We start from the raw sequence: 57,671 nt of genomic DNA on the forward strand, positions 1-57,671 counted from the left end.
GGCCAATAGCAGGCTATCCATTTTGTCTGTGAGTTGCATGATATTTCCTTTCAAAGTGTGTGGCTGGTACGGTCACTGTAGCAGCAACTGAGTGGCATGAAAGGCTGGTGCGACTAACTGCCGTTTGTGCGGAACAGATGGCAAAATCCTGTGATAAGCAGGCAGATAAGACGAGGTGTGGAGTACGGTCAGATGGCGTCACCAGCCGTGCGCAGGCTGGTGAGCGGACAGGTCTTACTTGAGCTTCAGCAGCAGGGCATCGATGATGGCTGCGGTTTCTGCATCCGGATAGCCATCGAATTTATTAGGGCGGTATTTGGACTGAAAGGCGATCAGCACATTTTTAGTGGCTTCGTCCAGATTGCCATGCTGAGGGATGGCATAGCCGATTTTGGCGAGTTTTTGCTGAAACCATTTAATCTCAGGCATTTGCGCCTGATACTGCTCACTCAAACGTGTCACTTCGTTGGCGTCAGGCCAGGGAATCAGACCTGCAGCGGCAAACTGCTTCCATGGAAACAGCGGGCCCGGATCAGACTTGCGTTGTGGTGCGATATCTGAATGGCCGAGCACATATTCTGGCCGGATCTGATAACGCTGCACGATGTCTTTGGACAGTGCGATCACGCGGTCTATCTGCTCCTGCGGGAAAGGGTAATAGACCCGTCCTTCGGGCGTATCTTTATAGCCGAAGTTGACGATCTCTATGCCGACAGAGCTGGGATTGAGTTTGCTATTGCCCTTCCATTCACTCAGGCCTGCGTGATAGGCCATGCGGCTTTCATCCACTAATTGCCAGACTTTGACCGGGCTGCGATCGCCAACCAGATAGTGGGCGCTGACACCTTGCTGACTCAGTACGCGCAGTGAGGCCGGCTCATCAATTGCGGTGTAATGCAGGATCAGGAATTGCACCCGTGGCTCCTGGCTCACGGCAGAGATGCTGCGCTCTATATCCTGTCTGGGCATGGGAGTGGTACAGGCGCTTAAGACTGCAAGAGCGAGTGTGGCAAGTGAGATTCTTTTCATCATAAAGTATGTAAATGTTTAGCCGCCAGCCGCGCCGCTGAAAAATGGGCCTGGCAAGTGCTTTGGCGCAGACTGACTTCTGACGGTAAATGTTTGCGCAGTGATTCGACGATCATGGGGTGCAATTCCTGCACGCGTCCACTGAGCACGACAGGCTTATTGCCATATCTGGCACACATGGACATACCCAGTCTGGCCAGCTCCTGACCGGCGCGCCACAATATATCTGCTGCGACCTGATCCTGCTGAGCAGCCGCCGCAACCGCTAAGGCCAGCTTGCCGATGTCACCGCGACTGCGATGATAGACGAATTCCTTGGAACTGTTCCAGTCATGCGCTCCGATCATATGAAACAGATTACGTGCCAGCGGCGACTGTTTCCAGTACCCGGGTTGTTCGTCTTCGATGCGCCAGACATGGCGCAATGCTTCACGTGCGATCCAGAAACCGCTGCCACCATCATCGAGCAGATAACCACGGCCACCGGCACGATGTAACTGGCCCTCCGGGTCGATGTAGGCCGCAATCGAACCGGTTCCTGCATAAATCAGGTAACCACTGCCAGGAGAAAAAATATCGAGGTAGGCGATTTCTATATCATTACCGACAGAAATGTGCTGTTCTGGCAGATCGAAAATTTTTGCCAGCATCAGCAGCAGCACATTGGCGTCACCGCCAAAGCCAGTGATACCCGCTTTCACGGTTCTCAATTCACCATGGATGCGTGCAGTAGCGGACAGACCACCAAAAATTTGTTGAAACGCGGCTTTGCCATCCCGTGAATTCATTTGCAGCGCACTGAGCCCTTCGGCGGTACCGCTGGCGATAATTTCCTGTCTTGCCGTTGCGAGTGCCCAGCGCGTTTGCGTTCCACCCGTATCGATACCCAAGCCCAGTTGCACAGGTACATAGCTTTTCTGGCTGCAGGCTTCGGTGATGTCAGGTGGGACGTGTTCTGATTTCATGGATGAGTTAATTGCACTGGCTGATGATAGCTGATTCAGGTAATTTGAACTGATGTTAAGTAGCTGATCGTTTATCATAGGCGGTTAAACGCAGGGCAGGTAAGTGAAATCTGAGCATGCTTCGGCTCACAGGATTTCTGCAGCTCTGCTGGACTTGTACCGTTATTATTGCATTTTAATTAGCATGTGATGCGCAAATAGCGGCTCAGTTTATACGTAAATCAAATAATGGAGATATCACACTGCATGCCTCAGGATAATCAGCTTACCGCCGGCCAGGCCGCGGAGACTACTGCCAGCACTGCTACAGTGCGTCCCGACATATCCGTCTGGCGCTGGATTCCTTCATTGTACTTCAGTCAGGGCATACCTTATGTCATCGTCATGACGCTGTCAGTGATTATGTATAAAAATATGGGCGTGTCCAATAGCGATATTGCCTTGTACACCAGCTGGCTGTACTTGCCGTTTGTGATCAAGCCCTTGTGGTCGCCATTTGTCGACATGTTCAAAACCAAGCGCTACTGGATAATCACACTGGAGCTGGTGCTGGGCGTATTGTTCGGGCTGGTGGCACTGACTCTCCCTCTCGATGGTTTTTTTCAGGCCAGCTTGCTGGCGCTTTGGCTGGTCGCATTTTCATCGGCGACGCACGATATTGGTACCGATGGTTTTTATATGCTGGCGCTGGAACAGCATCAGCAAGCCGCGTTTGTCGGTGTACGAAGTATGTTTTACCGTTTGTCCATGCTGACCGGACAGGGCGCATTGGTCTATCTGGCTGGCTGCGTCAAGGATTTCAGCGGCAGTACGCAACTGGCCTGGATGGTGGTATTCGGGGTGTTGGCGGCGATGTTTATCGCGCTTTCGTTTTATCACCGCTTCGCTTTACCCACACCGGCTAGTGACAAGGCGCAAGGCGATACGACTCAGGTCATCAGCAGTTTTTTTCAAGTGTTTGCGGCTTTCCTGAAAAAGAAGCGTGTGCTGGTGACCATCGCTTTCCTGTTGCTGTATCGCTTTGGCGAAGCCCAGCTGGTGAAGATCGCCCCCTTGTTTTTGCTCGATGCGCTGGAAAAAGGCGGTCTGGGTTTAAGTAATCAGGAAGTCGGCATTGTCTACGGCACCATAGGTATGGCCAGCCTGACGCTGGGCGGTTTGCTGGGTGGCGCCGCGATTGCACGTTTTGGTTTGAAAAACTGCCTGTGGCCGATGGCGCTGGCAATTAATGTGCCCCATCTGGTGTACGTGTATCTGGCATTTGTGCAGCCGTCTTCTATTTGGCTGATCGGTACAGCGGTGGCGGCGGAGCAATTCGGTTATGGTTTTGGTTTCAGTGCCTATGTGCTGTACATGATTATGGTTGCCGATGGCGAGCACAAGACTACACATTATGCGATCTGCACAGGCTTCATGGCCTTGTCGATGATGTTGCCGGGGATGTTCAGCGGCAGCCTGCAAGCGATGCTGGGCTATGCGCACTTCTTTGTGTGGATTTGCATTGCGGCCTTACCGACCTTTCTGGTTGCGGCACTGATACGGGTGGAACCGGATTTTGGCCGCAAGAAAAAACTTCCTGCCTGATGCAGATGGGATAGCTATGCAACTGCAAGACTTACAATTTGTCAGCCACACTTTTCGCTCCCCGTTGCCGGGTCCTAAACTGATCATTACCGGCGCGGTGCATGGCAATGAAATTTGCGGCACACTGGCAATTCGTCGCTTACTAGAGCAATTGCAAAGCGGCGCATTACGACTGATCAGTGGTCAGCTCACGCTGGTGCCGGTCTGTAACCCACTGGCCTATGCCAAGGGCGAACGTCAAGGAGAACGCAATCTGAACCGGTGCCTGATCCCGACCGCGCATGTACAGGAATTTGAAGACCATGTTGCGAACTGGTTGTGTCCTTTACTGGCAGCACATGAGGTGCTGCTGGATTTGCATTCCTTTCGTGGTGCGGGCGAGCCCTTTGTGCTGGTGGGGCCAGAAAACAATCAGGCTGAAATCGAACCATTTAGTCATGCCGAAGCCGAGCTGGCCATGGCGGCACGGCTGGGTGTGCAGCGCATGGTAGATGGCTGGTTGAGCACCTATGCGCACGGCGTGGCGAGACGTCAGCAGGCACTGGCGCCGGATGCCGATGCGAAAACACGTGCGAATGCAGATACCCGTTTTGGCGTAGGCACTACCGAATATATGCGTTCAGTCGGCGGCTATGCTGTCACGCTGGAATGTGGTCAGCATGAAGACCCCCAGGCTGCCGATGTGGCCTGGCGTGCGATCGACAACACGCTGCGCCATCTGGGACTGATAGCAGGTAACCCGCCTGCGCCTCAGGCGCAAATCGAAACCCTGAGAATTTATGACGTGATCGATAAACAGCATCAGGACGATGTTTTTTGTCGTGACTGGTACAGCTTCGATACGGTCTGCGCCGGTGATCTGATTGGTACGCGCGCCGATGGCACAGCAGTCCGCGCCAGTATGGATGGACGGATTATTTTTCCGGATGCGGAAGCCGGAGCCGGTGAAGAATGGTTTTATATCACGCGTTACAGCAATCGTCTGGCAGGAGTTGTCTGATGCGACACCGTTTATTCTCTGTGCTGAGCTTGATCGCGATACTGGGTATCGGCCTGCACAGCGCCAGCACGAACGCGAATACCGGGAATGCAGCCTATCCTGCCAAAGTGGTTAAAACACTCAACGTGCTGGTGACCACACCGGAAAGTAGTTTTGATCCGGCACTCGCTTCGGATATCACGACTTTGTCAGTCAATGAAAATTTGTTTGAACCCATGCTGCGCTACGATTATCTGGCGCGGCCGCTCAAACTCAAGCCGAATACCTTGCGCGCCATGCCCGAAATCAGCGCGGATGGTAAAACCTATACCCTGCGTTTGCAATCCGGGATTTTTTTCAGCGAGGATATCGCCTTCGGCGGCAAGCGGCGCGAGCTGCAGGCGGCCGACTATGCGTACGCGATACAGCGTATGTATGATCCTGTGCTGAAATCGCCGTGGTTATTCATGTTCGAAGGTAAATTGCAGGGTGATGAGGCATTGCGTGGCGAGGCTTACGCCAAGGCGGTAAGCAGCGGAAAAACGCCCGTGATCGCCGGTATACATGTGCTTGACCGCTACACCTTACGTTTGCGTTTGCAGGCGCCGGACCCTAATTTTCTGTTCATATTAGCGACGCCGGCCACGGGTGCCGTCGCACGTGAAGTGATAGAGTTTTACGGTAATCAGGCGGGCAATCATCCGGTTGGTACCGGCCCATTCCGGCTGGATGAGTGGAAACGCAGTTTTCATATTAATCTGATCGCCAACCCTGATTATCGTCGCCCCTTGTTTGATGGCGAAGCGACTCAGGACGCGTATTCCAGGCGCATTGCAGAAAACCTGAACGGTAAAAGCTTGCCGCTGGTGCAGCGCATCCGTATCTCTGTGGTGGAGGAACAGCAGGCCAGGGTGCTGGGCTTTTTGAATCGTGAGTTTGATAGTCTGGAACAGGTGCCAGCACCGCTGTCTGAAATGGTACTGCGTGATGGACAGCTCAAACCTGAACTGAGTAGGCAGGGCATACAGCTGCGTTTGTTTTCTCCGCTACAGACGTATTACGTCTGGATGAATATGGAAGACCCGGTGCTGGGTGGTTATACGCCGGACAAGATCGCGCTGCGGCGCGCGATTGCGCTCAGTTACAACCATCAGCAGGATATCGCGATGATGGAGAAAGGTCTGGCGCAGGCGGCGCAGTCGCCGCTGGCACCGAATGTGATCGGCTATGATCCAGATTTTCGCAGTCCGGTCCAGTTTAATCCTGTACTCGCCAATGCACTGCTGGATAAATTTGGCTATCAGCGCGGGCCCGACCAATACCGGCGTCTGCCCAATGGACAGCCATTGGAGCTGACCATGCATACCCAGGCCAGCACTACCGGTCGTCTGCGCGATGAAGTCTGGCGTAAAAATATGGAGATGCTGGGCATACGTATCAGCTTTAAATCGGATAAGTATTCGGAGATATTGCGTGCTGCCCGGCTGGGTAAAGTGCAGATGACGGAAGCAAACTGGGTCGCTGATTTCCCGGATGGAGAAAATTTTTTCCAGCTACTGTATGGCCCCAATACCGGACGTGCGAATTACGCGCGTTTCAACCTGCCAGAATATAACCGCTTGTTTGAGCAAAGCCGTCGCATGGCCGATGGTCCTGAAAGACGTGCCCTGTACCGGCAAATGTCTTTGTACATTCATGCCTACAATCCCTGGATCTTACGTACTCATCCTTTGTCGGCCGATGTACAGCAGCCATGGTTATTGAATTTTCAACGTCATCCGGTGGATTTTACGAACTGGCGCTACCTCGATATCGCACCGGATGCGAAGCAGAATATGAAGTAAAAGCAGGTGCAGACTGCACTGCAGTGATGCGGCGTCTTTTTTGACTATTTCAGGAGAATTCAACGATGCGTTGTGAACTGCTGGCTGGCCATCCTGATTTCCGGCGGCTCGATACCATAGACGCAATACGGTTAGACCTGCGCTATGCGGGATCAGATAACTTTGTTGGCCACGATCTGTATGGCGAACTGGATTGTGCCTGGCTGCACCGCGAGGCGGCCGATGCGCTGGAGCGTGCAGCAGTTTTTTTGGATCAGCACCATGCCGGTTATCAGTTGCTGGTGCTGGACGCCCTAAGGCCACACCGGGTGCAGGAAATGTTGTGGCAATATCTGGCTGGCTCACCTTTGCAAATGTATGTGGCGGATCCGGCACGTGGCTCTGTCCATTCTTTCGGTATGGCGGTGGATGTGACGGTATGTGATCCGCAAGGCCGAGAGCTGGACATGGGCAGCGGCTTCGATGAGTTTGCAGAACGATCCCATCCGGTTTTGGAAGCTCAGCTACGTGCGCGTGGCGAGCTGAGTCAGGTTCACATCTGCAACCGTGACATCCTGCGTGCCGCTATGTCCCATGCGGGTTTCCATGGCATACACAGCGAATGGTGGCATTTCAATCTGGGTTCGGTTGTTGACGTACGACAGCATTATCTGCGTATAGACTGAGGGAATAGCGATACCTGGTCGCCAGTCATTTTTTAGATTGAATTCTTATTGCTGATATGCTTTGATGGAATAGGTGGCAGTCAGCGACCAACTCCTATCCCAGCGCCATCATTGAGGTCGCAGCAATGCCGGAAAGTGTAAGATCAGTATGCAAGTAAATCAGGAATTACATGCGGTATTACCTGAACTCGCTCACCAGAGTGAGCTGCTGATTGCTATGTTCGATCAACATGACATACTGCACTATGCCAATCCTGCTTTTCAGGCTGTGTTTGCTGTGCGTCTGGATGGCAGCATGAGCTGGTCAACGATGGTATTTGAAAACTATGCCATGCGACGTGGTGTGGCGATCAACACCGACGATATTGAACAATGGATTGCTTCCGCCTACTCGCGCCGCGGCAAGTTGCCTTTCCGGGCTTTTGAGTCAGATTTGACCGACGGGCGCTGGATATGGATGACAGAAACCGTGCAGGAGAATGGCTGGATGATGTGTATCGCCAGCGATATTACCCACTTGCGTCAGGATGGGCGCGAATTGCGGCAGGCCAGGGATCAGGCCTTACGTGCAGCCCAGACCGATATGCTGACCAGCATTAGCAACCGGCGTCATATTTCGCAGATCATACAGCAGGCGATTCAGGATAGGCATCAGAAGTCGATGTCTTTACATGTGGCCTTGTTCGATCTGGATTTTTTTAAAAATGTGAATGATAGTTTTGGTCATGCTGCAGGCGACCTGGTGCTGATCAGTTTTGCCAGACGCCTGCAGGCCTGCACCCGGCGTAACGATGCCTGTGGCAGGCTGGGCGGGGAGGAGTTCATCCTCTGTTTGCCACAACTGACGACTGCGCAGGCAGTGCAGGTGGTGGAACGTTTGCTGGAAGATGTCAGACACGATATGGCACTGCCTGATATGCCGGATTTCCGCTATACCTGCTCAGCCGGACTGGTACAGCTCAGAGCCGGGGAAACACTGGAGCAGGTGATAGACAGGGCGGATCAGGCTTTGTATCAGGCCAAAGAAAATGGCCGCAACCGTCTGGTCTGGCTGGATTGAGCATGCATGCGTTATGCTGGCCGATAGCAAAAGAGCCGCTTAAGTGAGCGGCTCTTTGCTGATTGGTTCAGGTGTGGCTGCATTTACCTGAACGTATAAGTTGCCATCACCGTGACTGAACGGCCACGCGGATCGGCTACCCTTGGCTCCCACGAACTGCCAGCACCAGAATTACTGTCGTAATTGATCGCAAACGGCGGATCAGTATTGAACAGATTTTTAAGGCCTGCACTCAGGCTCAGATGTTTAAATCCGTTATACGTCACGTTCAGATTGAAAATGGAATAGCTTTTTACATCCGGGTTGTAATTCGCCGGTGCGATGAGACCATTGGCGACGCCGGGTAATACCTGATCCTGATAGCCGGAACGGAAGATTTGGGTCAGGGTGCTACTCCAGTTCCCTTCGCTGTAGCTAAAGTATGCGCTGTGCTTCCAGCGCAAACCCAGATCGCCGGTATAGGTATAGCGCCCGACCTCGCTGCTGCCATACGGTGCATTGTCATTCGGGCGGGATTTTTTCTCCAGCAGATAAGAGCCGTCGATTCCGGCGCTCCATTTACCATTCCATAGTTTGCCGTTTGCGCTGGCACCGACCTCGATCCCTCGGGTCAGGCTGGCACCGGCATTCACCCAGCGCTGGTCGATCTGTACGATATTACCGCTCGCATCGCGGATAAACTGCGCTTTGAACAGGCCGTAGTTTTGCAGCAGTGTGTTCAGATCGACTGCCACAATGCTGTTTTCTTTACGGATTTCCCATAAATCCAGATTCATGCTGAATTGCGATGCCGGTGCCCAGATCAGGCCCAGGCTGGCCTGTTTAGCGGTTTCCGGTCCCAGGCTGGTTTTGCCGCCGCTCAGGATATTCGGTGTGATCACCGCGCAGCCGGGTTTATTGCTGTCTGCCTTCAGTCCAGCGCAGGTAGCGGGATCGACCAGATCTTTGCCGGAGTAAGGCGACTCGGTCACGCCATTAAATAACTGGTTAAACGAGGGGGCACGGAAGCCGCTGTTATACGAAGCGCGTAACAAAACCTGCTCGACCGGCGTATAGCGTAAGGCCAGCTTGGGATTAAAGGTATTGCCAAAGCCGCTGTAGTGATCCTGTCGTCCGGCGACGGTCAGTTCCAGGGATTTGAATACAGGAATCAGAAATTCTGCATACAACGCGCGGATATCGCGGCTGACAGTGGGCAGGGCATTGGTGTCATCGAAAGGGGCATTCAGGATAGCCGGGCGCGCGTTAGCAACACGTGCATCGCCATTGAAGGAATACTGTTCACGCCGCAGATCGGTGCCAAATGCCGCCATCAAAGGGCCCGCGGGCAGTGTCCACAGCACGCCGGACAACGCTGCGTCGGCTTGTGTCAGTGTCGTTTTACCACCATACAGCACCACGCCCCTGGCGGACGTGCTGTTGATCAGATCCAGTGCAGCCTGGCTTTGTTTTTGTCCAGGCAGCAGGAAGGGGTTGATGAGGCCGCTGCCAAGTGCGCTGGCCAGCGCATTCGTGTAGTGATAGCCATTACCCAGTGTGGATTGTGACTCGCTATAGGCGCGTGACAGGCCGGCCCGGTAATCCCAATGGCCAATCTGACCATCGGCGCCCAGTTGCAGACGTGCTGCATCCGTGCTGGTGTTGATTTCCCGGTTGCCGCATTCCATACAGCGCCAGCGATACGCGATAGGCAGTCCATAATTACTGCGGATAGATGGAATCTGCGCCGCGATGGCATTGAATACCATATCGTAAGCGGCACCGGTTTTCGGATAAAACGAACTGACCGGAAAACTGCTGCCGGGTGAAACCTGATTCGGTGAAAAACTCTTGGCAACCTCGACACGCGAACCCAGCAGTTCGGCAAACACCTGATGTCCGCCGCCGATATTGAGCGTCGCGCGCGACACAAAGTTATTGTTTTTGACTGATTGCTGCAAGACCGCGGCCCGTCCGGTATCCCAGGCGCAGGCGTAGCGCGAAGCAGCCTGATCCCATAAGCGGTAGTCATAGGCAGACATGCCATCAACGCTATTGCACCCGGCCGCACCCGGCAGATTCAGGATATTGATGGCATTCGCACTCTGATTGCTACCTGGCCACAGCGGACCGGTATTACTCTTATTGCTCAGTATGGTATTACCCAGCGAAGTCGCGAACACGGTTGCAAATGGGGTGCCGCGTGTATCCACCGATAAGCCGCGCCCCGGCTGGAAGGTGTTGACAAAGTCGCGCTGATCGCCGCGCAGCGCCTGATTTTCGCTGTGGCTGGCGGTCAGCAACACATTGTAATTGTCGCTGTCCAGATCACCGAAGCCCGCGAGTAAGGAGACCCGGTTAATATCGCCGCCCGGGCTTTGTGTCAGGTCAGCGAAAGTCTGTGCCTGTATACCTTGAAAATTTTTGCGCAGAATGAAGTTAATCACACCACCTATCGCATCTGTGCCATACATCGCCGATGCACCATCCTTGAGGATTTCCACGCGCTCGACCGCTGCCATCGGTATGGAATTCAGATCGACTGCCGCGCCCTTCATGCCATGGGTGGCAATGCGGCGACCATTCAATAATACCAGCGTGCTGTCAGCACCCTGACCGCGCAGATTCGCAGAGCTGGCACCGTTATTGCCGCGTTGCGCACCGGTCGTCACATCGGCATTGCTGGCCAGATTATCGGAACCATTGCCATTCACATTCAGGGTGGCGATCAATTGTTCGGCAGTCACGATGCCGGCTGCTTCTAACTGTTTGCGGGTGATGATTTCCAGTGGCAAAGCACCTTCTGCTGAGGTGCGTTTGATGCTGCTGCCGGTCACCTCAACTTTTTGCATCACTTCTTTTGTTTGCTGCTGCGCCTGGGCGGGCAGCACAAAGCCCGTGATCGAGCCAGTGATCATGCCAGCTGTGGCGAGGCAGTGTGCCAGTCTTGTTAACTTCACGAATTTCTCCTTACTCTGTTTCTATCCTGGTCGGTGCGCAAAGCTTAGCAATGGCCAGCGCAGATATCACGCGCAGTCGCTGAAGAGGCAGCGGATAGCTGCTGACAAATGAAAATGATGCTGAAACAGGCAGCGCTCAATCGTGAGCGGCTGAGCGGGTATGCAGGGTATTTTTCAGATGTGCTGCTAAGCGTGTGGGCAAATTGCTGTAGCAAACTACAGGCAATCAGCGCAGGCTTGTTGCTGTCAGGCGTTTGCTGTTCTTGCTCAATTTACCAGCTTAACTATTTTTACACAGTTAGTGTTGGTCGTGACAAAAAAACAGAGCTGCCGATCTGCATCAGCGGCTCTGGACCTTGTGATTGTTGTTTATATTGCCTGTGCTGTCTGCAATGTCCGTGCAGGTTAAGGCGTGGTGACACTGAATTTTGCGGGCAAACTTTCTTGTCCTGAGCGGCTGACTGCCATCACCACCACTTGTTTCAATGGCGCTGGCTGCCCGTCTTTACGCACGTCTATCGTGAGCTTGCTGGCGGGCTGTACGCTGAATTGCCACTGCTGTTCAGTTTGTTTCCAGATCGCCAGCCAGCGTGTGTTTTCCGGATCGGCCAGTTGTACCCGTAACAGTTTTTGCTCTTCATTCCATTGCAGCTGCGGCGGCGCGATATTGGTGTTTTCCAGCCAGGGCGTAGCCGGTACTAAAGCGGCCGAAGTGTATTTTTCCTGCGCCAGGCGTTTGCGTATGTCTTTACGATTCTGACTCAGGCTGACCATGCTGAAATGGATATGCCCAGTGCCCGCTTTTTCACGCAGCGCATCGACCTGATTCAGGATTTCATCGGCTTGCCAGGATTTTTCTGTGTGATCGATTTTACTGGTGAACAGGCCTGGCCAGATATGACGTTGTTGCAGATTCTGGGTACTCCAATAGTCATACAAGACTTTGAAGGCTTGCGGTGTCTGTTGTATCGGCCAGTACAACTGTGGTGCCAGATAATCGAGCCAGCCACGCGCCAGCCAAAGCTCTACATCGGCATATAGCTTGTCATACTGGCTGAAACCGGTAATGCCAGGCGGCAGCCGGTCCGGGCGACCTATCCCAAACGGGCTGATGCCAAACTTGACCCAGGATTTTTCCTGATGCACTTGTTGATAAATGGCGGCCACCAGGCGGTTCACATTATCGCGCCGCCAGTCTGCGCGATTCAGGTTACCCCCCGATTGCAAATAGCGATTCCAGGCGGGTTCATCCGGAAAATCCATTTCGATCCCAGCACTGTTTTTAACCGGATAGGGATAAAAATAATCATCGATATGGACACCGTCGACATCGTAACGCCGCACCACATCACTAATCACGTTCAGGGTGTGCTGCATCGCCTGTGGCTCACCCGGGTCCATCCAGCTCATATCACCATATTGTCTGACGATGGCAGGCATGGTTTTACTGACATGGCTGCGTGCCTGCCCGGCCTTTGCCTGCGTGGTTCGTGCGCGGTAGGGATTGAACCAGGCGTGCAATTCCAGACCACGTTCATGTGCCTGCTCTATCCAAAATTGCAGAGGATCGTAATACGGTTGCGGAGGGCGGCCTTGCTCGCCGGTAAGAAATTCGGACCACGGTTCCAGCGCAGACGGATAAATCGCATCTGCCGATGGACGCACTTGCAGCACGATCGCATTGAGCCGCATTTGCACCGCCTGATCCAGGATAGCGATGGCTTCTGCTTTTTGTTTATCGCTGCTGAGTTCGCGCTTGCTCGGCCAGTCGATATTGGCGACGGTCGAGACCCAGACCGCACGGAATTCGCGTGGAGTGGCCGGAGCGTCCTTGCTGAGTGGCAGTTGCGCCGGTGGCGCATTCACGATCACGGGCGACTTGGCCGCGCCGGATTGTGGCGCGATGCTGCCGGGTTGAGGTCCCGCACAGGCGGCCAGTAAGGTAACGAGTAAGGTCGCCAATGAGGCAGCGAGCCGCAGTCCATGCAGCTGCCCTCTGGGCTTGGCAGGGTGATGGTTGACAGATAAATCAGAGGAGCCGTTAAACAAAAACATGGATACAGACAGAGATGCAAAAAGAGCACAGATGCTACTGTATTCAGCAGGATGGAACCAGTGTTTTTCTGAATTTAAGCTGTTGTCGGCATCCTGAGCAGGAAGTTCATACTAAACATTGCAATTTGGAAAAATTTGTCGGGGTTTAGCATGCTGCCCGGGCAGGGGATGTTGTAATCGGTGTCAATCAAGTCAATGACAAAATTCGCGCGAAAAAATGAAGATCAGCGTCAGCGAGATCAGTGCGACGCAACTGGTGCTGATGAAACTGGTGTAATTCGTGGGTACGCCGCGTTTGCGTCCCTCAGCAAAGATAATCAATTCACCTGCCAGCAGGATGCAGCTGACACCCGTGACGAAGGCCGTCAGCAACATGGCCAGCGCTTCTTTATCGTTCAGGCTGCGGCAGTTTTGGGTGTACAGATGGGCTAATTTGAAGCTATGGTCATAGCCCATCAGATCAAACAAGACGACGACAATCAGTGCAGAAATGCTCAGCATGGGAATGAACCAGGTCAGGAAATATTTATCCCTGATCGCGTCATAGAGGGTATGCATCCACTCCAGCATCGCATTCTGTATTAGTTTCATCCCCTACCCCCCAATTCTGGTTACACGTGGACTTGCTCTCTCTCCGGCGGGTCAGATCACATTTTCCGACCCAGGATCAATGATCCTGAATGATCCTGAATGAGCCTGAATGACCGACAACGGGTCGGGCTCGATTGTCATCTTTCTTTGTGGAAATAGAAAGTGAAAACAGCATGGTGTTTTCACTTTAGTTCTTGCTATTGTAAATTAGCAACACGTTAACACGCTGGATGGACCGCACTTTGCTCACTGCGATGACAGGCCAGCTTCGCGTAAAGCTTTATCCCATGCGGGTTCAGGCTGATATTGGGCTAGCAGGTAGTCGATCAGTGCGCGTACTTTGGGCGATACGTAGCGGGTAGCCGGATACAGCGCGGTGAAGTAATTGAGCGGCAACTGCCAGTCCGCCAGTACCGGCAGCAGCCTGCCTTCACACAGATCGCGCCAGGCCAGAAAGCTGGTGTTATAGGCGATGCCCACCCCGAGCAGCGCGGCCTGATGCAGTACCTTGCCATTGTTGGCGCTGAAAGCGGGTTGAATTTCTACGCTGAGTCTTTCTTCTCCGCGTTGAAATTCCCACTGCACACCCTGGGTCAGATGCTGAAAATGCAGGCAGCGGTGTGCGCTCAGCTCAGCCGGATGTTGTGGCATGCCATGTTGTTCCAGATAAGCCGGGCTGGCGCATAACACCCCGCGACAGGGCGCAATTGTACGCATATGCAAGCCATGGCTGTCCGGGATACCGCCGACCCGTATGCTCAGATCAAAACCATAACGCACCGGGTCGAGTAACTGATCATCCAGATGCAGACTGGGTTGTAATTGTGGATGCTGCAAGGCAAAGCGTGCCAGCGCATCCGCCAGCCATTCTGTCCCAAAACTGCTAGGCGCTTGTAGGCGCAGACTGCCTTGCAGGATGTTACTGTCGTAGCCGATGGCTGCACGTGCCTGACGTGCATGCTCAACGCTGGCGCTGCAGGGTTGAAGAAATGCCTGGCCGCTATCGGTCAGGCTGACTTCACGTGTAGAGCGGTGCAATAGCCTTGCCCCCAGATTTTGTTCCAGTTGCTGGATATGCTTGCTGACCAGCGCACGGCTTAAGCCTAGCTGACGTCCGGCCGCGCTGAAGCTGCGCAGACGGGCCACTTCGACAAAAATTTCCATTGCTTTTAACTGATCCATGCATGCTCCTTAGCGAAAGGCGGCTCCCTGTACAAGTATTGTCAATAATTTAGCGACAATATGTCAATGATTGTCTGTATTGTGACAAGTGCCTGGGTTTGATTACACTTGCGCTACATCAATACCTTGCGCCAGACGTGGTTGCCGCGCTATCAAACTTAATTTTTCAGGAGTGACTATGTTGAATGCAGAGCAGATCGCCCAATTCCATCAGGATGGTTATGTGGTCGTCCCCGATTTTAAAAGTGCAGCAGAAATCGCTGCCTTGCGCGAGCGCGCCGGCGCGATCGTCGATGCGTTTGATCCGTCGGAATCAGTCTCGATTTTTACTACCAAGGAGCAGGAAAGGAAAATCGATCATTATTTTCTGAATTCCGCGAATAACATCAGCTGCTTTTTTGAAGAAGAAGCGTTTGACAGCGATGGCCAGTTACGCCAGGCCAAAGCGCTGTCTATCAATAAAATAGGCCATGCGATGCATGATCTGGACCCGGTATTCAGTGCATTCTCACGCGGTCAGGCGCTGGCGACGGTGGCGCAACAACTGGGTTTGCAACAGCCGCAAATCTGGCAATCCATGTATATTTTCAAGCAGCCTGGCATAGGCGGTGAAGTGCGCTGGCATCAGGATGCGACTTACTTCGACACTGATCCGGTCAGCGTCACCACCTTCTGGTTTGCATTAGAAGACGCAACGCTGGAGAATGGCTGCCTGTGGGCTGAGCCGGGTGGTCATCGCAGCCCTATGCGCGAACGCTTTGTGCGGGAAGGGGATCAGGTCAGGGTAGAAAAATTATCCGATCTGCCGTGGCCGGACGACAGCACTGCGGTACCGCTGGAAGTGAAGGCCGGTAGCCTGGTGTGCTTCCACGGCTTGCTGCCGCATTACAGCGCACCTAACCGTTCGCCGGTATCGCGTCATGCCTATACCCTGCATGTGACTGATGGGAAGACGCAGTATTCTGCGGGTAACTGGATACAGCGCGGTCCTGATTTTCCGGTACGCGGATTTGTGTAAATCCACCTCAGACGCGTAACCTGACAACCGAAAGTAAGCATGAAATTACAGATTTTCGCCCCGCACTGGGGCAATGCGCATATCGCGCGCGACAGCTGGATCGCCAGCGTGAAGGCAGCCGGTTTTGATGGCATAGAAATGTCGTTGCCGCTGGAGCAGAAAGAACGTGAAGCCTGGACCAGGGCCATAGAGGATGCAGGCTTACTACTGATCGCCCAGCAGTGGGAGACCGTGTTTCACAGCGACTTCAAAGCGCATAAACAGGCCTTGCGCGAATTGTTGCAGAGCGCATGCACGGCGAATCCTGTGTTGGTCAACACCCACACTGGCAAGGATTTTTACAGCTTTGCGCAAAACAGTGAATTGCTGGATCTGGCCGACAGTATCAGTCAGGAAACCGGCGTGCCCATCGTGCATGAAATTCATCGCAGCCGCTTCAGTGCTCATCCCATGTTACTCATGCCGTATTTGCAGCAGCGTCCTCAATTGCAACTCAATGCAGACTTATCGCATTGGTGTGTCGCCTGCGAATCGCTGCTGGAAGATCAGGCGGAGATGCTGGCGCAGATTTTTCCTCAGGTACGCCATATCCATGCGCGGGTAGGGCATCAGCAGGGACCGCAAGTGAATGACTTCCGTGCGCCGGAACATGCCACCGTGCTGGAACAGCATTTAGGCTGGTGGGATCAGATCCTGCTGCAGCGTCAGGAACGTGGCGAGCCTTATCTGACGATCACGCCTGAGTTTGGGCCAACCCCCTACACACAAACCCTGCCTTACACCAATCAGGTGGTCAGCGATGCCTGGGAGTTGAATGTGGCGATGATGCAGTTATTGCGTGCGCGTTATCAGAACTAAAATCCGGTAGTAGCGGGCACACAGGCAAGCGCACTGAGGCTGGATGCAGATGACATACCTGATGTCTGCGTTTCAGCCTAGCTCGCTTTTTTAGGTCTTATAATGGGCTCACTTCATCCACGCTGAGCGCAACCTGATGCAAATCCGAATCGCCGTCACTGCAGATCTCACAGCCATCCAAACGCTGTTCAGTCAGGCCATGCACGATGCAGACTGGTTACCCAGCGCTGCAAAGCAAGCAGATGATTTTGCTGCTGCCTCCGTCGGTGAAACGATACTGATCGCAGAGCTGGAACCCGGTGTCCCGGCTGGTTTTCTTTCGTATCAGCCTGAGCATGCTTTTATCCATCATCTGTATGTCGCCCAGCATGCGCAGGGACGGGGTGTCGGCCGCAGCCTGCTGCATGCCTTGCATGCGCACTTAGCCTGTCCCTGGCATTTGAAATGCGTCGTCAATAATCACGCCGCGCATGCCTTTTATCTACGCATGGGTTGGACCGTGGTGCAGCGTGCGACATCTGAGCATGGCGATTACTATTTACTCAGGCTGGCGGCGCCTGATATACCTGAGCTGCCGGATTGCGCAACTCAGCAAGATTCATCAAACCCGGCATGAGCACCAGGTTTAAGCTGCAGTCTGTCAGGAGGAAACAGGAATGCAGATGAATACAGAGAGCGGCCCGTACACAGAGCAAAGCAGGCGTGCGCATTATTGGCAGCGTTTTGAACAAGTCGCGGCCTATATTGATGCTTGTCCGGATGGAGATTTATCGCTGGAAAACCTCAGTGCACTGGCTGCGATGTCGCGCTTTCATTTTCACCGGCAGTTCGCCAGCGCATTCGGACTCAGTTTGCATCAATACGTATTGCAGTCGCGTTTGCGCCGGGCCGGCTCCCAGCTCGCATTCCGCACTTCCTTGTCAGTCACCCGCATCGCGCTCGATCATGGCTTTGAGTCGCTCGCTGCTTTTTCCCGGGCCTTCAGAAAAATGAGCGGGCAATCGCCCAGTACGTTTCGCGCTGCGCCCGACTGGCCAAGCTGGCATCAGGCTTGTTCTTTGATTCCCGCTCACCGGAGTATTGCTATGACTTTCAATCATCAAGACGTAGGTATTATCGACTTCCCAGCAACTGCACTGGCCTGTATGGAACACCGTGGTGATCCTGCGCTGATCGGTGACAGTCTGCAGAAATTTATCGCGTGGCGTAAGCAAGAAAAATTGCCACCTGGTCGCTACCGCACCTTCAATATTTTGTACGGACATCCGGATCATGTGCCAGCAGCCGAGTTCCGGCTGGATGTCGGCGTCGCAGTCGATCAGCCTGCATCCTATGCGGCGGCCGGTATCATTGCGAAAACCATTCCAGCCGGGCGCTGCGCCGTGCTGCGTCACATCGGGCTGGATAGTCAGCTGGAACACAGCATAGGCTATCTGTTTGATACCTGGTTACCCGCCAGCGGTGAGGAATTACGCGACTTCCCGGTCTTTTTGCAAAGACTGCGTTTTTACCCCGATGTCCCTGAGCAGCAGGCAGAAGTGGATATTTTTCTGCCGCTACGTTGAAGGCGGTATTTTTAGTGCAGGCTGCTCAGAAATTCCTGCAATCTGGCTGCCAGCACTTCCGGCTGATCCTGCATCACAAAGTGACGCGAGTCGGGAATGGAAACCAGTTTCAGGGTTTTCAGCCCCGGCATCAACGAGCGTACATAGTCGGTCTTGGCTGCTTCTGTTATGTTCAGTGCTGCAAAATCCGGCGCATAGTAGGGCGAGATAATGGTCACCGGCACGCTGATTTTTGGCAATTCAGGGCGCATATCGATTGCAAACAGTTCACTCATGTAGGCGGCGCTTGCGGCCACATCACTGCGTGCGCTGCGTTGTGCAAAATCGGCGGTGTACTGATTGCCGGTCATGGCGATATTGCGCATGTATTGCAGTTGTCCTGCCGCATACTGTTCCGGCGTTTGCCGGGCATAGCGTTGTTGCATACTGGAGGCGAATTCCTGCCTTTGCGTCGCGGTGAAGTTTTCCGAGCGAGGCATGACGGGGAGGCCATCAATCCCAAAGACGCCACGGATTTTGTCTGAATGTGATTCCGCAAACCAGATGGCCAGCGCCGACCCCAGGCTGTGCCCGATCAGCACCGGGCGATCAATTTTTTTCTCATTAATCAGTTGTAGCAAAGAGTCTCGTGCGCGTGACAGTTTAGGGCCCTCCATGGCGGGTTTTCCATCAAATCCGGCCAGCGTCAGCACATACAGGACATGGTCTTTTTGCAGACGCTGCACCAGATCGTCCCAGACATAAGCACCGCTGGATAAGCCTGGAATCAGGATGATGGGGACACCTTGCGTGCCAATTTGATCCACATACAGGCTGCCAGTCTGATAGCTGCTGACAACCGTTTTGCTGACGGCAGCGACAGCAGTTTTTTCAGTGTTGTTGTCTGCGGCCAGGGCATTGCTGAAGTGACTGAGCATCAGCGTACAACTCAAAGCTGCGATACCTGTGAGGTGCCTGATGTGGGTGAGTAGAGTGAATGCAGATGACATGGAAATCTCCTTCGTGAGCGCTACGGTTTCTGTATGTGTCAGACGCTGTAATGCAGACTTAGTCCATAAAAAAAATCTGTTCTATCGGTTTGCCGAATAGCTGAGCGATGCTGAACGCCAGCGGCAAGCTGGGGTCATAACGCCCGGTTTCTATCGCATTGATGGTTTGCCGCGATACTTCGAGCTGATCGGCCAGTGTGGCCTGGCTCCACTCACGTGCGCTGCGCAGCTCCTTAACGATATTGCGCATCTTATTTCTCCATCCATTTGCGGACACAAGTCACTACACCAGTGCCACCCATGAAGATGCTCCAGACGACCCACATGCTGATGCGCGGATAACCGACACCTTCCAGAAAGCCATAGGTCACGCTGAACATGGCGGTGATGCCACCCGCGACGGCGATGTTTTCCATCAGCCAGCCACGCAGATACGCATCCATTCTTGCCACATGACGCACGATGGCCCAGAACATCAGCGCGACCGGCAACGCCGGGCTCAGCGCCAGTGCCGTTTTGGTGGCACTGTCCGGCATGTCTTTGATCCAGGCTGTGACGCTGAACAGGACCAGCAGATACACGCCGATGGCGGCAAACAGTTCACGGAAATACAGGGACTTCATTTCTTTTTCACGCATGGCATTCTCCTTGTTGCTGGTTTTTGTCAAGTTTCATTGACATCGCAATGTTTAAAAAAAGCATGTGCCACGTAAGCGCATGCTGGAAGATAGTAAAGCGTACTTGACACTGCTGGCGAAAAAAGAAGCAGCTGAAAACGCTGCTGATCCTTGAAACACCTAGCCTGTACTACAACGGCGATGTAAAGCATGTTTGACATTGTAGGCGCAAATTAAGCGATGTCAAGCACGCTTTACAAAAAAAATCATCGGTGTGGTTTTTCCTCTATTGCGGTCGCCCGGCAGCGACCCAGTCTATCAGCGCATCCAGCGCGGGTTTGGCTCTGGAGGCCGCATCGTGATTGACGATGGCAACCACGATCCAGGTCTGGTCTAGTGTGTCGCGTACATAACCTGCGATGGCCACGCTGTCTTTCAGGGAGCCGGTTTTGATGCGGGCGCGTGAATCAGCAGCGCTACCCTTCAGACGGCGGCGCATGGTGCCGTCCAGCGCCACGATAGGCAGGCTGCTCAGGTATTCGGCATTCCAGCTACTGCGCCAGCCTGCTTGCAACACCTGAGCCAGCAACTGCGTGCTGAGGCGTTCATTGCGCGACAAGCCAGAGCCGTTTTCTAACACCAGCGTGCTGTCAGCGATCTGCTTTTTGTTTAACCAGTCGCGTATTCTTTGTCTGCCTGTATCCACGCTGCTGCCCGCTGCATTCTGTTCTGCGCCTAAGGTGAGCAGCAGGCTGCGCGCCATCATATTGTCGGAAAATTTATTCACTACACGTACTGTCTCAGCCAGCGTATCAGATTGCCGTTCGACCAGTAACTTTGCCGATTCTGGCGTTGTGCCGTCGATGACCTGGCCTTGCCAACTGCCGCCCATTTCCTGCCATAACTGCCGGAACAGGCGTGCGATGTATTGATTGCGATCCAGCAGATTCAGATGAGTCGTGATCTGACAGTTTTTGGGGAAACCACCGTTGAGCTGCAACGCCAGTACCTCGCCCGGCAGGGTGCTCACTTGCGGCGGCTGCCATTCTTTTTCCCAGTCAGTACAGCTTTTTTGGTTGAAATGCAGATGCGTCTCTATGTTGACTTTATCCAGCGGGGTCAGCAGGCTGGCCTGGATTTTTTTGCTGTCTGAGGTAATTTGCACAGAACTCAGATTACTGTGTATCAGCAGCGCATCCGGAATCACGTTGTAATACGCATCCGGATGTTCATCAAACGGTATCACATCCTGATCGATTCTTTGTGGGTTGAAATAGCTGCGGTCGAGTACCAGATCCCCCTGGAGGTTGCGTATGCCTTGCTGGCGCAGAGTGCGCAGCATGAGTGCCAACTTATCCCAGGTCAGATTGGGATCGCCGCCGCCTTTCAGATACAGATTGCCTTTCAGTAGGTCACGGGTGGTCGTGGCCTCGCTCAGAAGGCGGGTCTTCCAGCGGAATTGCGGTCCCAGCTCTTCCAATGCAGCCAGGGTGGTGAGCAGCTTCATGGTGGAGGCCGGATTAACTGGCTGTTCGGCCTGGTGCTGCAGCAGTGGCGTCGTGTTGTCAGCCGCGATCACGGTCAGACTCAAGGCAGACGAAGGAATCTCATTTTGTTGCAGTAATTCGCTGACTTTGGCAGGTAGTGCATTCTGGGCCAAAGCGACAGATACGGGCAGTAGCAGCATGCAGGGTAGCAAGGCTAAGCGATATAACAGCGGGCGTTTTTTTAACATAGCTTGGTTCAGGGGAAACAGGGTAAGGTCTGGTATTGAGGGCGCATACATACCATATACGCACATCAGACCACGCTGACTGCATCTGGTCAATTGCCCGGGGCTGCGGTAGCGGGTGTTGCCGGTACAGAAAAGAACATGGTTTTTTGTTCATAAAACCCACGAATCAGGACATAAGCCTTTGATTTCGTTATAATTTCGCCCTTTTCCCCGTCACTGGTTTGATCATGACCCTGCTTGCTCATCAGCTAGAACTGCTAGCCCCCGCCAAAAATATAGAGATAGGCAAAGAAGCCATCCTGCATGGGGCGGATGCGGTGTATATCGGCGGCCCCTCGTTTGGTGCGCGCCATAACGCCAGCAACGAGGTCAGTGAGATCGCCGAGCTGGTGCGCTTTGCGCATCGCTATCATGCGCGCATCTTTGTCACCATGAACACTATTTTGCATGAGTCCGAGCTGGAACCGGCACGCCGTCAGATTCATCAGCTCTACGATGCGGGCGTCGATGCACTGATTATCCAGGACATGGGCATCATGGAGCTGGACATTCCGCCCATGCAGTTGCATGCGAGTACCCAGTGTGATATCCGCACGGTGGATAAGGCGCGTTTCCTCGGCGCTTCCGGTTTTTCTCAACTGGTGCTGGCACGTGAACTCACGATAGAGCAAATCCGCGCGATCAAGGCTGAAGTGACGACCCCACTCGAATATTTTGTGCATGGTGCTTTATGCGTCGCATTTTCCGGGCAGTGCTATATCTCGCATGCCGATAACGGACGCAGCGCCAATCGCGGCGACTGTTCGCAAGCCTGCCGTCTGCCTTACACGCTGACGGATGGTGAGGGCAGGGTAGTCGCTTATGAAAAGCATTTGCTGTCGATGAAGGACAATGATCAGAGCCGCAATCTGGAAGCGCTGATTGATGCCGGCGTGCAGTCGCTCAAGATCGAGGGGCGTTATAAAGACATGGGTTATGTCAAAAATATCACCGCCCATTATCGTTTGCTGCTGGATGAGATTCTGGAACGCAGGCCGGAATTCAGCCGCGCCTCCAGTGGTCGCAGCCAGATTGCTTTCACACCGGATGTCGATAAAAACTTCCATCGTGGTCATACCGATTATTTTGCAAACGGCAGGCTGGACAATATCGGCGCCTTCGACTCGCCCAAATACGTGGGCCTGCATCTGGGTTATGTCACACGCATAGGCAGCACCTGGTTTGAATTAGAAACCAATGAAGCCATGGCCAATGGCGACGGGCTGAATTACATGCTCAAGCGCGAAGTGATGGGCATACAGGCGAATACCGTTGAGCGTCAGGGTAGCAATGACAATGGCGAAGTCTGGCGCGTATTCCCGAATGAAAAAATCAGTGAGCTGGCTGGTTTGAAAGTGGGCTTGCTGATGAACCGTAACCGCGATCACCGCTGGGAGCAGGCACTGACCAAAAAATCAGCCGAGCGCCGGGTGCCGGTCTGGCTGACTTTGTCTGACCACGAGCAAGGTTTAGAGCTGGCCATGACCGACGAGGATGGCGTGCATTCTGCGGTACAGCTGGCTTGCACACTGGAGCCGGCGCAGCAGGCTGATAAAGCAGAATCCGGCTTGCGTGACAGTCTGGCCAAGCTGGGTAACACCATGTTTGAAGCCGCCAGCGTGGAACTGCGTCTGCGCCAACCCTGGTTCGTCCCGTCTTCCGTGATTAATGCCTTACGCCGTGACGCCGTGGCGGCACACGAAGCAGCGCGTAGCGCGGCCTGGCAGCGTCCGCAGCGTACCCCGGCGCAGGAACCGCCTGTGCCTTATCCGGAAACGACGCTCAGCTACCTGGCCAATGTGTATAACAGTCAGGCACGTGCTTTTTATCAGAAGCATGGTGTGCAACTGATCGCCGCTGCGTATGAGGCCCATGAAGAAGCGGGTGAGGTCTCGCTGATGATTACCAAGCATTGCCTGCGTTTCTCCTTCAACCTCTGCCCGAAACAGGCTAAGGGTGTGAAAGGTGTGCAGGGACAGGTCAAGGCAGAGCCTATGACACTGGTCAGCGGTGAAGAAAAATATACCCTGAAGTTTGACTGCAAGCCCTGTGAAATGCATATCATTGGTGCGATGAAACCGCATATTCTGCAAGCGCCTCCGCCATCCTCGGTCGCGTATAGTCCGCTGGTGTTTCACAAAACCAGACCGGCCAATCACTGAGCGGCTTTGCTGATGCCGGGATTTGACCGGCATCGCTGGCGGCGCTAATCTGGCAGGCTGACTTTACAAATTGTCTGTTCTCTTTGCTCTGGAATTCCGCATGAAAAAAATCGTCGTCAAATTTGGTGGTTCTAACCTGCGTCAGCCGCAGGATATCGACCGTGTCGTGAATGTGGTGCAGGCCTATCAGCGTCCGTTGGTGCTGGTGGTATCTGCGTTTTATGGGATCACCAATGCGCTCATCGCCTGCGTACAGGCCGCCAGAGAAGGTGCTGGCACCAAGGCCGCACTGGCTGAAAGCCAGAACTACACGCAAACTCTGCGTGCGCTGAAAAAACAGATACTGGAAGCGAATATCAGCGACCCTGAGCACAGAGCGCGTACCGAGCAGGCACTGGGAGCAAGACTGGATCAACTGGATCGCTATCTGACCGGCATACATTGCATAGGCGATGTGCCGACCTTTGTGAATGATGCGATTTTAAGTTATGGCGAGCGCCTGTCCAGTCTGTTGCTGACCGAGGTCTTGCTGAGTCGCGGCATCGCTGCGCGTGAAGCCTTACCTGAAGATATCGGTCTGATTACCGATGGTGTATTCGGTAACTCAGCCTGTGATTTCGCGGCCAGTACCGCATCCGTTTCTGCCGCGCTGGCAGATGATGTGGTGTTTGTGGTGCCGGGATTTTATGGCATCGACGCGCAGGGAAAAACCACGCTGTTTGGGCGCGGCGGTTCCGACTATTCAGCGGCCTCGATTGCGGCTTGCATCTCGGCGGAGTCGCTGGATGTATGGAAGGATGTGGATGGTTTCCTGAGCGCTGATCCGGGGGCAGTCAGTGCGCCACGCTCTATCTCGCAACTGAATTATCTGGAAGCGGCGGAGTTATCGTATTTCGGTGCAAAAATTTTGCATCCGCGCACAGTGGAGCCTCTGTTTGACCGCGATATTCCTATCCGTATTCTCAATATCACCCAGCCTGAACGTGGCTTGCAGCCTTACACCATCATCGATGCGCAACGTCATGTCACGCGCGATGTGGTGAAAAGCGTGAGTTCTACCGACGATGTTGCTATTCTCAAGTTGCATGGGCCCGGCGTCGGTTTCAAAGCCGGTATTTTGGCGCAAGTGACCAATACCCTGGACCAGCACGGCATCAACATCAAGAGCGTACTGACGGCGCAAACGGCGATCAATATTTTGCTGGCACGCGATCATCTGGACGCGGCGTACGCGGCCTTATCCGAACATCATCTGGCAGGTGTGGTCAATGTCAGCTGTGACGATGCGGTTGCGATTGTTGCGGTGGTTGGCGATGGCGTGCTGGATGCTTCTGATGTTGGCAGTGCGATAGCGAGCCGTGCTTTGTCGGCGGCGCTGGCCGGTGGTGTAAGGGTGCGTCTGGCAGCCGCCGGAGCAAGCGAGGTGGCAGCCTATATGCTGGTGCAGCAGGAAGACCGCAAGCTGGCGCTGCGTCTGGTGCATGAGGAATTTTTCGGAAAATAAGCGTGCAGATGCAAACGCTGATGGCAAGGGCTGCAGACGAATGGCAGCCCTTTTTATTTTGTGCGAAGCGTCTTTTTGCTACCCGGGCTTTGCCGGAATTGTTCAAGTATCGCTAAAAAATTCCGGCTTGCACCATCCAGCGTGGACAACGGCCGATGCGCGATACCGATCTGGCGCGGCAAGGCAGGGCGTAGTGGTCTCAGCTGTAGCATGGGTTGCGGTCGCGTCGGGTCAGACGTATCCAGCGGCAGAATGGCCGCACCGTAGGAAGCTGCCACCAGGCTTTTCATGGCTTCGGTGTAATTCAGTTCTATCTTGGCACGCGGCGCATAGCCAGCTGCAGCAAACCATTCCATGGTCAGCCGGTACATATGGGTACTGGGTTCATTAAAGATCAGTGCTTTATCCGCCAGCCAGTCGGGCGTAATGATTTTTGGTGCTTGCCAGGCAGCTGGCAAAAACGCCATCATCGGGTCAGTACGCCAGTGACGGATAGTGATTTCTTTGGACGGGTTTTGTGGCATGGCGACGATGCCTATATCCAGCGTGCCCTGTTCCAGTCCTTGTAGTGTTTCAGCCGAGCCAGTAATGCTGACATTGACATCGATATCCGGAAACTGGCGGCCCAGGGTTTCCATCACTTGCGGGAGTTGAGCCACCAGAATGCCGCTGGAGGCACCCAGTCTGACGCGTCCTTTGACCCCCGCCACTTGTCGGCCTACTGCCGCAATCGCTTCGTCGGCGTCGCGCAATAATTTTCTTCCATGCTCAGCCAGCGTGAGGCCAGCCGCAGTCGGTGTCACCCGCCGCCCACCCCTTACCAGTAAAGGGGTATCGAAACGCTGTTCCAGTTCCGAGATATGCAGGCTGATGGTGGGCTGCGACAAATGCAGCGCCTGCGCTGCAGCCGAGAAGGTACCCAGATCGATAATCGCGATCAGGGTTTTTAACTGATCCAGACTCAGTTCACGCATGCTGCCTCCTGTGCTATCCGGTGAATTACGTAAAGCAAATTATCAGTTTTTCTGATTATATCGATCAGAATTTGTCACTTCCCTGATTTTATCTGAAGTCGCAAGATAGCAGTCAATTCTTCAGGAGGTGTGAGATGGCAAGTCAAAACAGGATTGTTGCATTAATTAAATTCTGCGGAGCCTGGCTGCGTCAGCGGCGCATTGCACGGGGTCAGGATGCGTTGGAATTACGTGGTATGGAAGACCGGGAATTGCTGGATCTGGGGATAGGACGCAGTGAAATTCCAGGCCTCCTGCAACAGGAAACGCCAGAAGATGCGGTGCGTTTGCAGTCGATACGCAGCACTGCAGTCAGTCTGTCACCAGTCAGTTCGGAAATGCGGGGAGATGCTCGGCGCCGATCTGTCTGAGCTACGGCGTTGAAAGGTCTGCATGTTAACTCAGCATCAGGCGTCACTGCACCGTGATTCAGAATGGTATCCAGCCGCGTTTTAAAGCGACACCGGCGATCAGGATAAGGCAGGAGCTGTAATACAGCGCGCCCCACAGCGGGCTGGCTGGCGCGGTTTTTTCAGGTGTGCCTGCATATAACACGCGGCGGCAAGACCACAGTGAAAAGGCGATGAAAGCAATGCCCACCATGCCATGTGCGATCGAGGCGGTATTGATCGCTTGCATCAGGTCGACGCAACCCAGAGCGCTGAAGCAAAATAAAGTGGCGATTGCCATGACTTTGAATTTAGTCTGCACTGTCGCCAGATCCAGTTTGTTTGAATTCATGTTATTCATTATCAATATTCATTCAGCAGATAACCGCTGATAAAAGAAAAATATTCACGTAGCCAGGCGTTATAACGCAGATACAAAGGCGTTTCAGCCGACGCGCTGGCAGTATGACGAAAGCCGGCGCGCTGCGCAATCCTGGCGGAGCGCAGACTGTGAAAATCGCTGGTCACGATTAGCAAACCTTGTTCTGGTCTGACGCCATATTGTTGCAGCAAAGCGCTGCTGAAGGCAAAATTTTCATAGGTACTGGTACTGCGCTCCTCTTGCCAGATGCGTGCAGCCGGTATGCCGTGCGCACGCAGATAGTCGCCCATGATTTGTGCTTCAGTGCAGTCACGCCGCCAGTCTTTGCCGCCGCTTACCATGATCATCGCCTGCGGCAGGCGTTGCGCCTGTATGATGCCCGCATCCAGCCGTGCGGCCAGGGTTGGCGAAGCCTGACAATCCAGCGTGCCTGAGCCCAGTATCAGTATGGTATCGACCGGCTTTCCGATGCTGGCCAAATCGGTTTGATAGCCATGCTGGATATGCCAGAAAAATACTGCAACGCTGCCCACCCATGCCAAGGTTGCGCTCCAGCCCAGACGCCACAGCCAGCGTCGCCATGTCGGGGTGGAGAACCAGTTGCGTAAACGCAGCCAGTTGCTCCCGGCCAGAACCAATGCCAGTCCTACAGTGAGGGGAAAAAATGAACCGAAATGAAAAACACCTCGCCACATGACATAGATGGCATCGGTGACTAGCAAGGCACCGAGTAGTATCAGTAAGCGCGGAATGAGGCGAAACAAACTAAAGCGTGTCAAACGATATCCTCCTGATTCAGGTACAGCCCGCGGTACTGCTGACTGTTAGCGTGAGACGGTGTGTTTTTTACCGGACTCTTGTCATATTGAACAAACGCAGGCATTTTAACTTGCTTTCAGAATGAGTCCTACTCATCCATTGCGCATCATAGGCTGACTATTTTTTTATGCCAGGCAGTTCAGTGAGCGCCACCCAGTACGCTTTGTGCGGTCTGCAGATAAAACGGAATCCCAAACAAGATATTGATCGGGAAGGTCAGTCCTAAAGACAGGCTGAAATACAGTGAGGGCGATGCTTCAGGTACGGCGTAGCGCAATACCGCAGGCACAGCGATATACGAGGCACTCGCAGCCAGCACCATAAGAAGTCCGCCATCTCCGGCAGAGATCTGTAACAGCCAGGCCAGACCCAGCGCCAGTGCTGCGTGACAGACCGGTGCCAGAACGGCCCAGGCCAGCAGCAAAGGTGACTTGTCACGCAGCTCAGGCAGGCTACGCGCGGTTTTCAGGCCCATGTCGAGCAGGAAAAATGCCAGCATACCCTTGAACAGATCACCGGAAAAAGGCTGCATCGCAGCCTTACCCGTGTCACCACTCAGGATGCCAACCAGCATGGCACCGATCAGCAGCAACTGTGCGCCATCGGTCAGCGATTCATGCACGATTTTGCCTATGCTGGAAGATGCAGCGGGTCTTGGCTCCACCCCGGTTTGTGCGCTCACAGTGGATGCGGGCGCTGCCTGGCGCAAGGTGTTGGCAAGTAAGACGGCAAATACGATGGCCGGTGATTCCATCAGCGCCATCGCCGCCGACATATGACCGCCGTAGCTGAGTCCGTGTTTTTCCAGATATTGGGTGGCGGTGATAAAAGTGACCGCACTGACGGAGCCATAGGTGGCTGCCAGCGCTGCCGCGTCAAAGCCTGACACCAGCTTGCGCAGCACCAGATAACTAAGCGTGGGTACGATCAGAGCGAGACTGATTGCCAGCCCCAGACTGCGCGCAATGTCCCAGTTGAGGCCAGAATGAGACAGTGCAAAGCCACCTTTGAGACCGAGTGCCATCAACAGATACAGTGATAAAAAACGGGCAATCTGCGCTGGTATTTCCAGGTTAGAGCGTATCAGCCCGGCAAAAATGCCGAACACAAAAAAAAGGATGGCTGGGTCAAGTAGGCTGTTCATGATGGCGAGGGCGCAGTAGGTTGGGGCGCCGTTACAGAGTGGAATTGAGGCGCATGATAGGGAAGGTCAGCTATCAGGTAAAATCAATTTTTATCGTGTTTATCATCAGTGAAAATCTATGAATGTGACTTTCCGTCAATTGAAGCTATTTTTGGCGCTGGTGGAATTGCGTAGCCTGACCGCAGTCGCCCACAGCATGCATGTGACGCAACCCACAGTCTCTATGCAAATGCGTGATTTGCAGGATGCGGTAGGTTTGCCACTATATGAGGTGATAGGCAAACAACTGTATATCACTGCGGCTGGTGAAGAGCTGGCCATCGCAGCGCGCGCCATGACCGAGGAATGGTCAGTGTTTGGTCAGAAAATCGCTGCCATGCAAGGCCTGACCCAGGGGCGTTTGCGGTTGGCGGTGGTGAGCACTGCCAAGTACTTCGTGCCGCGCATGCTGGGTGCGTTTTGCCGCGAATTTCCTGAGATAGATATCGCACTTGAAGTGCAAAACCGCGACGGCGTGCTGCAGCGTTTGCGTGAGAATCGCGATGATTTGACCATCATGTCTATGCCACCTAAAGATCTGGATATTGAGCAGGAGATTTTTTTGCCAAATCCCTTGCGTGTGATTGCCGCGGTGAGCCATCCGCTGGCAGCCAGAAAACGCCTGAAGCTGAGTGATTTAGCACATGAACGTTTTATTCTGCGTGAAAAAGGCTCAGGCACGCGGCTGGCTTGTGACCGTTATTTTTCTGATCAGGGCTTTCAAGCCCGGGTCCGACTGGAGCTGGGGAGTAATGAGGCGATCAAGCAGGCGGTGGCAGCAGAGATGGGTATCGCGGTGTTATCCCAGCATGCACTGGGCGAACATTTGGTGGATGAGTCTTTGTTGGAATTGCCGGTAGCCGGTTTTCCTATCCATTCTAACTGGTACATTGTTTATCCAAAAGGCAAACGCCTGACGCCGGTAGCGCAGAAATTTTTGAGCTATCTGCAGGCTAGCACCCGGGAAAGTGAGGGCTCAGCCTTTGTCGGCAGGCACGATGTTCTACTCTGACCATTATTGTTTTTTTGATGTATAGGCTGATGCTGTGTTACATCTTTCAGTCAGATATTCTGGCCTGTTGACATTGAAATTACATCTCGCAATTTCAATGTCAACAGGCCCTGGCGCAGCCGGAAAATATGGATTGCCGCTCACTGAGTAAGTAAACTTTGTGTGTCAGAAAAAAAGCCGGGAATAAATTCCCGGCCTGAATTGGTCTTGCTTAGTTTAATAATTTTTGTATGAATTTTTAAAAGGCGGAAACCATGATATTGTATTCAATGTCTTAGCGTTTCAAGGTAATTACACTGCTATTGAGCCCATCGCTGAGACTGATTTGCAAGCTGCCGCCTGCTGGCAGTTGTTGCAATGACAGGCGCTGGTCACCGTCTGTAACAGACAGTGCCAGCGCAGTGCGCTTCCCATTGGCTGCGATATGGATCACGCTTAACCATGGCTGTTGCAGATGATTCCAGCGTATACGCAGGCTGCTTGCCGTCAGATTCGTCGTCAATGCCTGTGCCGTGACGGGAGCTGCATCTGCTGATAATTTCAATCCAGTTGCGGCTTTAGGCTGTGCAGCGGCTGCATTAAGCACGCCAGCTTTTGGCAGCAGCTGACCTTGTTTCAGCACATCGATACTGACGATACCTGCAATCGATGGCAATACGACGGATACATGCATACTGCCAGCATGATCCAACTGCAGTGGTGTGAAGCGACGCAAGGTGGTTTTGCCATCACTGCTGACGATCTTCAACTGATACTCACCGCCTTCTGTATTCGCGGTATAGCCGCTGCCTAGGAATTGTACTGGTGATGGATTAAATGTACCGCCATTCAGATCACCTGAAATCATCATCATGTTTTGTGCAGCTGCCGGATTGGCTGCGATCTGATTCGCCGCGACCTGATTCCCAGCCACCGCTTTATAGTCGGCTTTTCCTCGAATATGGCCGGACATTTTATTGAAGCTGTATTCTGAGAACCAGAGTTTGCCGCCGCAATAACTCATCAGATCCGGTGAGCGTGAACCCAGTACACCCGGTGATGACAAGATGCCGGCGCCCTGGTTGTACAGTGGTACTTCGCTGAGCTGCGCTTTATCTGAGTTAGGCCAAGGCAAAGGATCTGTCGAGAAATAAGGATCAGGACCAGAAGGGCCGCCACAAGGTGCATGCGACAGGCTCAGGTTATGTCCGACTTCGTGTATCATGGTTTCATCGGTTGCATCTGCACCGCTACGCAAATCACGTCCGATCGCAGTCAGATAGGAAACGTAACCGATACCGGTGGTACCACTCCATTTCATCCACGGGACCATGCCGTAGTAATGGTCGCTACTTTTTTCACTGACGCGCAGTTTGTCTAGCAAACTCAGTACCTGGCCCATTTGATCCTTGCCGCTGAGGCTGTCATCAAAGGTGCCCGCCGGTGCCCATGGCGCATGAACCGTGACGACCACATTCGCGAATGGCATCAGGCGCTTGACTACGGAGGTTAACACTTCTGCTGTCGGGATTTGTGCAGTTTGTCCATTGATGATCAAGGGCACCATGGTGATACGGATCGTATTGGCATCATTGACCACCAGATTGGCAGACAGTGACTGACCGTCACTGGTCACGATATCCATAGCGGCACCGGATTTGATCAGGCGGCCCGGGATAGTCGTGTAGCAATGCTGATTCAGCGTGTAGGAAATCGCATTGCTGCTGTCGTCGGCTGGCAATTTCGCCGGACAAGTCATTGCGAATTGCTCTCCACCGATTTTTACGTTAGTGGCCGGTGTGACCGCATCCGCACTGCGTGCATACAGATAAGCACGTACCAGCAAGTCGCGATTCGGTATCAGAGTCTGGTATTTGCTGCCCGGACGCTGTGCCAGCACCTGTGCCAGCTCCATGGTGGCGAGCCTAGTTTTGGCCACCACAGGTGTCACTGTCAGGGTATAGCTGGCGCTAGTGGCAGTGTACAAATCAGCCGGTAAGCCTGCAGTAATAGTCGTGGTGCCCGTGTTCAGGGCGCTGATATTGCCACTCACGGCATCAACCGTGGCGACCGCTGGATTACTGCTGCTGTAGCGGATCGCAAAGGTGTTCAGCGTTGAACCGCTCAGGGTTTTTGCAGTTGCCGCCTGTATCGCTGTGCCAGCCACGCCGCTGACCACGGATTTGCTGGCTTCAGCAAAGTTCAGGACTGCCGGTGTCAAACAATTGATGCTGATCGTCACATCGCTATTGGCAATTGAAGTCCGGCCAGTCGGGCTGGCGCTGCAGCTTTGACCGCTGGCAGGCTGCGCAGAAATCGTCGCACCATATTTTTCTCCGTTCAGCACAGGAATAAAACTGGTTCCACTGCCATTGCCCGAAATCGTTTCTGCGCCGCGCACCCATCCAGTATCGTCATAGCCATCCACCACCAGACTCAGGTTGCTGCCGGAGCTATTGTCAAAGCCGCTGGTGCTCAGGGTAATTTTGTAACTTGCACGGGTACTCGCTGTGGTCGCCGGACTGTTATCGGAACACAGACTATCGGCACAGGCTTGCAACTGATAGCTGTAAGCCGTGCCTGGTATCAGTCCCGCATCAGGGAAACTGAGTGCGCTTAGTTTGTCGCCGCCCACTTGCACACCATTACGCTTGAGGACATACCGGTTCGCTCCACTGACCGCGCTCCACGATACAGTGAGGCTGCTGCTATTGTTGACGACCACGCTGGGCGCTGTCGGTACCGCTGGCGCGACTGGCGGTTTAGGTGGGGTCACTACCTCTGCCAGCGTTTGCACACTGAGTGCCGTGCTCCAGTCTGAGCAGGTGTTGGTATTGCAAGCCTGCAAACGATAGCTGTAATTGCTTGCTGCCGTCAGCCCGCTATCGAGATAAGTGACCTGACGGATATCGGCGCCATTTGCGATCAGCTGACCATTTCTTTCGAGTTTGTAGCTGGACGCACCGTCCACGGCGGTCCATTCCAGGCTGATCTGGGTGGTTTCAATTTTTGTGGCACGTGGGACTGCAGGTGTTGCGACAGTCACTCCTTTAGCCTTGGTCTTACCTGTTAATTCAGAAGGTTTAGAGCAGCCAGTGCTGGCGCAGGCATGCAGGCGATATGCATAGTCGGTGCCGGGTACCAGATTGGAATCCTGATAGCTATTGCTGTTAGGACGTGAAACTAATTGGAACGCTGCCGGGTCTTGCGGGTTAATGTTATTGCGCCATACCTCGTAGTAGCTGGCGCCAGCGACTGCCTGCCAGTTCAGTGTGATCGTGGTATCGGAGCTCGCTTGCACGGTCGCACCACTGACGGTAGCCGGTGCCTGAGCGGTCGCGCCGCTGCTGGCTGGCGTATCTGAGGTAGCGCCACCACCGCCACCGCAGGCACTGAGAGTGAGCGCAAGACAAGCTGTAGTCAATAATTGTAGGGTAGGTTTCATCACAGACCTCTGAGGAAGACGAAATCAGGCAAGAATGACCTGAAAAGCGTAGCAAAATAGAATCTTAGTTTCCGCAATAGTGGAAAATAGCGCTAAAGAATTTCAAGCATGCATCCTGCCGCAGGAAATTCCGGGCAGCAATGAAGATTACAAAAGGAAACGTTTTTTTCCTATTGCACTTTGGTGAAAGAAAGCGGTGAATGTGTAAGGATGTGTAAGCTGGACAACGAAAGGCAGATTTGCCCGCCTTATTGCAGGTTATTTGAGGCTGATCCACATCAGCAGGATATCACTGTAACGGACGAAAAAAAAACCAAGCGCCAGCGCTTGGTTTTTCGTATTCTGGTGGAGTCGGCGGGAATCGAACCCGCGTCCAGAAGCACTCTACAGACAGTTCTACATACTTAGTGCTGCCATTTGATTTAACCACATTGACGCGGACGCACACGCTGCAATGTAGCGAGTTACCTTAAGTTTAATCTTGCGCCAAGTAACCCGGTTCAAGACGATTCCCTATGAATGTCCTTACTGCTGTTGCCAGCCCACCCTAGGGAAGAGGTGGTGTAAGGTTAGCCGGTATTAAGCGGCTAATGCGTACGAATTATCGTTTGCAGTTATATAGTTCAGATTGTATTTACGAGGTAGTCTGGCCTCGGTATGCCCTGCGCTGCTTTGCAACCCCTGTCGAAACCTGGTCGACCCCAAAGCCCTGCTAGTATAACCTATTACGGGACTTCGCGTCCAAGCTTGTCAGGCAGGTTTTTTCTGCTGCAGTTTGGCGCGTATCAGTTCTAGTAGTTCCAGTGGGCTGTCGACGATCGCATCTGCCTTCCAATGTGCCGGTTCGGTGGCACCGCAATAACCCCAGGCGGCAGCGATACTGGTCATACCTGCGGCCTCAGCCGCCTGAATATCACGCAAGTCGTCACCAACATACCAACAGTCTTGTGAGCGCACGCCCAATTGCCTTGCGCCTTCCAGCAAGGGGGCGGGATGTGGTTTTGCATGCGGCGTAGTGTCGCCAGAGATGACGCAGCGGGCCTCCTGCAAGTCGATCTGAGGAATCAGTGGTGTCGTGAAACGCTTAGCTTTATTGGTCACGATGCCCCATGGCAGTGCCAGCAAATCCAGGCCGCGTAACAGACTGGGTACGTGTTCAAATAATTTGCTGTTGATGGCAATCGCGGATGCATACTGCTCAAGAAATTCCGTGCGCATTGCTTCAAAATCCGGATGCTCCGGTGTGATCTGAAAACCTGCCTGCAATAAGCCGCGTGCACCTGCGGATGCCTGAGGGCGCAAAGTCAGATAATGGACAGGTGCCAGATGGCGGCGGCTGCGCATGGTATTGACGGCGGCAGCCAGATCGGGGGCGGTATCGGCCAGGGTGCCGTCGAGGTCAAACAATATGGCTGATGGAATACGCATAGGTGATGACGAAGGAAAAATCAGTGATCAGACGATAGCTGAGCGAGCAGCGGGCTTGGCCGGTCGTTCAGCAGTGGGAACTCAGGCTGGACGTACGCAGGCGACCATGTAGTTGACACTGGTGTCGTTATTGAGTGAGTACATTTTGGTGAAAGGGTTGTACCCCAGGCCCTTCATTGTTTTGAGCTCAAGGCCTGCATTGCGGATATCCTGAGACAGTTCGGCTGGTGTGATGAATTTCGCATAATCATGTGTGCCCTTAGGCAGCATTTGCAGCAAATATTCGGCACCAATAATGGCGAACAGATAAGACTTAGGATTGCGGTTCAGTGTGGAGAAAAACACATGACCACCAGGTTTAACCAGTTTGGTGCAGGCGCGGATGATAGAGGCTGGATCGGGTACATGTTCCAGCATTTCCATGCAGGTCACGACATCGAACTGCCCAGCTTCTGCTTCAGCCATTTCTTCAGCGGCGATCAGTTTGTAGCGTACCTGCACGCCCGATTCCAGGCTATGCAGATCGGCGACTTTTAAGGCTTTTTCCGATAAATCGATGCCAGTGACGGACGCACTTTTTTTAGCCATCGATTCTGCCAGGATGCCACCACCACAGCCGACATCAATCACATTTTTACCTGCTAATGGTATGCGTTGGTTAATCCATTCCAGACGTAAAGGATTAATTTCATGGAGAGGGCGGAATTCTGAACTGGGGTCCCACCAGCGGTGAGCGAGTTCACTGAATTTTTGAATTTCTGCTGGATCGGCGTTCAAGGTAGACATGGTAAGTTTGACTGGCGCAGTTTATTGGCGCGAGAGGCAAAAAGCGTATTGTAGGCGATTCGCGCGGCAGCCGCTTACTTTGCCTGAAATGAAAGTCGCAGCGTCTGCGTTACCGCAGAAAACATCCATATTTTTATCGGCGACCCTGGCAGCTGTGCATAAAAAAAAATCCTGCACCGATGAAAATGATTCAGCAAAAAGTGGGAATTCTGTTGTGATGATACGTGCATTGCGGCACAGAGGCTGCATCTTTGGTGTGTTTATTTTTTGAGGAAAATAAAAAACCCCGCACGAAGCGGGGCTTTTCAAACAATCAGAGACTGATTATTTTACGTTGCGTGTACCAACAACTTCGATCTCAACGCGACGGTTTTTAGCACGGCCTTCAGCTGTTTTGTTGTCAGCTACAGGTTGTGTTTTGCCTTTGCCTTCAGTGTAAACACGGTTAGCTTCGATACCTTTGCTGACCAGGTATGCTTTTACTGCTTCAGCACGACGGATGGACAGTTTTTGGTTGTATGCATCTTTACCAACAGAGTCAGTGTGACCAACTGCGATCACAACTTCCAGATTGATTGCTTTCAATTTGGATGCCATGTCGTCCAGCTGAGTTTTACCTTCTGGTTTCAGAACAGCCTTGTCGAAGTCGAACAGTGCGCTCGCTGCGAAAGTGACTTTTTCAGAGGTTGGTGCTGGTTTCGGTGCTGGCTTCGGTGCTTCAACTGGAGCAACTACTGGAGCTGGTGGTGGTGTAGCTGCTTTAGGCGCTTCAACAACCAGAGGAGCGTCGCAACCTGGCACTGCATCAGCAGGTGTCCAGTAGCCAGTGCGCCAGCACAGACCGAATGCGTCACGAGCGATTACACCGCGTGCATCCTGAACGTATGCGCTGTTTGGTGTAGCTGCTTTGATGTCTTGTTGCGCGGCAGCAGAAAAGGATGCAACTGCGGACGCTGCGATAACGAGCTTAACTAAAATTTTCATATTTCTCCTCTCGGGTGAGATTTAATTACCGCAGATAAACTGCGCAAAATACTGCATAAAACCAGATGATACCACGGGCTTGATGACATTACTATTTCGTCAAACAAGCTTTCTATCAATCAAGAAGCATTCTGCCATAGAGAATGCAGTCGAATGCCATATGAATAAAACCATAAAGTAACACTTAGTTAAATATGTCGTGTATTCACAACGTATTCTAAGTGATTTAAGCGTAGTAATCCACAAATGATGTATTAGTGGTAACTAAAAAGCCGTTTTTTGAGAGCCTGAAATCCTGCTTGGCTAATAAAAAATGCTGCGATGCAGTATTTTAATCTGATTTTAAATTCTTTTTTTTGTTGCGGCCTGTACTGAATGGATCGCTGCTACTGAGCACGAATGACACATCGGTTTTGTCAGTTTGTGTAGCGTGTGTTGAATTGAAAAAGATTTGGTTTTTATATTAGTTCAAATCTTCAATTTGCCAATCAGATGCAGGTATTCATCTCAAAATCCGTTGTTTTGCTGTGCATTTGTGCGAGGGCTTTATTTGTGTGCCGGTAAGCATTTGCAGTGGTGATTGTCTGCGGTACTCAGGGACGTGGGGCGGATGAAGTCTGCTTTTGTCATTTATGCCGCTTGAGACGCCTTAGCCATGTTAGAATCAAGAGTTAAACGTCAATATGTTAGGGGCTTTAATAATGCAGCCTCAGCGATATGGTGGCTCCCCGCCTGAACAGGTGTGCGAACTGACAGACTGGCTGATATTTGCCTGCATTATCCTGTAGTTACCCAGCATATGAATGTTGCCAATTAACCAAGCTCTAATTTGCCGGCCTGCCAATGGATCAATTCGCAAAAGAAACACTCCCGATTTCCCTTGAAGAAGAAATGCGCAAAAGCTACCTCGATTACGCAATGAGCGTGATTGTTGGGCGGGCTTTGCCGGACGTGCGTGATGGCTTAAAGCCAGTGCATCGCCGCGTGCTGTTCGCGATGCATGAAATGAATAATGTCTACAACCGCCCGTTTGTAAAATGCGCGCGTGTGGTGGGTGAAGTGATGGGTAAGTATCACCCGCATGGTGATGCCTCCATTTACGATACGCTGGTTCGTATGGCGCAGGACTTCTCGCTGCGTTATACCCTGGTCGATGGTCAAGGTAACTTCGGTTCTATCGACGGCGACAATGCGGCGGCGATGCGTTACACCGAGTGCCGTCTGGATAAGATCGCGAATGAAATTCTGGCAGACATCGAAAAAGAAACGGTCGATTTCGTTCCTAACTACGACGGCAAAGAAAAAGAGCCTTCTGTACTGCCTACCCGTATCCCGAATCTGCTGATCAATGGTGCTTCCGGTATTGCGGTGGGGATGGCGACGAATATCCCGCCACATAACATTACTGAGACAATCAATGGTGCCCTGCACGTCCTGCGCAATCCGGAGTGCACGATCGATGAATTGATCGAGATCATTCCTGCACCAGACTTTCCTACCGGCGGCATTATCTATGGCGTATCCGGTGTGCGCGATGGTTACCGCACTGGCCGTGGTCGCGTGGTGATGCGTGCCAAGACCCATTTTGAAGAGTTTGGCAAAGACAATCGTACAGCCCTGATCGTGGATGAGTTGCCTTTCCAGGTCAATAAAAAATCTCTGCTGGAACGTATCGCTGAACTGGTACGTGATAAAAAGCTCGATGGTATTTCTGATATTCGCGACGAGTCTGATAAATCCGGCATGCGCGTAGTCATTGAACTCAAACGTGGCGAAGTGCCGGATGTCGTACTGAATAATCTGTACAAGCAGACTCAGCTGCAAGACACCTTCGGTATGAATATGGTGGCGCTGGTCAATGGTCAGCCTAAGTTGCTGAACCTGAAGGAAATGCTGTCTTGTTTCCTGTCGCATCGTCGTGAAGTGGTGACGCGCCGCACTGTGTTCGAATTACGCAAAGCACGCGAACGCGGTCATGTATTGGAAGGTTTGGCAGTTGCGCTGGCAAATATTGATGACTTCATCGCGATTATCAAAGCCGCACCGACACCGCCGATTGCGAAGCAGGAATTGATGACGCGTGCCTGGGACAGCTCCATGGTACGTGAAATGCTGACCCGTACTGCGGCTGATAATCCGGGGGGTATTGAGGCATTCCGCCCTGAAAACCTGCCTAAGCATTATGGTATCCAGCCTGATGGCCTGTATAAATTGTCTGATGACCAGGCACAGGAAATTCTGCAAATGCGTTTGCAACGCCTGACTGGACTGGAACAAGACAAGATCGTCAATGAATACAAAGACGTGATGGCTGAAATTGCCGATTTGCTGGATATTCTGTCTAAGCCTGAACGTGTCACAGTCATCATCACTGATGAACTGACCGTGGCGCGTAATGAATACGGCGAAGGCAATAAAGATGTGCGCCGCTCTGAAATCACACACAATGCGACCGATCTCGAAACCGAAGATCTGATCACGCCGCAAGATATGGTGGTGACCTTGTCGCACACTGGTTATATGAAGTCTCAGCCTTTGTCTGAGTACCGCGCGCAGAAGCGCGGTGGTCGTGGCAAGCAGGCGACAGCAACCAAGGATGATGACTGGATCGAACAGCTGTTCGTCGCCAATACCCATGACTACATCCTGTGCTTCAGTAATCGCGGCCGTCTGTACTGGCTCAAAGTGTGGGAAGTTCCACAAGGTTCGCGCACTTCGCGCGGTAAGCCTATCGTGAATATGTTCCCGCTCCAGGATGGCGAAAAAATCACCGTGATTCTGCCTTTGTCGGGTGACAACCGCAGCTTCCCTGAAGACCATTACGTGTTCATGTCTACCAGCCTTGGTACCGTGAAGAAAACACCGTTGACTGACTTCAGTAATCCGCGTAAAGCCGGCATTATTGCTGTCGATCTGGATGAAGGTGATTTCCTGATCGGTGCAGCACTGACTGATGGTAAGCACGATGTGATGCTGTTCTCCGATGCAGGTAAAGCGGTCCGCTTCGATGAAAACGATGTGCGTCCTATGGGCCGTACGGCACGCGGCGTGCGCGGTATGAATCTGGATGAAGGTCAGCAGGTCATCGCATTGCTGGTCGCTGAAAATGAACAGCAATCGGTACTGACTGCCACCGAAAACGGCTTCGGTAAACGTACGCCGATTACCGAATACACCCGTCATGGACGTGGTACCAAAGGGATGATTGCGATTCAGACTTCTGAGCGCAACGGCAAAGTGGTGGCGGCGACACTGGTGGATACCAGCGACGAAATCATGCTCATCACCACCGGTGGTGTGCTGATCCGTACCCGTGTCTCGGAAATTCGTGAAATGGGCCGTGCTACCCAAGGCGTGACTCTGATTGCAGTTGAAGATGGCACCAGCTTGTCCGGCTTGCAGCGTATCGTTGAAACTGATGCAGATCCGGATGCGTTGGACGTGTCGGCAGCAACTGACGCTGCTGCTTCAGACGGGGCCGATGCGGCGGAGTAAATCATGACGACCATCTACAATTTCTCAGCTGGCCCTGCGGTATTACCTAAAGAAGTCTTGCAGCAGGCTGCTGCAGAAATGCTGGACTGGCGTGGCAGTGGCATGTCTGTCATGGAGATGAGTCATCGTGGTGCCGAGTTCATGTCCATCATGGACGCTGCCCAACAGGACTTGCGTGATTTGCTGGCGGTGCCGGCGAATTACCAGATTCTGTTTCTGCAGGGCGGTGGACTCGGCGAAAATGCGATTGTGCCCATGAACCTGATGGGCGCGTCGCCTGATGCGACAATCGACGTCTTACATACCGGTTCATGGAGTGGCAAGTCACTTAAGGAAGCGCAAAAGTATGGCAAGGTGAATGTCGTTGCGTCAGCCGCTGACAATGGTTTTACGGCGATACCTGTACGTGACAGCTGGCGCTTAAGCAAAGATGCGGCTTACGTGCATGTCTGCACCAATGAAACCATAGACGGCATAGAATTCCATACCACACCGGATGTCAGTCTGGAGACCAATGGCGCGCCGCTGGTCGCTGATATGTCTTCCCATATTTTGTCGCGCGAAGTCGATGTGTCGCGTTATGGCGTGATTTTTGGCGGAGCCCAAAAGAACATAGGCCCTGCTGGCCTGACCATTGCCATTGTGCGTGATGATTTGTTGGGACGTGCGCTGCCTTATTGTCCATCGGCCTTTGACTGGAAGACCATCGCTGACAATGGCTCTATGTATAACACCCCGCCAACCTATGCGATCTACATCGCAGGCCTGGTATTCCAATGGCTAAAACGCCAGGGTGGTGTGGCTGCGATGGAGCAGCGTAATATCGCCAAAGCTAAGCTGTTGTATGATTATCTGGATTCCACCGATTTTTACGCAAACCGCGTGGTGCATGATTGCCGTTCCCGCATGAATATTCCTTTCTATCTGCGCGATGAGTCGCTGAATGCAGATTTCCTAAGTGCTGCCAAAGAGCAGGGGCTGCTGCAATTGAAGGGACATAAATCAGTGGGCGGTATGCGTGCTTCTATCTATAACGCAATGCCACTGGAAGGCGTACAGGCGCTGGTGGCTTTCATGCAGGAATTTGCGCATACGCATTCCTGATGTTGTAGGACTCCGCTGTATCTCATTTAAGCTGAGAGCAACTGAGATCGCGCTGCTGGCTCGCATAGTGCTGTGGTGTGAATTGAGTCCTGGATTTCTGTCCTCAACCGGCAGCCCTTTCTGAGCATGGCATACCCATCACCTGGAAACCGTGGCGCTGCTGAACCAGACCAAAAGACTGGTGAGGCAATCGTAACTTGAAGGAGCAGGCCATGCCTGCTCTGTATTATTCATAAAAAGCAGGACTGACGAAAAACTATTCCGGCAAGGCTTGGTGACGCAGGCAGTACAGATGTACGATAAAGCGCCATAACGCTGCTGGGGCTGTTTTGGGTAAGTCCTGTAACGGTTTTTAGGTCATGTATGAGCGATAATAAATTACTCCCTTTGCGTCTGAAAATTGACGCTATCGATGCCCAAATTCTGGACTTGCTGAATCAGCGCGCCCGGGTGGCGGAAGAAGTTGGTCATGTGAAGGCAGAAACCAATGCGCCGGTATTTCGTCCTGAGCGGGAAGCCCAGGTATTGCGCGGTGTGGCGGAACGCAATCCGGGTCCGTTGGCCAGTGCGGATATACAACTGATTTTCCGTGAAATCATGTCTGCCTGTCGTGCGCTGGAGCGTCGTGTGGTTGTCGCTTTTCTGGGGCCAGTTGGTACCTTCAGTGAGCAGGCGGTGTACAAGCAGTTCGGGCATGCCATCCTGGCTTTACCATGCGTATCGATCGATGAAGTATTCCGTGCCACGGAAGCGGGTACCGCCGATTTTGGCGTGGTGCCGATAGAGAATTCTTCTGAAGGCGCGATTAACCGCACCCTCGATTTACTGCTGCAAACCAGTCTGGCGATCAGTGGCGAGCTGGCGATACCGGTGCAACACAGTCTGATGACACGCACGGGTAATATGGATGGTGTCAGCCGTATCTGTGCGCATTCTCAGGCGCTGGCACAGTGTCAGGCCTGGCTGAATCAGCATTATCCGCATATAGAACGGCAGGCTGTGGCATCGAATGCCGAGGCAGCACGCATGGCCAGTGGCGACGCAACGGTAGCGGCGATTGCGAGTGAAATCGCAGGTACTCAGTACCAGTTAGGCATCGTGAGTGCACATATCCAGGATGATCCGCATAACCGCACCCGTTTTGCGGTGATCGGTCGCCTGCATACTACGCCTAGTGGCAAAGACCAGACCTCTATCGTGTTGGCGACACCAAATAAAGCGGGTGCGGTCTATCACTTGCTGGCACCGCTGTCTAAACATGGTGTTTCCATGACCCGTTTTGAATCCCGTCCGGCCCGTACCGGTAATTGGGAATATTATTTTTATGTCGATGTAGAAGGTCATGTACAGGACGAAAAAGTCGCTGCTGCGATGGCGGAACTAAATGACAAAGCGGCCTTCTTTAAGGTATTGGGTTCTTACCCTTGCACCCTGTGAGCTGCGGATGACTGAACAAAGCAGAGTATTGAAAAAAATCGCCCTATTCGGTGTGGGACTGATTGGCGGTTCGTTTGCATTGGGCTTAAAGAAAGCTGGCGTGCAGGCACAGATCGCAGGTGTAGGCCGCAGCCAGGCTTCGCTTGACGTGGCACTGCAGGCGGGCATTATTGATGTGATTGCTGCTTCGGTGCAGGATGCCTGTCGCGATGCCGACCTGATACTGATCGCGGCGCCGGTTGCACAAACCTTCGACATCCTGGCATCCATCTTGCCGTATCTGGAAGCGCATACCGTAGTGACCGATGCCGGCAGTACCAAGGCTGATGTGGTGAGTGCAGCACGGCAGGCGTTGGGCGATAAAATCTGCCAGTTTGTACCCGCTCATCCTATCGCCGGTCGCGAACAGAATGGACCACAGGCAGCATTGGCCGATTTGTACGCGGGCAAAAAACTGGTGATCACAGCCCTGCCGGAAAACAGCGCGCAGTCTGTCGGCTTGGTGGAGCAAGCCTGGCGTTATTGTGGCGCCGTGATTCATCATTTGCAGCCTGCTGAACATGATGCAGTGTTTGCAGCGGTGAGTCATTTGCCACATATGCTGGCGTATGCGCTGGTCGATGACGTGGCCAACAAAGCGCATGCAGAGCGTTTGTTTCAGTATGCAGCCAGCGGTTTTCGCGACTTCACGCGCATTGCTGGCTCATCCCCGGAAATGTGGCGCGATATCACGCTTGCCAATCGCAGCGCGTTATTGCAGGAGCTGGATTCGTATACGCAGACGCTGGAAAGGCTGCGCGGCCATTTACTCCAGGCTGACGGCGCAGCAATTGAGGCCATGTATGCCAATGCGCAGCGTGCGCGCCATAACTGGATTAATTCCATAGAAACGGCAGAGAAACAAAAAGTGGAGGGCGGTGACTGAGCGCCGCTGCGCCTCTCATTGCCTCAGTAAAAAACGAATTTTACAGACCAGATTATGAATCAAGCCATCAAGCAGTATCCTCCTTACCTCGATTTGCAGCCCGTGATGTCGGTGCAGGGCACAGTGCGTTTGCCGGGATCGAAGAGTATTTCTAACCGTACCTTGCTGTTGGCTGCGTTGGCAGAAGGTGAAACCTTGATCAAGGACTTGCTGGCCTCGGATGATACCCTGGTGATGCTGAATGCCTTGCAAAAACTGGGTGTGCACTGGGAGCAGCAAGGCAGTTCGCAGGATTACCTGGTCAAAGGCTGTGCTGCTGCCTTTCCTCAGCATCATGCTGATCTGTTTATGGGTAATGCCGGTACGGCAATCCGTCCGCTGGTGGCAGCATTGGCTGTGCTGGGCGGTGACTATACGATACATGGCGTGCCGCGCATGCATGAACGGCCTATCGGGGATCTGGTCGATGCGCTGAATCATGCGGGTGCGCAGATCGCTTACACCGGACAGGCTGGCTATCCGCCGTTGCATATCCAGCGTGGTCACATTCATGCACAGCAGTTGCAGGTGAAAGGTAATGTTTCGTCGCAATTCCTGACGGCTTTGCTGATGGCTGCACCGCTGATGGCGAAGACGTATGATGTGCGCATCGAGGTGTTGGGTGAATTAATTTCCAAGCCTTACATAGAAATTACTCTGAATCTGATGCAGCGTTTCGGCGTTACGGTAGAGCGTGAAGGCTGGCAGGCGTTTGTGATCCGCAAAGGCCAGCGCTATGTGTCACCGGGCATGATCCATGTTGAGGGCGATGCTTCCTCCGCCTCGTATTTTCTGGCGGCCGGTGCGATTGCAGGCGGGCCGGTCAGAGTAGAAGGCGTAGGACGCGACAGCATTCAGGGCGATATCCGCTTTGCCGAAGCACTGGAAAAAATGGGTGCAGTGATTACCCGTGGCGAGAATTGGATAGAGGCGCGTTCGGGTGGTGTGTTGCAGGCCATTGATATGGATTTTAATCATATCCCTGATGCTGCGATGACTATTGCAGTCACGGCTTTATACGCGAATGGCACCACCACTTTACGTAATATCGCAAGCTGGCGCGTGAAGGAAACCGATCGCTTGTCAGCGATGGCGACGGAATTGCGTAAGCTCGGTGCACAAGTGGAGGAGGGTGCTGACTATATGAGCGTGACGCCACCGGCACAGATACAGCCAGCCAGTATCGCAACCTATGACGATCACCGTATGGCGATGTGCTTCTCGCTCGCCAGCCTGGATGGCAAGGCGCGGCGCGGTGCTGCTATGCGTATCCTGGAACCGCATTGTGTGGCCAAGACTTTTCCTGACTATTTTCAGGTATTTGCTCAGATTCATCATGAGGAATTGTTCTGAAGTACAATCCTGCCCTTTTCAGGGAACAGAATTAAAGGAGTGCGTATGAACCCAGCTAGCATCGTCATCACTATCGACGGCCCGACCGCCTCAGGCAAAGGCACGGTCGCACACAGGGTCGCCAAACATCTGGGTTTTCAATACCTGGATTCCGGCGCCTTGTACCGCCTGACTGCCTTGATGGCCATTCGCACCGGTGTTTCCTTGCAGGATGAGGCAGGCATTGCTGCCTTGGCACGTACGCTGCCTTGTCAGTTTCAGCATGGTCACGTACTGCTCGGCGGCCAAGATGTGACGGATGCGGTACGTGCTGAACAAATCGGTGTCTCTGCCTCACAGATTGCCGTGTTACCCCAGGTGCGACAGGCATTGGTAGAGTTGCAAGTTTCTTTCCGTGATGGCGTGGGCCTGGTGGCGGATGGACGGGATATGGGAACGGTTATTTTCCCCGACGCAAGATTAAAAGTCTTTTTGACCGCCAGCGCCGAGGCCAGAGCCAGTCGCCGATATAAGCAATTGATTGAAAAGGGAATTGCTGCTAATATGGAAGACTTGGTAAAAGATTTGACAGAACGCGATGCAAGGGATAGTTCCCGCGCAACAGCGCCCCTCAAACCCGCGCCAGACGCCATCATCCTTGATACCTCTGAGATGAATGCCGAACAGGCAGTGCAGCAGGTGTTGGAATGGTACGCGGAAGCACAGCGAGCAATGTAGTGCTGGTTTGTGCGTGTAAGTCCCCATTGTAAAGGCAAGCTTGGCAATGGGTTGTTCAACCTAACCCGGTAAATAGACGCTTTGTACTATTCCGGCTAACCCGTAAATATTATGTCTACAGTATACATGTCCCAAGATTTCGCAACCGGTGCAGACAGCTTCGCAGCTTTGTTCGAAGAGTCCCTGTCACGTCAGGATATGCGTTCCGGTGAAGTGATTTCTGCTGAAGTCGTTCGTATCGACCACAACTTCGTGATCGTGAACGCAGGCTTGAAATCTGAAGCCTTCATCCCTGTTGAAGAATTCAAAAACGACCAGGGCGACCTGGAAGTTAACGTTGGCGATTTCGTTTCCGTAGCGATTGACTCTCTGGAAAACGGTTTCGGCGACACTATCCTGTCCCGCGATAAAGCAAAACGTCTGGCATCCTGGCTCGCGCTCGAAAAAGCGCTGGAGTCTGGCGAGATCGTTACTGGTACAGTCAATGGCAAAGTTAAAGGTGGTCTGACTGTTCTGACCAACGGCATCCGCGCTTTCCTGCCAGGTTCTTTGGTTGACACACGCCCAGTTAAGGATACAACTCCTTACGAAGGCAAAACCATGGAATTCAAGGTTATCAAGCTGGATCGTAAGCGTAACAACGTTGTTCTGTCCCGCCGCGCTGTGGTTGAGGCATCCATGGGCGAAGAGCGTCAGAAACTGATGGAAACCCTGAAAGAAGGTACAGTGGTTACTGGTGTTGTTAAAAACATCACCGACTACGGTGCGTTCGTTGATCTGGGTGGCATCGATGGTCTGTTGCACATCACTGACCTGGCATGGCGCCGTGTACGTCACCCTTCCGAGGTGTTGACAGTTGGTCAGGAAATCACTGCAAAAGTATTGAAGTTCGACCAAGAGAAAAACCGTGTGTCCCTGGGCGTAAAACAATTGGGCGACGATCCATGGACAGGCTTGTCCCGTCGTTACCCAGCGAACACACGTCTGTTCGGTAAAGTAACTAACCTGACCGACTACGGTGCGTTCGTTGAAGTAGAACAAGGTATCGAAGGTCTGGTTCACGTTTCCGAAATGGACTGGACAAACAAAAACGTTGCTCCAAACAAAGTTGTTCAATTGGGCGACGAAGTTGAAGTTATGGTTCTGGAAATCGACGAAGAACGTCGTCGTATCAGCCTGGGCATGAAACAATGTAAAGCTAATCCTTGGGATGATTTCGCGATCAATCACAAGAAAGGCGACAAAGTACGTGGCGCGATCAAATCGATCACTGACTTCGGCGTATTCATTGGCTTGTCCGGCAACATCGACGGTCTGGTTCACTTGTCTGACCTGTCTTGGAACGAAACAGGCGAAGAAGCAGTTCGCAAGTTCAAGAAAGGTGACGAACTGGAAGCCGTTGTTCTGGCAATCGACGTTGAGCGTGAGCGCGTTTCCCTGGGCGTTAAGCAACTGGAAGGCGACCCATTCAACAACTACTGCGCAATGAACGACAAAGGTGCTGTTGTAACTGGTACTGTGAAGTCTGTTGAAGCTAAAGGCGCAGTTGTTCAGTTGGCTGACGACGTAGAAGGCTATCTGCGTGCATCCGAAATCTCCCGTGACCGCGTGGAAGATGCTGGTACACACCTGAAAGTCGGCGACGCAGTTGAAGCGCTGATCCTGAACATCGACCGCAAAGCACGTGGTATTCAGTTGTCTATCAAAGCAAAAGACAGCGCTGAAACTCAGGAAGCAATGCAAAAAATGTCTACTGACGCTAACGCAGCATCCGGCACAACCAGCCTGGGCGCATTGTTGAAAGCTAAGCTCGACAACAAAAACTAAGCTCAATCTCAGTCATCAGGTTTTATAAAATATGACGAAGTCGGAGCTGATTGCTCGTCTGGCAGAGCGATATCCGCAACTGGTTGCAAAGGATGTGGATATCGCTGTTAAAACGATACTGGATGCAATGTCTGATGCGCTGGCGACAGGGCAAAGGATAGAGATCCGTGGTTTTGGCAGCTTTGCTCTGAACAGCCGTCCACCGAGAATAGGGCGTAACCCTAAGTCTGGCGACAAAGTGATGGTGCCTGAAAAGCGGGTCCCTCATTTCAAGCCAGGTAAGGAATTACGCGAGCGTGTGGATGCTATGGTGGGGCAACCCATCCATGATGAGTAGATGAGCAGACAGCAACGTGATTGAAGATGGTAAAAAACGGTGTATCGGTTTCCGATATGCCGTTTTTTTTCAGTACAATGTATTCTTGCTCATGGCGAACTTATAAAAGTCATGACATGGATCACAAGGGTGATCAGACAGCGCCACACTCAGGGATAGATGCAAAGCAAATTTGCAGCAGTCCCGTCATCATTGAAGGATGTGCTCATGAAATATGTTTCCCGATTTGTAGCAATCATATTATTTGTTTTGTTCTTCGGTTTTGCGTTGAAGAATGATCAGATCGTGACCTTACAGTATTTTTTCGGGTATCAACAATCTGCGCCGCTGGTCATTATGCTGCTGCTGTTTTTCATCGGCGGAGCCGTATTGGGAGCGTTGGCCATGGTGCCTATGATTTACCGTCACCGGCGTGATCTGTCGCGCCATAAGAAAACGCTGGCAGATATTGAGAAAGAGCGTGAAGCGGCGGCTTTGGCCAGCACGCAGGCACCGCAACCTGATAGCATTCGGAATACCTGATCTGTGTGGAAACAGGACGCAGAGTCCAGATCACAACTCCCTAGAGAAATAAGAAAAAATGGAATTTGAAATTTGGTGGTTGCTTGGCATCCCCTTGTTTTTTGCTTTAGGCTGGATAGCTGCACGTGTGGATATCCGTCAATTAATGTCGGAGTCCCGCAGCCTGCCTAGCGGCTATTTTAAAGGACTCAATTTCCTGCTGAATGAACAGCCGGATAAAGCTATCGATGCCTTCATCGATATTGTGCGCCTTGACCCGGAAGCAGTCGAATTGCACTTTGCACTCGGTAACCTGTTTCGCCGTCGTGGTGAGACTGAACGTGCGATCCGTGTACATCAGAATTTATTAGCACGACCTGATTTGCCGACTGAGCAAAAAACCCAGGCGATGTTTGAACTGGGACAGGATTATCTGAAGGCAGGACTGCTGGATCGTGCTGAAGAAACGTTTAATCAGTTAGTAGCAAGCTCGTTTGAGGCTCAGGCCAGAAGAGCGCTGCTAGAAATTTATCAGCGCGAAAAAGAATGGGCGCGCGCGGTGGATGCGGCGTTTGCATTACAAGAAGCCGGTGCCGGTGGCCGTCAAAAAGAAATAGCCCAATTCTATTGTGAGATGGCGCAGGATGAACTGGTGCACACGAATGCAGATGCAGCAATTGCGATGCTGGATAAGGCGCTGGCAATAGACAGAAACAATGTGCGCGCGACTATTCTGTTAGGCGACGTGTATCAGAAAAATGGCGATACCGAAAAAGCGGTATTGGCCTGGCGACGGGTGGAGCAACAAAGCGTGCCGCATGTAGCGCTGGTTGCACAGCGTCTGATGGATGGTTACCGCAAACTTGAACGTCCGGAAGAGGGCTTGAGTCTGCTTAGGAATTATCTGTCAGAAGCCCAATCGATTGATTTATTGGAAGTCGTATTTAAGGCCAGTCTGGAGCTAGAGGGGATAGATGCCGCGAATCAAATCGTGAAGGATGAGTTGCGCCGCACCCCGACCTTGCTTGGTCTCGATAAACTGCTGGATGCGCGTCTGCTTGATGCCCCAATGGAAATGCGCCCAGAGCTGACTATCGTAAAAAATCTGGTACATGGCTATGCGCAGAAACTGGCACGCTATCAATGTTCACATTGTGGCTTCAAAGCACGTCAGTTTTATTGGCATTGCCCCGGCTGCAGCCGTTGGGAAACCTATCCCCCAAGACGTACCGAAGAATTGAACGTGATGAACTGAAGCGGCTGTGGTGCTGGTTTGTGGTCTGAACAGACTGCAGTCACCACACCACAGGCGATATCAATATTTTTTAAGACTGTGATCACAATATGAAAATTACCATTATTGGCACTGGCTATGTAGGTCTGGTGACAGGTGCTTGCCTGGCAGAATTAGGTAACGATGTATTTTGCCTGGATGTGGATCAACGTAAGATCGACATACTTAACAGTGGCGGTATCCCTATTCATGAACCTGGACTGGAAGAAATCGTGGCGCGTAACCGTGCTGCCGGGCGTATTCAGTTTTCTACTGATGTGGCCGCCAGTGTTGCGCATGGTGAGGTACAGTTTATTGCGGTAGGAACGCCGCCAGATGAAGATGGTTCGGCAGACCTGCAGTATGTACTCGCTGCTGCACGTAACATCGGCAAGTATATGAATGGCTTTAAAGTGGTGGTAGACAAGTCCACGGTACCAGTCGGGACCGCAGATCGTGTCGCTGCTGCATTGAGAGACGAGCTCAGTCAGCGTGCTTCACAAGCAGAGTTTTCTGTCGTGTCGAATCCTGAATTCCTGAAAGAAGGTGCAGCGGTTGAGGACTTCATGCGTCCGGACCGAATTGTGATCGGCTGCGACTCTTCCGCTCAGGGTGAAAAAGCACGCAGTATGATGAAGAAGCTGTATGCGCCGTTTAACCGCAATCATGAACGTACTTACTGGATGGATGTGCGTTCAGCTGAATTCACTAAGTATGCTGCCAATGCAATGCTGGCCACCCGTATCTCATTCATGAATGAACTGGCAAATCTGGCAGACCATGTCGGTGCCGATATTGAGGCAGTACGCCATGGCATAGGATCTGATCCGCGTATTGGTCACAGCTTCCTGTATGCAGGTTGCGGCTATGGCGGCTCTTGCTTCCCTAAAGATGTGCAGGCCTTAGAGCGCACCGCCCAGGAATATGGGCTGAATCTGTTGATACTGCAGGCAGTAGAAGCAGTCAATGCGAGACAAAAACAGGTATTGGGCAGCAAGATACAGGCGCGATTCGACAATCAGCTGGTCGGCAAGCATTTTGCGATCTGGGGCCTGGCGTTTAAGCCGAATACTGATGATATGCGCGCAGCTTCGTCCCGTGTGCTGATTGGTGAATTGTTACGCAACGGTGCGACTGTGGCAGTGTACGATCCGGTTTCTATGGAAGAAGCGAAGCGCGTATTTGAACTCGATTTCTACGATGCGCCGGAATTGCTCAACAATATACGTTACGCGAGCAATCCTATGGAGGCATTGGATGCGGCTGATGCACTCGCGATAGTCACTGAATGGAAGGCCTTCCGCAGTCCTGATTTTGATCAAGTCAAAGCGCGTTTGAAGCAAGCCGTTATTTTTGATGGACGCAATTTATTCGAGCCTGCTGTCATGAATGAACTGCAAATCGAATATCACGGCATTGGTCGCTCTGTGCTCACGCGCATTTGAGGTGAAGTGATGTTGCAAAAAGATAAGCGCATCCTGGTTGCCGGTGATGTGATGCTGGACCGTTACTGGTTTGGCGAGGTCAATCGTATTTCGCCGGAAGCACCGGTTCCGATTGTGCGAGTGGAGCGGCGCGAGGAACGCCTGGGTGGCGCAGCGAACGTGGCATTGAATGCGCTGGCGTTAGGCGCTAGTGCCGCACTGATGGGGGTAATTGGTGATGATGAGGCGGGTAACTCAATTGAATCTTTACTGGAAAAGCATCATATTTCGAGCTACCTGAGCCGCGATTCTCAGATATCCACCATTATTAAACTCAGGGTGATTGGTCGCCAGCAGCAACTGATACGTATCGATTTTGAAGAAAAGCCGACAGATAGTGTATTACGCGATAAGTTGAATCGTTTCAACGCGCTGGTGTCTGGTTTTGATGTCGTAGTATTTTCGGATTATGCCAAAGGTAGTTTGGTCAATGTACCGGCGATGTTGCAACTGGCTAAGCAACAGGGAAAAATTGTTCTGGTCGACCCGAAAGGCAGCGACTTTTCTAAATATGCGGGTGCAGATTTGCTCACGCCCAACAAGTCGGAACTCAAACAGATTATCGGTGACTGGGCATCCGAGGCAGATTTGCAGGAAAAAGCGCAGAATCTGCGCCGTTCCCTGAACTTACGCGCCTTATTGTTAACCCGTTCCGAAGAGGGAATGACCTTGTTCACAGAAAACACCGTCACTCACGTCCCTGCTGTTGCGCGTGAAGTATTTGATGTTTCCGGTGCTGGCGATACGGTGATCGCAACGATGGCAGTGATGTTAGCAAATGGTATGACGCTCGAGGATGCGGTACATATCGCCAATCGCGCGGGCGGCATCGTTGTTGGTAAGCTGGGAACCGCAACAGTGACTGAAGCAGAATTGTTCCCACAGCAGTGAATTGTATTAAAAATAGTAAAATTTAGTCAACCTTGTCGAAATTTCTGCGTTAATAGGAACAGAGCGTTTTTATCGTTCTCCCGCTTTAAAAAACGGGTTCCTTGCTTGATGACAATGATGACTATTTAGGGAGTGATTCCATGTTAAAGAAATTATTCTTCGCAGTTGCTGCTTTGATGTTCAGTATGGGTTTTGCATTTGCTGATGTGGATGTAAATAAGGGAGATCAGGCTGCTTTAGATGGCATCAAAGGTCTGGGGCCAGCTAAGTCCAAGGCGATTATCGATGAGCGTACAAAAAATGGCAGTTTCAAAGACTGGGCTGATTTTGAATCGCGTGTAAAAGGAATTGGCGATAAAACTGGCACTAAATTGTCTGAAGCTGGCTTGACTGTCAATGGACAGGCTAAATCGGGTGCGCCGGCTAAAGCTGCACCAGCAAAAGCGGAAAAAGCAGCTAAAGCCGAGAAGTCCGATAAAGCTGAAAAAACAGACAAGGTAGAAAAAGCAGCGAAAGCACCAAAAGCAGAAAAGGCTGAAAAAGCAGAAAAAACGGCTGATAAAGTCAAAGCTGATGCTGCCGATAAGTCGGATAAATCAGCAAAAGCCGCAAAAGCTGAAAAAACTGAAGCATCTGCTTCTGCTAAGGAAGGAAAAACCAAGTAATTTGTCTGTATCTGAAAATTACCCCAGCCTCTGATCGCATCAGAGGCTTTTTTATTAGCTTATTCGAAATTGATATAAGCCTTATTCAAATTTCCTAAGTCAATGATTTTTCGGATGAATTTGTCAGTGCAATCAAGGACTGGCAAGGGTTTTAGTCGTTTTTTGTCTGAGCTTAGACGTTTGCTGACTGCAAGTCCTTGCGACAAGCATTAAAATAAGCACTTACCTATCTGAGAATGAGACTATGTCCTATCTGACTATTGAAGATACTATCGGCAACACGCCTTTGGTTCGTTTGCAAAGATTGCCGGGTGAAAAAAATGCGCTGCGCAATAATGTCATTCTCGGTAAGCTGGAAGGCAATAACCCCGCTGGCTCCGTCAAGGACCGGCCTGCATTGTCCATGATTAAACGTGCTGAAGAGCGTGGTGAAATCAAACCTGGGGACACACTGATTGAAGCAACCAGCGGGAATACTGGCATTGCGCTGGCGATGGCTGCTGCCATGCGCGGTTACAAAATGGTATTGCTGATGCCTGAGAATTTGAGCATAGAGCGCCGCCAGAGTATGGCTGCGTACGGCGCACAGATTATCCTGACACCAAAAACAGGCGGCATGGAGTATGCGCGTGACCTGGCTGAGCAAATGCAAAAAGAGGGGCAGGGTGTGATTCTGGATCAATTTGCCAATCAGGATAATCCACTGGCTCACTTTGAAGCGACGGGGCCGGAAATCTGGCGTGACACAGGCGGGCGAGTCACCCATTTTGTGAGTGCGATGGGGACAACCGGCACGATCATGGGCGTTTCAGCCTATCTGAAGAATCAAAACCCTGAGATACAGATCATCGGTGCCCAGCCTGAGGATGGCTCCTCTATTCCTGGCATCCGTAAATGGCCGGAAGCATATTTGCCTAAGATTTATGACAAAGCCAGAGTGGATCAGGTAATTTCCGTCAGTCAGGCGGACGCTGAGCATATGGCGCGCAGAATGGCAGTCGAGGAAGGGATTTTTTGCGGAATTTCAGCAGCTGGTGCCTGTGAGGTGGCCTTACGCCTTGCTGAAACCGTGGAAAATGCAACGATCGTGTTTATCGTTTGTGATCGCGGAGATCGTTATTTATCGACAGGCGTATTTCCAGCCTGAGTCCTTGCTAAGTAAGCCTGGTGTGAAATCGCCAAATTTCGCTGACTTAACTGAAAAAGCGTACAAGACTAACACTTGTACGCTTTTTTTTCGGAATCAAAAAAAATACCGAAAGTGCTGAATTAGCAGTTTCGGTATTTTACCTGGACTATCCGCTAGACGCGGACGGCAAGGCTTATTTATGCAGCGTCTTTTGGTTTAAACTGCTTGTCGCTGATACGGAACTTCGCACGACGGTCACCCATCAGTTCGCGCAGTTCTTTGATGCTGACATCGCTGATTTCATGCATGCGGATCAGCAGCGATGCGCCAACCGGCAGGCGACGATGTCTGATTTTACTGATTACTGGAGGCGCAACTTCCAAAGCTCTGGAGAGGGCTGCGTCGTTTTTTAAGTGCAATTGCTTGATCAGAGTGTCCAACAAATTGTTTGGATCGTAGTCGATTTCATCTGATTCAAGCTGGGTCAGATTTGCCATAATTACCTCGCTATCTAGTCTATTGATGCCTGATTTAATTGCTTCAATGAAATTAATCAAACGGTAATATTGTATCTTTAAAACAGAAATTGCTTATCAGAAAAATAGCAAAACATTGTTAAATTTCTTGGCACAGGGAGTGCTATTTACGCCATTGTGTCTATAAGGCAATAGTACTGTAGATCAATACAAGCTGAAAAGCAATTTACTTTTTTAATAGATTACCAATTGATTTCATTCGCTTTTTTTACAAGCTAACAATTGCCTGCACCTGAAGTATTGGGCAAAATATGCTTGAGATCAATTGGTGAAAACGAAAGATATTGTTAAAAAAGTTTCGTAGAATTGCATTTATTATTTCTTTTGTGAAATTTGTGCGTGCTTGGTAACACGCTACACAGAGGTATTTTCAAGTCTGGATCAGCGACCGCATCCAGTCGTGGTATCCAGTAATAACGAAGCAAAAAGAGTCATTACATTTGTTCCCGCGCCTGACGGATGACGCGGCCCAAATCAATCACAGACATCGCGTAGAAGTAACTGCGGTTGTATTGGGTAATCGCATAGAAGTTATCGGTTGCAATCCAATATTCCGTCGCATCATCGCCATTTTGCAAGTCAACTAATCCAACTTTGAGTTGCGGCGCGATATCAGCACTGGCACTGCTGGCCAATTTACTCAATTCCTGATACGTATAGCTGGCACGCAGGCCTTGTGACAGCACCGTGCGCAGGGCTTCTTTATCATCGCTGAGCAGGGTGGCTGGGAAGGTGACAGACACCCCCGGTTTCCAACCGTGTTCCGCAAGATAATGAGCAACGCTGCCAATCGCATCGATGGGTGAATTGGTCAGATTAATGCGGCCATCACCATCAAAATCTACCGCATATTTCCGTATGCTGCCAGGCATGAATTGCGGCCAGCCTATCGCGCCTGCATAAGAGCCTTTGAAGGCAAATGGATCGACCTGGGAATCTCTGGCGATCAATAACATTTGCATGAGCTCATCACGGAAATATTGCATACGCGTGCTTCTGGTTGGGGTGTCCGGGTAATCAAATGCCAGTGTGGTCAGGGCATCCAGTACGCGGAAGCTGCCGGTATGCTTGCCGAATATGGTTTCTACGCCTATCAGTCCGACGATAATTTCGGCTGGTATGCCATATTGCCGTTCTGCCCTGTCCAGCGCTTCGGCATACTGGTTCCAAAACTGTACGCCCGCTGCGATACGATAAGGCTCAACGAAGCGACTGCGATAGACCTTCCAATTTTTAGGCTTGCCGGGAGGCGCAGGCTTCATCAATTGTCTGGCCGATTCCACATGCCTGACCTGAGAAAATAACTGCCTTAATTTTTCTTCTTCGAAGCCATGCAAAGTCACCATTTGGCTGATGAAGACCTCTACTTCTTTCCACTGCTCGAAGTGCACATTTTCCTGTTGTTGAGTGGACGTGCTATTCGTCGTTTTCGCCGTTTTTTTTGAGACTTTTTTATCAGCGGCAAGAGCGCCGTTATGTAAGGAGCAAGCCAGTAACAGCGTCAGGCCAGTGAGGAGAAGGGAAGGGCGAGCGATCAGCATAACATCCAGTTTATTTACACGCAGACAGTAACTGCTTTAATTGTTTCAGAGCGGCCGCATCGGAGCCAGCATGATTGCCATAGCTGCACAGGCTATAGAAATCAATAAATGCTTTCGCTCTTTGCCATTCTTCCGGGGCCAGCCTGGCTTGCAGCCGCGCCAGATAGGCTTGTGGGCCTTCATGTGGTTCGCGTGGAAGCGCTTTCCCGGCCATCCGGTGGCAAAATGAAAAGTATACTCTATCAAGTGCCGGGGTAGCTGGTTTGTTAAGCAGCAAAGGCAGACTGATCACGCCCAGGACAAGGCTGCCAGACAGGAACAGTATCCATGTCATTTGTACCCAGTCGACATCCTTCCATCCGAGTTTGCTGAGCAGAGATTGTTGCCCTTGTTGATTGTAATTGAGTACCCACTGATTCCAGTTATTGTTCATCGCATCCCATTGCATGCGCAAGGCCTGGCTGAACGAGTTTCCTTGCAGCGCCAGGTTGACCAGGCCGGCCAGGCCGCTGGCTGGCAGAGCCCTGCTCAGATTTTGCATCACGCGCTCAGGCGCTACCGCGGCTGTCGGATCTACCCTGGTCCAGCCCTGGCCGCTTAACCAGACCTCGGCCCAGGCATGCGCATCCGACTGACGTACTTCAAAATAGCCGTCTACCGTATTCAGGTTACCGCCCTGATAGCCAGTGACGATACGGGCCGGTATCCCGGCCGCACGCATTAAGACCACGAAAGCGCTCGCATAATGTTCACAAAAACCGGCGCGGGTAGAAAACAAAAAATCATCGATCGCATCTCTGCCCAGCCGCGCAGGTTCCAGCGTGTAAATAAAATTTTGTTGCCTGAAGTGTTGCAGTACAGCCTGAATATATGCCTGATGACTGCCTTGTTGCTGGCGTAATTCACGTGCATAGGCCTGCGTACGCGGATTGACACCGACCGGCAGACTGAGCTCACTAGCCATGTCTTGCAAGTCGGCCTGGGCATCCAGCCGGAAGTCAGGATAAGACTCGACTTCATAGCGTACTCGTTGTTGTAGCGGTGTGCGTGAACGCAGCTCGGATGCATTGCTCATCAGACTGTCAGTACCGTCTGTGAAACGTGGGGTGCGGTGGCTTAACTCCAGCGCGAACAACCAATGCTGGCTGTGTGGTTCCAGAATAATGAGCTGCCGCAGCGGCTTGCCGGTGACGCGTAGTTGGCCGGTGTCTTGCTGATAGCGGCGACCTGGTGTCCAGCTTTTTCCATCGTAGTCGGTCATCACGATACCGCGCCAGTACTGCAGGTTTTTTGTGGGCGGTGCCTGATCAAATTTGACCCGGAATGCGATTTCTTCCGACAAGACCAGATTACTGATACCGCCCGGCGTCATGCTATTGGATAAACCGGAACGGCCCTGGCCCGCATCCCCAGGCAGACCCCAGAGCGGCCCCTGTATGCGCGGGAACAGAAAAAAAGCACACAACATCAGCGGTAGTGCGAGGCCAAGCATAGAAAAACCAGCACTTAAGCGTTGTCTCAGCGGCGGCAGTATGCCTGTATACTGAAATGAAATTTGGGCACTCAACAGCAGACCAACTGAGCACAGGCTTAACAGGGCAACGCCTATCGTCTGTT

At 52.3% G+C, this 57,671-nt stretch carries 48 protein-coding genes and 1 other RNA gene (1 of these 49 only partly in view); 27 read left to right on the forward strand and 22 right to left on the reverse strand.

The window, feature by feature from the left end; translation table 11 throughout:
- Positions 1 to 234: 234 nt before the first annotated feature.
- Complete coding sequence (locus H8K47_RS10025) at positions 235 to 1,032, reverse strand: N-acetylmuramoyl-L-alanine amidase (protein WP_230410188.1); 798 nt, start codon at positions 1,030 to 1,032, stop codon at positions 235 to 237.
- Entirely contained in the window at positions 1,029 to 1,994 is a 966-nt protein-coding gene (locus tag H8K47_RS10030) for an N-acetylglucosamine kinase (RefSeq protein ID WP_186881269.1), read from the reverse strand. The genes H8K47_RS10025 and H8K47_RS10030 overlap by 4 nt, the downstream gene beginning before the upstream one ends.
- A 246-nt stretch (positions 1,995 to 2,240) precedes the next feature.
- Here H8K47_RS10030 and H8K47_RS10035 point away from each other — a divergent pair, with 246 nt between their 5' ends.
- The 5 genes from H8K47_RS10035 (at position 2,241) to H8K47_RS10055 (ending at position 8,126) form a co-directional block, all read left to right on the forward strand.
- Positions 2,241 to 3,578 carry an MFS transporter gene (locus H8K47_RS10035; RefSeq protein ID WP_329604162.1) on the forward strand — a complete coding sequence of 446 codons (1,338 nt, stop codon included), beginning with the start codon at positions 2,241 to 2,243 and terminating at the stop codon, positions 3,576 to 3,578.
- Between the two features lie 16 nt (positions 3,579 to 3,594).
- Positions 3,595 to 4,578 (forward strand): succinylglutamate desuccinylase/aspartoacylase family protein, encoded by a 984-nt coding sequence (locus H8K47_RS10040; RefSeq protein ID WP_186881270.1) that lies wholly within the window; start codon positions 3,595 to 3,597, stop codon positions 4,576 to 4,578.
- Positions 4,578 to 6,401, forward strand: coding sequence for an ABC transporter substrate-binding protein (locus H8K47_RS10045; protein ID WP_186881271.1), 1,824 nt, complete (start codon positions 4,578 to 4,580; stop codon positions 6,399 to 6,401). The genes H8K47_RS10040 and H8K47_RS10045 overlap by 1 nt, the downstream gene beginning before the upstream one ends.
- 65 nt (positions 6,402 to 6,466) lie before the next feature.
- Complete coding sequence (locus tag H8K47_RS10050; RefSeq protein ID WP_186881272.1) at positions 6,467 to 7,066, forward strand: M15 family metallopeptidase; 600 nt, start codon at positions 6,467 to 6,469, stop codon at positions 7,064 to 7,066.
- Between the two features lie 148 nt (positions 7,067 to 7,214).
- Entirely contained in the window at positions 7,215 to 8,126 is a 912-nt protein-coding gene (locus H8K47_RS10055) for a GGDEF domain-containing protein (RefSeq protein ID WP_186881273.1), read from the forward strand.
- Between the two features lie 83 nt (positions 8,127 to 8,209).
- Here the strand turns inward: H8K47_RS10055 and H8K47_RS10060 are convergent, their stop codons facing one another.
- The 4 genes from H8K47_RS10060 to H8K47_RS10075 all read right to left on the reverse strand — a co-directional run bounded on the left by H8K47_RS10060 (position 8,210) and on the right by H8K47_RS10075 (position 14,893).
- Positions 8,210 to 11,065, reverse strand: a complete 2,856-nt coding sequence (locus H8K47_RS10060) for a TonB-dependent receptor domain-containing protein (RefSeq protein ID WP_329604163.1) — start codon at positions 11,063 to 11,065, stop codon at positions 8,210 to 8,212.
- Positions 11,066 to 11,470: 405 nt separating this feature from the next.
- On the reverse strand, positions 11,471 to 13,120 hold the full coding sequence (locus H8K47_RS10065) for a glycoside hydrolase family 10-like protein (protein WP_186881274.1): 1,650 nt from the start codon (positions 13,118 to 13,120) through the stop codon (positions 11,471 to 11,473).
- 192 nt (positions 13,121 to 13,312) lie between these two features.
- Complete coding sequence (locus tag H8K47_RS10070; protein WP_186881275.1) at positions 13,313 to 13,711, reverse strand: hypothetical protein; 399 nt, start codon at positions 13,709 to 13,711, stop codon at positions 13,313 to 13,315.
- Between the two features lie 246 nt (positions 13,712 to 13,957).
- Positions 13,958 to 14,893 carry a LysR family transcriptional regulator gene (locus H8K47_RS10075; RefSeq protein ID WP_230405139.1) on the reverse strand — a complete coding sequence of 312 codons (936 nt, stop codon included), beginning with the start codon at positions 14,891 to 14,893 and terminating at the stop codon, positions 13,958 to 13,960.
- 178 nt (positions 14,894 to 15,071) lie between these two features.
- Here H8K47_RS10075 and H8K47_RS10080 point away from each other — a divergent pair, with 178 nt between their 5' ends.
- From H8K47_RS10080 to H8K47_RS10095, 4 genes are all read left to right on the forward strand, one after another.
- A complete protein-coding gene (locus H8K47_RS10080; protein WP_186881276.1) occupies positions 15,072 to 15,911 on the forward strand; it encodes a phytanoyl-CoA dioxygenase family protein in 840 nt (279 codons plus the stop codon).
- 39 nt (positions 15,912 to 15,950) lie between these two features.
- Positions 15,951 to 16,769, forward strand: coding sequence for a sugar phosphate isomerase/epimerase family protein (locus H8K47_RS10085; RefSeq protein ID WP_186881277.1), 819 nt, complete (start codon positions 15,951 to 15,953; stop codon positions 16,767 to 16,769).
- A 136-nt stretch (positions 16,770 to 16,905) separates the two neighbouring features.
- The gene (locus H8K47_RS10090; RefSeq protein ID WP_186881278.1) at positions 16,906 to 17,385 is read left to right on the forward strand and encodes a GNAT family N-acetyltransferase; all 480 of its coding nucleotides are present in this window, start codon (positions 16,906 to 16,908) and stop codon (positions 17,383 to 17,385) included.
- Positions 17,386 to 17,431: 46 nt separating this feature from the next.
- Positions 17,432 to 18,334: an AraC family transcriptional regulator gene (locus H8K47_RS10095; protein WP_186881279.1), complete on the forward strand. Its 903-nt coding sequence runs from the start codon at positions 17,432 to 17,434 to the stop codon at positions 18,332 to 18,334.
- 11 nt (positions 18,335 to 18,345) lie between these two features.
- On the opposite strand, the gene H8K47_RS10100 is transcribed toward H8K47_RS10095, so the two are convergent.
- From H8K47_RS10100 to dacB, 4 genes are all read right to left on the reverse strand, one after another.
- A complete protein-coding gene (locus H8K47_RS10100) occupies positions 18,346 to 19,323 on the reverse strand; it encodes an alpha/beta fold hydrolase (RefSeq protein WP_186881280.1) in 978 nt (325 codons plus the stop codon).
- A 58-nt stretch (positions 19,324 to 19,381) separates the two neighbouring features.
- Complete coding sequence (locus H8K47_RS10105) at positions 19,382 to 19,573, reverse strand: helix-turn-helix transcriptional regulator (RefSeq protein WP_162021392.1); 192 nt, start codon at positions 19,571 to 19,573, stop codon at positions 19,382 to 19,384.
- Position 19,574: 1 nt separating this feature from the next.
- Entirely contained in the window at positions 19,575 to 19,961 is a 387-nt protein-coding gene (locus H8K47_RS10110) for a hypothetical protein (RefSeq protein ID WP_186881281.1), read from the reverse strand.
- A 265-nt stretch (positions 19,962 to 20,226) separates the two neighbouring features.
- Positions 20,227 to 21,675 carry a D-alanyl-D-alanine carboxypeptidase/D-alanyl-D-alanine endopeptidase gene (dacB, locus tag H8K47_RS10115; RefSeq protein ID WP_186881282.1) on the reverse strand — a complete coding sequence of 483 codons (1,449 nt, stop codon included), beginning with the start codon at positions 21,673 to 21,675 and terminating at the stop codon, positions 20,227 to 20,229.
- 227 nt (positions 21,676 to 21,902) lie between these two features.
- Between dacB and H8K47_RS10120 the strand changes: the two genes are divergently transcribed.
- Both H8K47_RS10120 and H8K47_RS10125 read left to right on the forward strand, forming a co-directional pair.
- Positions 21,903 to 23,876, forward strand: a complete 1,974-nt coding sequence (locus H8K47_RS10120; RefSeq protein WP_186881283.1) for a peptidase U32 family protein — start codon at positions 21,903 to 21,905, stop codon at positions 23,874 to 23,876.
- A gap of 100 nt (positions 23,877 to 23,976) precedes the next feature.
- Positions 23,977 to 25,380 carry an aspartate kinase gene (locus H8K47_RS10125; protein WP_186881284.1) on the forward strand — a complete coding sequence of 468 codons (1,404 nt, stop codon included), beginning with the start codon at positions 23,977 to 23,979 and terminating at the stop codon, positions 25,378 to 25,380.
- A gap of 53 nt (positions 25,381 to 25,433) precedes the next feature.
- On the opposite strand, the gene H8K47_RS10130 is transcribed toward H8K47_RS10125, so the two are convergent.
- A complete protein-coding gene (locus tag H8K47_RS10130; RefSeq protein ID WP_186881285.1) occupies positions 25,434 to 26,354 on the reverse strand; it encodes a LysR family transcriptional regulator in 921 nt (306 codons plus the stop codon).
- A 134-nt stretch (positions 26,355 to 26,488) separates the two neighbouring features.
- On the opposite strand from H8K47_RS10130, the gene H8K47_RS10135 reads away from it, so the two are divergent.
- Positions 26,489 to 26,764, forward strand: a complete 276-nt coding sequence (locus tag H8K47_RS10135; RefSeq protein ID WP_186881286.1) for a YjiS-like domain-containing protein — start codon at positions 26,489 to 26,491, stop codon at positions 26,762 to 26,764.
- Positions 26,765 to 26,822: 58 nt separating this feature from the next.
- On the opposite strand, the gene H8K47_RS10140 is transcribed toward H8K47_RS10135, so the two are convergent.
- The 3 genes from H8K47_RS10140 to H8K47_RS10150 all read right to left on the reverse strand — a co-directional run bounded on the left by H8K47_RS10140 (position 26,823) and on the right by H8K47_RS10150 (position 29,127).
- Positions 26,823 to 27,134 carry a hypothetical protein gene (locus H8K47_RS10140; protein WP_186881287.1) on the reverse strand — a complete coding sequence of 104 codons (312 nt, stop codon included), beginning with the start codon at positions 27,132 to 27,134 and terminating at the stop codon, positions 26,823 to 26,825.
- Positions 27,135 to 27,145: 11 nt separating this feature from the next.
- Positions 27,146 to 27,943, reverse strand: a complete 798-nt coding sequence (locus tag H8K47_RS10145; protein ID WP_230410189.1) for a YdcF family protein — start codon at positions 27,941 to 27,943, stop codon at positions 27,146 to 27,148.
- A gap of 179 nt (positions 27,944 to 28,122) precedes the next feature.
- Positions 28,123 to 29,127 (reverse strand): sodium-dependent bicarbonate transport family permease, encoded by a 1,005-nt coding sequence (locus H8K47_RS10150; protein WP_186881288.1) that lies wholly within the window; start codon positions 29,125 to 29,127, stop codon positions 28,123 to 28,125.
- A 118-nt stretch (positions 29,128 to 29,245) separates the two neighbouring features.
- Between H8K47_RS10150 and H8K47_RS10155 the strand changes: the two genes are divergently transcribed.
- Positions 29,246 to 30,178: a LysR family transcriptional regulator gene (locus H8K47_RS10155; RefSeq protein WP_186881289.1), complete on the forward strand. Its 933-nt coding sequence runs from the start codon at positions 29,246 to 29,248 to the stop codon at positions 30,176 to 30,178.
- A 274-nt stretch (positions 30,179 to 30,452) separates the two neighbouring features.
- Here the strand turns inward: H8K47_RS10155 and H8K47_RS10160 are convergent, their stop codons facing one another.
- The 5 genes from H8K47_RS10160 to ompA form a co-directional block, all read right to left on the reverse strand.
- Positions 30,453 to 33,602, reverse strand: coding sequence for a fibronectin type III domain-containing protein (locus H8K47_RS10160; protein WP_186881290.1), 3,150 nt, complete (start codon positions 33,600 to 33,602; stop codon positions 30,453 to 30,455).
- Between the two features lie 343 nt (positions 33,603 to 33,945).
- Positions 33,946 to 34,305, reverse strand: a transfer-messenger RNA (tmRNA) gene (ssrA, locus tag H8K47_RS10165).
- 47 nt (positions 34,306 to 34,352) lie between these two features.
- Positions 34,353 to 35,030: an HAD family hydrolase gene (locus H8K47_RS10170; RefSeq protein WP_186881291.1), complete on the reverse strand. Its 678-nt coding sequence runs from the start codon at positions 35,028 to 35,030 to the stop codon at positions 34,353 to 34,355.
- Positions 35,031 to 35,111: 81 nt separating this feature from the next.
- Entirely contained in the window at positions 35,112 to 35,816 is a 705-nt protein-coding gene (gene ubiG, locus H8K47_RS10175; RefSeq protein WP_186881292.1) for a bifunctional 2-polyprenyl-6-hydroxyphenol methylase/3-demethylubiquinol 3-O-methyltransferase UbiG, read from the reverse strand.
- A 324-nt stretch (positions 35,817 to 36,140) separates the two neighbouring features.
- Positions 36,141 to 36,800 carry an outer membrane protein OmpA gene (ompA, locus tag H8K47_RS10180; protein WP_186881293.1) on the reverse strand — a complete coding sequence of 220 codons (660 nt, stop codon included), beginning with the start codon at positions 36,798 to 36,800 and terminating at the stop codon, positions 36,141 to 36,143.
- 843 nt (positions 36,801 to 37,643) lie between these two features.
- Here ompA and gyrA point away from each other — a divergent pair.
- From gyrA to cysM, 14 genes are all read left to right on the forward strand, one after another.
- A complete protein-coding gene (gene gyrA / locus H8K47_RS10185; RefSeq protein WP_186881294.1) occupies positions 37,644 to 40,295 on the forward strand; it encodes a DNA gyrase subunit A in 2,652 nt (883 codons plus the stop codon).
- A gap of 3 nt (positions 40,296 to 40,298) precedes the next feature.
- On the forward strand, positions 40,299 to 41,399 hold the full coding sequence (gene serC / locus H8K47_RS10190; protein WP_186881295.1) for a 3-phosphoserine/phosphohydroxythreonine transaminase: 1,101 nt from the start codon (positions 40,299 to 40,301) through the stop codon (positions 41,397 to 41,399).
- 363 nt (positions 41,400 to 41,762) lie between these two features.
- Positions 41,763 to 42,836 carry a prephenate dehydratase gene (pheA, locus tag H8K47_RS10195; protein ID WP_186881296.1) on the forward strand — a complete coding sequence of 358 codons (1,074 nt, stop codon included), beginning with the start codon at positions 41,763 to 41,765 and terminating at the stop codon, positions 42,834 to 42,836.
- A gap of 7 nt (positions 42,837 to 42,843) precedes the next feature.
- A complete protein-coding gene (locus H8K47_RS10200; RefSeq protein ID WP_186881297.1) occupies positions 42,844 to 43,761 on the forward strand; it encodes a prephenate dehydrogenase in 918 nt (305 codons plus the stop codon).
- 66 nt (positions 43,762 to 43,827) lie between these two features.
- Positions 43,828 to 45,153, forward strand: coding sequence for a 3-phosphoshikimate 1-carboxyvinyltransferase (aroA, locus tag H8K47_RS10205; RefSeq protein WP_186881354.1), 1,326 nt, complete (start codon positions 43,828 to 43,830; stop codon positions 45,151 to 45,153).
- A 45-nt stretch (positions 45,154 to 45,198) separates the two neighbouring features.
- Positions 45,199 to 45,870: a (d)CMP kinase gene (cmk, locus tag H8K47_RS10210; RefSeq protein WP_186881298.1), complete on the forward strand. Its 672-nt coding sequence runs from the start codon at positions 45,199 to 45,201 to the stop codon at positions 45,868 to 45,870.
- Between the two features lie 126 nt (positions 45,871 to 45,996).
- Positions 45,997 to 47,697: a 30S ribosomal protein S1 gene (gene rpsA, locus H8K47_RS10215; protein WP_162021372.1), complete on the forward strand. Its 1,701-nt coding sequence runs from the start codon at positions 45,997 to 45,999 to the stop codon at positions 47,695 to 47,697.
- Positions 47,698 to 47,728: 31 nt separating this feature from the next.
- A complete protein-coding gene (locus H8K47_RS10220) occupies positions 47,729 to 48,034 on the forward strand; it encodes an integration host factor subunit beta (RefSeq protein ID WP_186881299.1) in 306 nt (101 codons plus the stop codon).
- 159 nt (positions 48,035 to 48,193) lie between these two features.
- A complete protein-coding gene (locus H8K47_RS10225) occupies positions 48,194 to 48,556 on the forward strand; it encodes a LapA family protein (protein WP_329604164.1) in 363 nt (120 codons plus the stop codon).
- 58 nt (positions 48,557 to 48,614) lie between these two features.
- Positions 48,615 to 49,790, forward strand: a complete 1,176-nt coding sequence (lapB, locus tag H8K47_RS10230) for a lipopolysaccharide assembly protein LapB (protein WP_186881300.1) — start codon at positions 48,615 to 48,617, stop codon at positions 49,788 to 49,790.
- Between the two features lie 89 nt (positions 49,791 to 49,879).
- Entirely contained in the window at positions 49,880 to 51,253 is a 1,374-nt protein-coding gene (locus H8K47_RS10235) for a UDP-glucose dehydrogenase family protein (RefSeq protein WP_186881301.1), read from the forward strand.
- Between the two features lie 9 nt (positions 51,254 to 51,262).
- A complete protein-coding gene (gene rfaE1, locus H8K47_RS10240) occupies positions 51,263 to 52,183 on the forward strand; it encodes a D-glycero-beta-D-manno-heptose-7-phosphate kinase (RefSeq protein WP_186881302.1) in 921 nt (306 codons plus the stop codon).
- Between the two features lie 101 nt (positions 52,184 to 52,284).
- Entirely contained in the window at positions 52,285 to 52,848 is a 564-nt protein-coding gene (locus H8K47_RS10245) for a ComEA family DNA-binding protein (RefSeq protein ID WP_329604165.1), read from the forward strand.
- Between the two features lie 244 nt (positions 52,849 to 53,092).
- Entirely contained in the window at positions 53,093 to 53,995 is a 903-nt protein-coding gene (gene cysM / locus H8K47_RS10250; RefSeq protein WP_186881303.1) for a cysteine synthase CysM, read from the forward strand.
- Positions 53,996 to 54,174: 179 nt separating this feature from the next.
- Here the strand turns inward: cysM and H8K47_RS10255 are convergent, their stop codons facing one another.
- The 3 genes from H8K47_RS10255 to H8K47_RS10265 all read right to left on the reverse strand — a co-directional run.
- Positions 54,175 to 54,474, reverse strand: coding sequence for a hypothetical protein (locus H8K47_RS10255; RefSeq protein WP_110257001.1), 300 nt, complete (start codon positions 54,472 to 54,474; stop codon positions 54,175 to 54,177).
- 473 nt (positions 54,475 to 54,947) lie between these two features.
- Positions 54,948 to 56,054 (reverse strand): lytic murein transglycosylase B, encoded by a 1,107-nt coding sequence (gene mltB / locus H8K47_RS10260; RefSeq protein ID WP_186881304.1) that lies wholly within the window; start codon positions 56,052 to 56,054, stop codon positions 54,948 to 54,950.
- A gap of 10 nt (positions 56,055 to 56,064) precedes the next feature.
- Positions 56,065 to 57,671 carry the 3' portion of a transglutaminase TgpA family protein gene (locus H8K47_RS10265; protein WP_186881305.1) on the reverse strand. The gene runs 388 nt beyond the window's last position, so 1,607 of the gene's 1,995 nt are visible here — the last part of the coding sequence; the start codon falls outside the window, past its right edge; the stop codon is at positions 56,065 to 56,067.

Source organism: Cognatundibacterium rugosum (assembly GCF_014284365.1).
Taxonomy (GTDB): Bacteria; Pseudomonadota; Gammaproteobacteria; order Burkholderiales; family Burkholderiaceae_D; genus Undibacterium; species Undibacterium rugosum.

Bases quoted from the DNA above. Each gene is read 5' to 3' on its own strand.
- H8K47_RS10025 (WP_230410188.1), bottom strand. From the start codon at position 1,032: ATGATGAAAAGAATCTCACTTGCCACACTCGCTCTTGCAGTCTTAAGC.
- H8K47_RS10030 (WP_186881269.1), bottom strand. From the start codon at position 1,994: ATGAAATCAGAACACGTCCCACCTGACATCACCGAAGCCTGCAGCCAG.
- H8K47_RS10035 (WP_329604162.1), top strand. From the start codon at position 2,241: ATGCCTCAGGATAATCAGCTTACCGCCGGCCAGGCCGCGGAGACTACT.
- H8K47_RS10040 (WP_186881270.1), top strand. From the start codon at position 3,595: ATGCAACTGCAAGACTTACAATTTGTCAGCCACACTTTTCGCTCCCCG.
- H8K47_RS10045 (WP_186881271.1), top strand. From the start codon at position 4,578: ATGCGACACCGTTTATTCTCTGTGCTGAGCTTGATCGCGATACTGGGT.
- H8K47_RS10050 (WP_186881272.1), top strand. From the start codon at position 6,467: ATGCGTTGTGAACTGCTGGCTGGCCATCCTGATTTCCGGCGGCTCGAT.
- H8K47_RS10055 (WP_186881273.1), top strand. From the start codon at position 7,215: ATGCAAGTAAATCAGGAATTACATGCGGTATTACCTGAACTCGCTCAC.
- H8K47_RS10065 (WP_186881274.1), bottom strand. From the start codon at position 13,120: ATGTTTTTGTTTAACGGCTCCTCTGATTTATCTGTCAACCATCACCCT.
- H8K47_RS10070 (WP_186881275.1), bottom strand. From the start codon at position 13,711: ATGAAACTAATACAGAATGCGATGCTGGAGTGGATGCATACCCTCTAT.
- H8K47_RS10075 (WP_230405139.1), bottom strand. From the start codon at position 14,893: ATGGATCAGTTAAAAGCAATGGAAATTTTTGTCGAAGTGGCCCGTCTG.
- H8K47_RS10080 (WP_186881276.1), top strand. From the start codon at position 15,072: ATGTTGAATGCAGAGCAGATCGCCCAATTCCATCAGGATGGTTATGTG.
- H8K47_RS10085 (WP_186881277.1), top strand. From the start codon at position 15,951: ATGAAATTACAGATTTTCGCCCCGCACTGGGGCAATGCGCATATCGCG.
- H8K47_RS10090 (WP_186881278.1), top strand. From the start codon at position 16,906: ATGCAAATCCGAATCGCCGTCACTGCAGATCTCACAGCCATCCAAACG.
- H8K47_RS10095 (WP_186881279.1), top strand. From the start codon at position 17,432: ATGAATACAGAGAGCGGCCCGTACACAGAGCAAAGCAGGCGTGCGCAT.
- H8K47_RS10100 (WP_186881280.1), bottom strand. From the start codon at position 19,323: ATGTCATCTGCATTCACTCTACTCACCCACATCAGGCACCTCACAGGT.
- H8K47_RS10105 (WP_162021392.1), bottom strand. From the start codon at position 19,573: ATGCGCAATATCGTTAAGGAGCTGCGCAGCGCACGTGAGTGGAGCCAG.
- H8K47_RS10110 (WP_186881281.1), bottom strand. From the start codon at position 19,961: ATGCGTGAAAAAGAAATGAAGTCCCTGTATTTCCGTGAACTGTTTGCC.
- dacB (WP_186881282.1), bottom strand. From the start codon at position 21,675: ATGTTAAAAAAACGCCCGCTGTTATATCGCTTAGCCTTGCTACCCTGC.
- H8K47_RS10120 (WP_186881283.1), top strand. From the start codon at position 21,903: ATGACCCTGCTTGCTCATCAGCTAGAACTGCTAGCCCCCGCCAAAAAT.
- H8K47_RS10125 (WP_186881284.1), top strand. From the start codon at position 23,977: ATGAAAAAAATCGTCGTCAAATTTGGTGGTTCTAACCTGCGTCAGCCG.
- H8K47_RS10130 (WP_186881285.1), bottom strand. From the start codon at position 26,354: ATGCGTGAACTGAGTCTGGATCAGTTAAAAACCCTGATCGCGATTATC.
- H8K47_RS10135 (WP_186881286.1), top strand. From the start codon at position 26,489: ATGGCAAGTCAAAACAGGATTGTTGCATTAATTAAATTCTGCGGAGCC.
- H8K47_RS10140 (WP_186881287.1), bottom strand. From the start codon at position 27,134: ATGAATTCAAACAAACTGGATCTGGCGACAGTGCAGACTAAATTCAAA.
- H8K47_RS10150 (WP_186881288.1), bottom strand. From the start codon at position 29,127: ATGAACAGCCTACTTGACCCAGCCATCCTTTTTTTTGTGTTCGGCATT.
- H8K47_RS10155 (WP_186881289.1), top strand. From the start codon at position 29,246: ATGAATGTGACTTTCCGTCAATTGAAGCTATTTTTGGCGCTGGTGGAA.
- H8K47_RS10160 (WP_186881290.1), bottom strand. From the start codon at position 33,602: ATGAAACCTACCCTACAATTATTGACTACAGCTTGTCTTGCGCTCACT.
- H8K47_RS10170 (WP_186881291.1), bottom strand. From the start codon at position 35,030: ATGCGTATTCCATCAGCCATATTGTTTGACCTCGACGGCACCCTGGCC.
- ubiG (WP_186881292.1), bottom strand. From the start codon at position 35,816: ATGTCTACCTTGAACGCCGATCCAGCAGAAATTCAAAAATTCAGTGAA.
- ompA (WP_186881293.1), bottom strand. From the start codon at position 36,800: ATGAAAATTTTAGTTAAGCTCGTTATCGCAGCGTCCGCAGTTGCATCC.
- gyrA (WP_186881294.1), top strand. From the start codon at position 37,644: ATGGATCAATTCGCAAAAGAAACACTCCCGATTTCCCTTGAAGAAGAA.
- serC (WP_186881295.1), top strand. From the start codon at position 40,299: ATGACGACCATCTACAATTTCTCAGCTGGCCCTGCGGTATTACCTAAA.
- pheA (WP_186881296.1), top strand. From the start codon at position 41,763: ATGAGCGATAATAAATTACTCCCTTTGCGTCTGAAAATTGACGCTATC.
- H8K47_RS10200 (WP_186881297.1), top strand. From the start codon at position 42,844: ATGACTGAACAAAGCAGAGTATTGAAAAAAATCGCCCTATTCGGTGTG.
- cmk (WP_186881298.1), top strand. From the start codon at position 45,199: ATGAACCCAGCTAGCATCGTCATCACTATCGACGGCCCGACCGCCTCA.
- rpsA (WP_162021372.1), top strand. From the start codon at position 45,997: ATGTCCCAAGATTTCGCAACCGGTGCAGACAGCTTCGCAGCTTTGTTC.
- H8K47_RS10220 (WP_186881299.1), top strand. From the start codon at position 47,729: ATGACGAAGTCGGAGCTGATTGCTCGTCTGGCAGAGCGATATCCGCAA.
- H8K47_RS10225 (WP_329604164.1), top strand. From the start codon at position 48,194: ATGCAAAGCAAATTTGCAGCAGTCCCGTCATCATTGAAGGATGTGCTC.
- lapB (WP_186881300.1), top strand. From the start codon at position 48,615: ATGGAATTTGAAATTTGGTGGTTGCTTGGCATCCCCTTGTTTTTTGCT.
- H8K47_RS10235 (WP_186881301.1), top strand. From the start codon at position 49,880: ATGAAAATTACCATTATTGGCACTGGCTATGTAGGTCTGGTGACAGGT.
- rfaE1 (WP_186881302.1), top strand. From the start codon at position 51,263: ATGTTGCAAAAAGATAAGCGCATCCTGGTTGCCGGTGATGTGATGCTG.
- cysM (WP_186881303.1), top strand. From the start codon at position 53,093: ATGTCCTATCTGACTATTGAAGATACTATCGGCAACACGCCTTTGGTT.
- H8K47_RS10255 (WP_110257001.1), bottom strand. From the start codon at position 54,474: ATGGCAAATCTGACCCAGCTTGAATCAGATGAAATCGACTACGATCCA.
- mltB (WP_186881304.1), bottom strand. From the start codon at position 56,054: ATGCTGATCGCTCGCCCTTCCCTTCTCCTCACTGGCCTGACGCTGTTA.